The 55455-nt window shown below is 72.6% G+C and carries 52 protein-coding genes and 1 pseudogene; 25 read left to right on the top strand and 28 right to left on the bottom strand.

Features of this window, described 5'->3' with window-relative positions; all coding sequences use genetic code 11:
- Nucleotides 1-146: 146 nt before the first annotated feature.
- The 3 genes from ACFV1W_RS11735 to coxB are packed head-to-tail and all read right to left on the bottom strand — an operon-like array spanning nucleotide 147 to nucleotide 3189.
- On the bottom strand, nucleotides 147-563 hold the full coding sequence (locus ACFV1W_RS11735; protein ID WP_380415426.1) for a cytochrome c oxidase subunit 4: 417 nt from the start codon (nucleotides 561-563) through the stop codon (nucleotides 147-149).
- A complete protein-coding gene (gene ctaD, locus ACFV1W_RS11730; RefSeq protein ID WP_380415424.1) occupies nucleotides 563-2338 on the bottom strand; it encodes a cytochrome c oxidase subunit I in 1776 nt (591 codons plus the stop codon). The genes ACFV1W_RS11735 and ctaD overlap by 1 nt, the downstream gene beginning before the upstream one ends.
- Nucleotides 2335-3189: a cytochrome c oxidase subunit II gene (gene coxB, locus ACFV1W_RS11725; protein WP_380415422.1), complete on the bottom strand. Its 855-nt coding sequence runs from the start codon at nucleotides 3187-3189 to the stop codon at nucleotides 2335-2337. The genes ctaD and coxB overlap by 4 nt, the downstream gene beginning before the upstream one ends.
- Before the next feature lie 383 nt (nucleotides 3190-3572).
- Here coxB and ACFV1W_RS11720 point away from each other — a divergent pair, with 383 nt between their 5' ends.
- Entirely contained in the window at nucleotides 3573-4964 is a 1392-nt protein-coding gene (locus ACFV1W_RS11720; protein ID WP_380415421.1) for a cysteine desulfurase/sulfurtransferase TusA family protein, read from the top strand.
- Nucleotides 4965-4986: 22 nt separating this feature from the next.
- Here ACFV1W_RS11720 and ACFV1W_RS11715 read toward each other — a convergent pair whose 3' ends face one another.
- Nucleotides 4987-5964 carry a carbohydrate kinase family protein gene (locus ACFV1W_RS11715; protein ID WP_380415420.1) on the bottom strand — a complete coding sequence of 326 codons (978 nt, stop codon included), beginning with the start codon at nucleotides 5962-5964 and terminating at the stop codon, nucleotides 4987-4989.
- Between the two features lie 280 nt (nucleotides 5965-6244).
- Between ACFV1W_RS11715 and ACFV1W_RS11710 the strand changes: the two genes are divergently transcribed.
- Together ACFV1W_RS11710 and ACFV1W_RS11705 are read left to right on the top strand one after the other, a co-directional pair.
- Nucleotides 6245-6463 carry a hypothetical protein gene (locus tag ACFV1W_RS11710; RefSeq protein WP_380415419.1) on the top strand — a complete coding sequence of 73 codons (219 nt, stop codon included), beginning with the start codon at nucleotides 6245-6247 and terminating at the stop codon, nucleotides 6461-6463.
- An 89-nt stretch (nucleotides 6464-6552) separates the two neighbouring features.
- Nucleotides 6553-7248: a hypothetical protein gene (locus ACFV1W_RS11705; RefSeq protein WP_380415417.1), complete on the top strand. Its 696-nt coding sequence runs from the start codon at nucleotides 6553-6555 to the stop codon at nucleotides 7246-7248.
- Between the two features lie 90 nt (nucleotides 7249-7338).
- On the opposite strand, the gene erpA is transcribed toward ACFV1W_RS11705, so the two are convergent.
- Nucleotides 7339-7692: an iron-sulfur cluster insertion protein ErpA gene (erpA, locus tag ACFV1W_RS11700; RefSeq protein WP_030282750.1), complete on the bottom strand. Its 354-nt coding sequence runs from the start codon at nucleotides 7690-7692 to the stop codon at nucleotides 7339-7341.
- A 247-nt stretch (nucleotides 7693-7939) separates the two neighbouring features.
- On the opposite strand from erpA, the gene ACFV1W_RS11695 reads away from it, so the two are divergent.
- A complete protein-coding gene (locus tag ACFV1W_RS11695; protein WP_380415416.1) occupies nucleotides 7940-8803 on the top strand; it encodes a GNAT family N-acetyltransferase in 864 nt (287 codons plus the stop codon).
- A 97-nt stretch (nucleotides 8804-8900) separates the two neighbouring features.
- Here ACFV1W_RS11695 and ACFV1W_RS11690 read toward each other — a convergent pair whose 3' ends face one another.
- The 3 genes from ACFV1W_RS11690 to ACFV1W_RS11680 form a co-directional block, all read right to left on the bottom strand.
- The gene (locus ACFV1W_RS11690; RefSeq protein WP_380415415.1) at nucleotides 8901-10268 is read right to left on the bottom strand and encodes a pyridoxal phosphate-dependent decarboxylase family protein; all 1368 of its coding nucleotides are present in this window, start codon (nucleotides 10266-10268) and stop codon (nucleotides 8901-8903) included.
- A 185-nt stretch (nucleotides 10269-10453) separates the two neighbouring features.
- Complete coding sequence (locus ACFV1W_RS11685) at nucleotides 10454-10918, bottom strand: Lrp/AsnC family transcriptional regulator (RefSeq protein ID WP_270147404.1); 465 nt, start codon at nucleotides 10916-10918, stop codon at nucleotides 10454-10456.
- A 150-nt stretch (nucleotides 10919-11068) separates the two neighbouring features.
- Nucleotides 11069-11992, bottom strand: coding sequence for an NADP-dependent oxidoreductase (locus tag ACFV1W_RS11680; RefSeq protein WP_380415413.1), 924 nt, complete (start codon nucleotides 11990-11992; stop codon nucleotides 11069-11071).
- A 220-nt stretch (nucleotides 11993-12212) separates the two neighbouring features.
- On the opposite strand from ACFV1W_RS11680, the gene nadA reads away from it, so the two are divergent.
- Nucleotides 12213-13397, top strand: coding sequence for a quinolinate synthase NadA (gene nadA, locus ACFV1W_RS11675; RefSeq protein WP_380415412.1), 1185 nt, complete (start codon nucleotides 12213-12215; stop codon nucleotides 13395-13397).
- Between the two features lie 98 nt (nucleotides 13398-13495).
- On the opposite strand, the gene ACFV1W_RS11670 is transcribed toward nadA, so the two are convergent.
- The gene (locus ACFV1W_RS11670) at nucleotides 13496-13795 is read right to left on the bottom strand and encodes a hypothetical protein (protein WP_380415410.1); all 300 of its coding nucleotides are present in this window, start codon (nucleotides 13793-13795) and stop codon (nucleotides 13496-13498) included.
- Nucleotides 13796-13835: 40 nt separating this feature from the next.
- The gene (locus tag ACFV1W_RS11665) at nucleotides 13836-14645 is read right to left on the bottom strand and encodes a PspA/IM30 family protein (protein WP_380415408.1); all 810 of its coding nucleotides are present in this window, start codon (nucleotides 14643-14645) and stop codon (nucleotides 13836-13838) included.
- 299 nt (nucleotides 14646-14944) lie between these two features.
- On the opposite strand from ACFV1W_RS11665, the gene ACFV1W_RS11660 reads away from it, so the two are divergent.
- Entirely contained in the window at nucleotides 14945-15544 is a 600-nt protein-coding gene (locus ACFV1W_RS11660) for a DUF3043 domain-containing protein (protein ID WP_380415407.1), read from the top strand.
- 179 nt (nucleotides 15545-15723) lie between these two features.
- Nucleotides 15724-16464, top strand: a complete 741-nt coding sequence (locus ACFV1W_RS11655) for a class I SAM-dependent methyltransferase (protein WP_380415540.1) — start codon at nucleotides 15724-15726, stop codon at nucleotides 16462-16464.
- Nucleotides 16465-16482: 18 nt separating this feature from the next.
- Here ACFV1W_RS11655 and ACFV1W_RS11650 read toward each other — a convergent pair whose 3' ends face one another.
- Entirely contained in the window at nucleotides 16483-16683 is a 201-nt protein-coding gene (locus ACFV1W_RS11650) for a hypothetical protein (protein ID WP_380415405.1), read from the bottom strand.
- A gap of 120 nt (nucleotides 16684-16803) precedes the next feature.
- Between ACFV1W_RS11650 and cobU the strand changes: the two are divergent.
- The 7 genes and pseudogenes from cobU to ACFV1W_RS11615 all read left to right on the top strand — a co-directional run.
- A pseudogene (gene cobU, locus ACFV1W_RS11645) lies at nucleotides 16804-17352 on the top strand (bifunctional adenosylcobinamide kinase/adenosylcobinamide-phosphate guanylyltransferase); the annotation flags it as partial.
- 152 nt (nucleotides 17353-17504) lie between these two features.
- Nucleotides 17505-18620: a nicotinate-nucleotide--dimethylbenzimidazole phosphoribosyltransferase gene (locus tag ACFV1W_RS11640; RefSeq protein ID WP_380415403.1), complete on the top strand. Its 1116-nt coding sequence runs from the start codon at nucleotides 17505-17507 to the stop codon at nucleotides 18618-18620.
- Nucleotides 18621-18818: 198 nt separating this feature from the next.
- Nucleotides 18819-19610 (top strand): adenosylcobinamide-GDP ribazoletransferase, encoded by a 792-nt coding sequence (locus tag ACFV1W_RS11635; protein WP_380415401.1) that lies wholly within the window; start codon nucleotides 18819-18821, stop codon nucleotides 19608-19610.
- Between the two features lie 258 nt (nucleotides 19611-19868).
- Nucleotides 19869-21374, top strand: a complete 1506-nt coding sequence (locus tag ACFV1W_RS11630) for a leucyl aminopeptidase (protein ID WP_380415399.1) — start codon at nucleotides 19869-19871, stop codon at nucleotides 21372-21374.
- A gap of 444 nt (nucleotides 21375-21818) precedes the next feature.
- On the top strand, nucleotides 21819-23207 hold the full coding sequence (gene lpdA / locus ACFV1W_RS11625; RefSeq protein WP_380415397.1) for a dihydrolipoyl dehydrogenase: 1389 nt from the start codon (nucleotides 21819-21821) through the stop codon (nucleotides 23205-23207).
- 66 nt (nucleotides 23208-23273) lie between these two features.
- Nucleotides 23274-25025, top strand: coding sequence for a 2-oxoglutarate dehydrogenase, E2 component, dihydrolipoamide succinyltransferase (sucB, locus tag ACFV1W_RS11620; protein WP_380415395.1), 1752 nt, complete (start codon nucleotides 23274-23276; stop codon nucleotides 25023-25025).
- 123 nt (nucleotides 25026-25148) lie between these two features.
- Nucleotides 25149-25667, top strand: a complete 519-nt coding sequence (locus ACFV1W_RS11615) for a DUF4240 domain-containing protein (RefSeq protein WP_380415539.1) — start codon at nucleotides 25149-25151, stop codon at nucleotides 25665-25667.
- A 4-nt stretch (nucleotides 25668-25671) separates the two neighbouring features.
- On the opposite strand, the gene ACFV1W_RS11610 is transcribed toward ACFV1W_RS11615, so the two are convergent.
- Both ACFV1W_RS11610 and ACFV1W_RS11605 read right to left on the bottom strand, forming a co-directional pair.
- Nucleotides 25672-26742 (bottom strand): DUF2510 domain-containing protein, encoded by a 1071-nt coding sequence (locus tag ACFV1W_RS11610; protein ID WP_380415393.1) that lies wholly within the window; start codon nucleotides 26740-26742, stop codon nucleotides 25672-25674.
- A gap of 121 nt (nucleotides 26743-26863) precedes the next feature.
- Nucleotides 26864-27364, bottom strand: a complete 501-nt coding sequence (locus tag ACFV1W_RS11605) for a GNAT family N-acetyltransferase (protein WP_380415392.1) — start codon at nucleotides 27362-27364, stop codon at nucleotides 26864-26866.
- Between the two features lie 65 nt (nucleotides 27365-27429).
- On the opposite strand from ACFV1W_RS11605, the gene ACFV1W_RS11600 reads away from it, so the two are divergent.
- Together ACFV1W_RS11600 and ACFV1W_RS11595 are read left to right on the top strand one after the other, a co-directional pair.
- Nucleotides 27430-28335, top strand: a complete 906-nt coding sequence (locus ACFV1W_RS11600; RefSeq protein WP_380415390.1) for a TIGR01777 family oxidoreductase — start codon at nucleotides 27430-27432, stop codon at nucleotides 28333-28335.
- A 367-nt stretch (nucleotides 28336-28702) separates the two neighbouring features.
- Nucleotides 28703-30034, top strand: coding sequence for an NAD(P)/FAD-dependent oxidoreductase (locus tag ACFV1W_RS11595; protein WP_380415388.1), 1332 nt, complete (start codon nucleotides 28703-28705; stop codon nucleotides 30032-30034).
- A 187-nt stretch (nucleotides 30035-30221) separates the two neighbouring features.
- Here the strand turns inward: ACFV1W_RS11595 and ACFV1W_RS11590 are convergent, their stop codons facing one another.
- Nucleotides 30222-32162, bottom strand: a complete 1941-nt coding sequence (locus tag ACFV1W_RS11590; protein ID WP_380415386.1) for a regulator — start codon at nucleotides 32160-32162, stop codon at nucleotides 30222-30224.
- Nucleotides 32163-32471: 309 nt separating this feature from the next.
- On the opposite strand from ACFV1W_RS11590, the gene ACFV1W_RS11585 reads away from it, so the two are divergent.
- Complete coding sequence (locus tag ACFV1W_RS11585) at nucleotides 32472-33233, top strand: 3-hydroxybutyrate dehydrogenase (protein ID WP_380415384.1); 762 nt, start codon at nucleotides 32472-32474, stop codon at nucleotides 33231-33233.
- 160 nt (nucleotides 33234-33393) lie between these two features.
- On the opposite strand, the gene ACFV1W_RS11580 is transcribed toward ACFV1W_RS11585, so the two are convergent.
- The 13 genes from ACFV1W_RS11580 to ACFV1W_RS11520 form a co-directional block, all read right to left on the bottom strand.
- Nucleotides 33394-33792 (bottom strand): PPOX class F420-dependent oxidoreductase, encoded by a 399-nt coding sequence (locus ACFV1W_RS11580; protein WP_380415382.1) that lies wholly within the window; start codon nucleotides 33790-33792, stop codon nucleotides 33394-33396.
- Complete coding sequence (locus ACFV1W_RS11575; RefSeq protein WP_380415380.1) at nucleotides 33792-34739, bottom strand: ACP S-malonyltransferase; 948 nt, start codon at nucleotides 34737-34739, stop codon at nucleotides 33792-33794. Before ACFV1W_RS11575 ends, ACFV1W_RS11580 begins: the two co-directional genes overlap by 1 nt.
- 27 nt (nucleotides 34740-34766) lie before the next feature.
- Nucleotides 34767-35234 (bottom strand): 3-hydroxyacyl-ACP dehydratase FabZ family protein, encoded by a 468-nt coding sequence (locus tag ACFV1W_RS11570; RefSeq protein WP_380415378.1) that lies wholly within the window; start codon nucleotides 35232-35234, stop codon nucleotides 34767-34769.
- Nucleotides 35231-35611, bottom strand: coding sequence for a 3-hydroxyacyl-ACP dehydratase FabZ family protein (locus tag ACFV1W_RS11565; protein WP_380415376.1), 381 nt, complete (start codon nucleotides 35609-35611; stop codon nucleotides 35231-35233). Before ACFV1W_RS11565 ends, ACFV1W_RS11570 begins: the two co-directional genes overlap by 4 nt.
- A complete protein-coding gene (locus ACFV1W_RS11560) occupies nucleotides 35608-37140 on the bottom strand; it encodes an MFS transporter (protein WP_380415374.1) in 1533 nt (510 codons plus the stop codon). Before ACFV1W_RS11560 ends, ACFV1W_RS11565 begins: the two co-directional genes overlap by 4 nt.
- A 30-nt stretch (nucleotides 37141-37170) precedes the next feature.
- Nucleotides 37171-38448, bottom strand: a complete 1278-nt coding sequence (locus ACFV1W_RS11555) for a hypothetical protein (RefSeq protein ID WP_380415372.1) — start codon at nucleotides 38446-38448, stop codon at nucleotides 37171-37173.
- A gap of 65 nt (nucleotides 38449-38513) precedes the next feature.
- Nucleotides 38514-39224 carry a 3-oxoacyl-ACP reductase FabG gene (gene fabG, locus ACFV1W_RS11550; RefSeq protein ID WP_380415370.1) on the bottom strand — a complete coding sequence of 237 codons (711 nt, stop codon included), beginning with the start codon at nucleotides 39222-39224 and terminating at the stop codon, nucleotides 38514-38516.
- Nucleotides 39221-39892, bottom strand: coding sequence for an HAD-IA family hydrolase (locus ACFV1W_RS11545; protein WP_380415368.1), 672 nt, complete (start codon nucleotides 39890-39892; stop codon nucleotides 39221-39223). Before ACFV1W_RS11545 ends, fabG begins: the two co-directional genes overlap by 4 nt.
- Nucleotides 39889-40824: an AfsA-related hotdog domain-containing protein gene (locus tag ACFV1W_RS11540; RefSeq protein ID WP_380415366.1), complete on the bottom strand. Its 936-nt coding sequence runs from the start codon at nucleotides 40822-40824 to the stop codon at nucleotides 39889-39891. The genes ACFV1W_RS11545 and ACFV1W_RS11540 overlap by 4 nt, the downstream gene beginning before the upstream one ends.
- On the bottom strand, nucleotides 40821-42347 hold the full coding sequence (locus tag ACFV1W_RS11535) for an FAD-dependent oxidoreductase (RefSeq protein WP_380415365.1): 1527 nt from the start codon (nucleotides 42345-42347) through the stop codon (nucleotides 40821-40823). Before ACFV1W_RS11535 ends, ACFV1W_RS11540 begins: the two co-directional genes overlap by 4 nt.
- Entirely contained in the window at nucleotides 42344-43441 is a 1098-nt protein-coding gene (locus tag ACFV1W_RS11530) for a beta-ketoacyl synthase N-terminal-like domain-containing protein (RefSeq protein ID WP_380415363.1), read from the bottom strand. Before ACFV1W_RS11530 ends, ACFV1W_RS11535 begins: the two co-directional genes overlap by 4 nt.
- Nucleotides 43441-44697, bottom strand: coding sequence for a beta-ketoacyl-[acyl-carrier-protein] synthase family protein (locus tag ACFV1W_RS11525; RefSeq protein WP_380415361.1), 1257 nt, complete (start codon nucleotides 44695-44697; stop codon nucleotides 43441-43443). Before ACFV1W_RS11525 ends, ACFV1W_RS11530 begins: the two co-directional genes overlap by 1 nt.
- Nucleotides 44687-44971: an acyl carrier protein gene (locus ACFV1W_RS11520; protein WP_380415359.1), complete on the bottom strand. Its 285-nt coding sequence runs from the start codon at nucleotides 44969-44971 to the stop codon at nucleotides 44687-44689. Before ACFV1W_RS11520 ends, ACFV1W_RS11525 begins: the two co-directional genes overlap by 11 nt.
- Nucleotides 44972-45436: 465 nt before the next feature.
- On the opposite strand from ACFV1W_RS11520, the gene ACFV1W_RS11515 reads away from it, so the two are divergent.
- From ACFV1W_RS11515 to ACFV1W_RS11485, 7 genes are all read left to right on the top strand, one after another.
- On the top strand, nucleotides 45437-46057 hold the full coding sequence (locus tag ACFV1W_RS11515; protein ID WP_380415357.1) for a TetR/AcrR family transcriptional regulator: 621 nt from the start codon (nucleotides 45437-45439) through the stop codon (nucleotides 46055-46057).
- Nucleotides 46058-46234: 177 nt separating this feature from the next.
- Entirely contained in the window at nucleotides 46235-47608 is a 1374-nt protein-coding gene (locus tag ACFV1W_RS11510) for an MFS transporter (RefSeq protein WP_380415355.1), read from the top strand.
- 130 nt (nucleotides 47609-47738) lie between these two features.
- Nucleotides 47739-49670: a helix-turn-helix domain-containing protein gene (locus tag ACFV1W_RS11505; protein WP_380415353.1), complete on the top strand. Its 1932-nt coding sequence runs from the start codon at nucleotides 47739-47741 to the stop codon at nucleotides 49668-49670.
- Between the two features lie 191 nt (nucleotides 49671-49861).
- Nucleotides 49862-50659: a lipoyl(octanoyl) transferase LipB gene (gene lipB / locus ACFV1W_RS11500; RefSeq protein ID WP_380415351.1), complete on the top strand. Its 798-nt coding sequence runs from the start codon at nucleotides 49862-49864 to the stop codon at nucleotides 50657-50659.
- Nucleotides 50660-50813: 154 nt separating this feature from the next.
- Nucleotides 50814-51767: a lipoyl synthase gene (lipA, locus tag ACFV1W_RS11495; protein WP_033348089.1), complete on the top strand. Its 954-nt coding sequence runs from the start codon at nucleotides 50814-50816 to the stop codon at nucleotides 51765-51767.
- A 244-nt stretch (nucleotides 51768-52011) separates the two neighbouring features.
- The gene (locus ACFV1W_RS11490) at nucleotides 52012-52221 is read left to right on the top strand and encodes a hypothetical protein (RefSeq protein WP_380415349.1); all 210 of its coding nucleotides are present in this window, start codon (nucleotides 52012-52014) and stop codon (nucleotides 52219-52221) included.
- 100 nt (nucleotides 52222-52321) lie between these two features.
- Nucleotides 52322-53020 (top strand): DUF4191 domain-containing protein, encoded by a 699-nt coding sequence (locus ACFV1W_RS11485; RefSeq protein WP_380415347.1) that lies wholly within the window; start codon nucleotides 52322-52324, stop codon nucleotides 53018-53020.
- A gap of 100 nt (nucleotides 53021-53120) precedes the next feature.
- On the opposite strand, the gene ACFV1W_RS11480 is transcribed toward ACFV1W_RS11485, so the two are convergent.
- A complete protein-coding gene (locus ACFV1W_RS11480) occupies nucleotides 53121-53588 on the bottom strand; it encodes an RDD family protein (RefSeq protein ID WP_380415345.1) in 468 nt (155 codons plus the stop codon).
- A 327-nt stretch (nucleotides 53589-53915) separates the two neighbouring features.
- Between ACFV1W_RS11480 and glnA the strand changes: the two genes are divergently transcribed.
- Nucleotides 53916-55328, top strand: a complete 1413-nt coding sequence (gene glnA / locus ACFV1W_RS11475) for a type I glutamate--ammonia ligase (RefSeq protein ID WP_030282683.1) — start codon at nucleotides 53916-53918, stop codon at nucleotides 55326-55328.
- Nucleotides 55329-55455: the final 127 nt, after the last annotated feature.

The following is a 55455-nucleotide window of genomic DNA, read 5'->3' as shown; positions in this document are numbered from 1 at the left end:
GTTTGCTCAGATCGTAGGAACGTCCCTGGGGCGGCGACATCCGGGCGACCCTCCGTGCACCCAGGTGAGTGAGGCGGTCACCCTGGGGAAGCAGCAGGGCCGGTCCCCCCGTGCGGGAGGACCGGCCCTGTGGTCGGAGCGGGAACCTACTGGTTCTGGTTCTCGCCCCGGTAGAACTCGAAGACCCATCCGAAGATGCCGATCATGATGATCGGGGCGGCCCAGAACATCAGCCACCAGCCGAAGATCACGCCCAGGAAGGCGAGCGCCCCACCGAGCGCCAGCGACAGCGGCTGCCAGCTGTGCGGGGCGAAGAAGCCCAGCTCGCCGGAGTCGTCCGCGACCTCGGCCTCGGGGTTGTCACCCGCGCCGCTGTCCACCCGGCGGGCGGTGAAGGCGAGGTAGTACCCGATGAAGGCGCACAGGCCGAAGGCGAGGAACAGCGCGGTGGTACCGGCGGCCTCAAGGCCCGGGCCCGAGTTGTTGGTCCACAGGCCGTAGGTGATGGCCATCGCCAGCACGAAGACCGACAGGCCCAGGAAGATCTTTCCCTGTTCCTTCATCAGGCGTCACCCTCCTGCTTGCCCTTGCCCAGCTTCGGGGCGTCGTACTTCGCCGGGGTCACACCGGCGAGGTGCTTGGCCGGCTCCCCGTGGTTCTCCAGGTAGTCCAGCGCGGCGATCTCCGGGTGGTGGAGGTCGAAGGCCGGGGATTCGGAGCGGATCCGGGGCAGGGTGAGGAAGTTGTGCCGCGGCGGCGGGCAGGAGGTCGCCCACTCCAGGGAGCGGCCGAAGCCCCACGGGTCGTCCACGGTGACCTTCTCGCCGTACTTGGCGGTCTTCCAGACGTTGTAGAGGAACGGCAGGATCGACAGGCCGAGCACGAAGGAGCCGATGGTCGAGACGGTGTTCAGGGTGGTGAAGCCGTCCGAGGCCAGGTAGTCGGCGTAACGGCGGGGCATGCCCTCCGCGCCGAGCCAGTGCTGCACCAGGAAGGTGGTGTGGAAGCCGAAGAACAGCGTCCAGAAGGTGATCTTGCCGAGGCGCTCGTCCAGCATCTTGCCGGTCATCTTCGGCCACCAGAAGTGGAAGCCGGCGAACATCGCGAACACGACGGTGCCGAAGACCACGTAGTGGAAGTGCGCGACGACGAAGTACGAGTCCGAGACGTGGAAGTCGATCGGCGGCGAGGCCAGCAGGACACCGGTCAGACCGCCGAAGAGGAAGGTGACCAGGAAGCCGACCGTCCAGAGCATCGGCGTCTCGAAGCTCAGCGAGCCCTTCCACATGGTGCCGACCCAGTTGAAGAACTTCACACCGGTCGGGACCGCGATCAGGAAGGTCATGAAGGAGAAGAACGGCAGCAGCACCTGTCCGGTGACGTACATGTGGTGCGCCCACACCGTCACGGACAGACCGGCGATCGCGATGGTGGCCGCGATCAGGCCGGAGTAGCCGAACATCGGCTTGCGGCTGAAGACCGGGACGATCTCCGACACGATGCCGAAGAACGGCAGCGCGATGATGTACACCTCGGGGTGGCCGAAGAACCAGAACAGGTGCTGCCACAGCATCGCCCCGCCGTTGGCGGGATCGAAGACGTGTGCCCCGAACTTGCGGTCCGCCTCCAGGGCGAACAGCGCGGCAGCCAGCACCGGGAAGGCCAGCAGGACCAGCACCGAGGTCAGCAGGACGTTCCAGACGAAGATCGACATCCGGAACATCGTCATGCCCGGAGCGCGCATGCAGATGATCGTGGTGATGAAGTTGACCGCACCGAGGATCGTGCCGAAGCCGGAGAAGGCCAGACCCATGATCCACATGTCGCCGCCGACGCCGGGCGAGTGCACCGCGTCCGACAGCGGGGAGTAGGCGAACCAGCCGAAGTCGGCGGCACCGTTCGGGGTCAGGAAGCCACAGACCGCGATGGTCGAACCGAAGAGGTACAGCCAGTACGCGAACATGTTCAGACGCGGGAAGGCCACGTCCGGGGAGCCGATCTGCAGCGGCATGATCCAGTTCGCGAAGCCAGCGAACAGCGGCGTCGCGAACATCAGCAGCATGATCGTGCCGTGCATCGTGAACGCCTGGTTGAACTGCTCGTTCGACAGGATCTGGGTCCCGGGACGAGCCAGCTCGGCACGCATGACCAGGGCGAGGATGCCACCGATCAGGAAGAAGGCGAACGACGTGCCCAGGTACAGGGTGCCGATCGTCTTGTGGTCAGTGGTGGTCAGCCACTTGATGATGGTCGAACCCGGCTTCCGGGTCCGCTGCGCCCCGACCGTGACGGCCTCGGCGCCCCCGCCGGCCGCGGCGGGCTCGTTGAGGATGGTCACTTCGCTTCACTTCCCATGGTGATGACGCCGGAGGGCACCGCGCCGGACTGGCCCTTGGCGCGAAGCTCGGCCAGGTGCTTGTCGTAGTCGGCGCGATCGACGACCTTGACGTTGAACAGCATGCGCGAGTGGTCGACGCCGCAGAGCTCGGCGCACTTGCCCATGTAGTCGCCCTTGACGGTCGGGGTGACCTCGAACTTGTTCACCACGCCCGGCACGACGTCCATCTTCATCATGAAGTTGACGGGCCAGAAGTCGTGGATGACGTCACGAGAGGTGAGCCGGAACTGCACCGTCTCGTTGACCGGCAGCCAGAGCGTCGGAGCGTCCTTGGGCGTACCGACGTCGTACGCGGCGTCCTTGTTGGCCGGGTCGGGGGTCTCGGTGTTCTCGTAGTTGAATGCCCAGCTCCACTGGAAGCCGACCACGTTGACGTAGTGCTGCGGCTTCGCGGAGACCTGCGTCAGCTTCGCCTCGTCGCGGGCGACGAAGTAGAAGAGGACCGAGACGATGATGATGGGGACCGCGGTGTAGAGCGCCTCGATGGGCACGTTGTACCGGGTCTGCGGGGGGATCTCCACGCCGGTGCGCTTGCGCCGGTGGAAGATCACGCTCCAGATGATCAGACCCCACATCAGTACGCCGACCACCAGCGCCGCGATCCAGGAGCCCTGCCACATCTGGAGGACCATGGGTCCTTCCTTGGTGACGGGGCTCGGGAGGCCAAGCCTGGGGAGGTCGTTGGCCGAGCAGCCGGTGGCGGTCGCGATGACGAGGCCCAGTGCCAGCGCCTGAGGCAGCTTCCGCCGCATCGTGCGCCGCGGCGAGCGGTCGGAGCCGTTGGGACTCACGTAGCGCCTTCCCGAAGTCTCGCCCGCCTTCGCGTCGCACCGGGAGGGGAGTGTGAGCCCCTCCGGCGACCCGTCCACGGGCACGGTTTGAATGCTTATGCGGGCCAAACCCTACTCCAGCCTTATGCGCTCCTGACGGGCAGCCCCCGGTAACGCGCCGCCCGGTCGCCCGATCAGGCCCGGCAAGGGCTGCGCCGCAGGTCATCGTAGGCATTCGAGGTCCATACGCCCGATCGGGGGATGACCTCGAACAACGTGGGTGACGGCCCGTCGGTACCGGACGAAGCGGACATTCGGGGTGATCGACTGACGGCCGGTGAGCAATCCGGGCGGAGTAGCGCGCTCCCCGGTGTGTCGTCGAATGCGTGCCGTTAAATGTGACCGTGTACTTCGACGTGGCTTCGACGGCCCCCCTGCACCCCGTCGCGCGGCAGGCACTGACCGCCGCCCTGGACGAGGGCTGGGCCGATCCGGCCCGGCTGTACCGCTCCGGCCGGCAGGCCCGGATGCTGCTGGACGCCGCCCGGGAGACGGTCGCCGCCGTCCTGGGCGCGCGGGCCGACGAGATCTTCTTCACCGCCAGCGGGACGCAGGCCGTCCAACTCGGCCTGCTGGGCGCCCTCGGCGGCAACCGGCGGCGCGGCGGGCACCTGGTGCACTCCGCGGTGGAGCACTCCAGTGTGCTGCACGTCGCCGAACGGCACGAGGCGAACGGCGGCGAGGTCTCGGTGGCCCCGGTGGACCGCGCCGGACGGGTGGACCCGGCGGCCTTCGGCGCCCTGCTGCGCGCCGACACCGCGGTGGCCGCGCTGCAGAGCGCCAACCACGAGGTGGGGACCGTCCAACCGGTCGGCGAGGTCGCCGCGCTCTGTGCCGGGGCCGGGGTGCCGCTGCTGGTGGACGCCGCCCAGAGCGCCGGACGGGTGGACGTCCCGGCGGGCTGGTCGCTGCTGACCGCGAGCGCGCACAAGTGGGGCGGGCCGCCCGGCGTCGGCGTCCTCGCCGTGCGCAAGGGCGTCCGGTACTCCTCCCCGCTGCCGGCCGACGAGCGCGAGGGCGGGCGGGTGCCCGGCTACGTCAACGTCCCGGCGATCGTGGCCGCGGCCGCCTCGCTGCGCGCCGTACGGGCCGAGGCGGAACGGGAGAACGCCCGGCTGCACGCGCTGGTGGAGCGGATCCGCGGCCGGGTGCCGCAGTTGGTGCCCGAGGTGGAAGTGGTCGGGGACCCGGTGCGGCGGCTGCCGCACGTCGTCACCTTCTCCTGCCTCTACGTGGACGGCGAGGTGCTGCTGACCGAGCTGGACCGGGCGGGCTTCGCGGTCTCCTCCGGCTCCTCCTGCACCTCCTCCACCCTGACGCCGAGCCACGTGCTGGCCGCGATGGGCGTGCTCACCGAGGGCAACGTCCGGGTCTCGCTGCCGTACGGGACGGCCGAGGCGGACGTGGAACGCTTCCTCGCCGTGCTCCCGGACGTGGTGGCCGGCGTCCGGGCGCCGCTCGGGCTGGACCTGCCGGCGCCCGTGAGCGCCACGGAGTCGCTGCTGGTGATCGACGCCCTGGGCAAGCGGTGTCCGCTGCCGGTGATCGAGCTGGCGAAGCGGATCGGCGAGGTGCCGGTGGGCGGGACGGTCGCCGTGCTGTCGGACGACGAGGCGGCCCGGCTGGACGTTCCGGCCTGGTGCGGGATGCGCGGGCAGGAGTACGCGGGCGAGGCCCCGGCCGCCGAGTACGGCGGCGACCGGGGCTCGGCCTACCTCGTGCTGCGCCGCTCCTGACCGGAGCCGGTCGCACGGGGGGCTACTTCACCAGGTGCGAGCGGATCTCCGCGGCGGCCTCGGCGCCGTAGGCGGCCTCGAAGCGCTTCAGGAACGCGGTCGGGCGCAGCTCGTACTCCTGGGTGCCGACGGTCTCGATCACCAGGGTGGCGAGCATGCAGCCGAGCTGGGCGGCGCGCTCCAGGTCGAGCTCCCAGGACAGACCGGCCAGGAAGCCGGCCCGGAAGGCGTCGCCGACGCCGGTCGGGTCGACCTTGGCGTCCTCGGCGGGGCAGCCGACCAGGACCGGGGCCTCGCCCTTGCGCTCGATCCGGACGCCCTTGCTGCCCAGGGTGGTGACCCGGGTGCCGACGCGGGTGAGCAGCTCCTCGGCGTCCCAGCCGGTCTTGCTCTCGATCAGCGCGGCCTCGTACTCGTTGGTGAACAGGTACGCGGCGCCGTCGACCAGCTCGCGGATGTCCTCGCCGTCCAGGCGGGCCAGCTGCTGCGAGGGGTCGGCGGCGAAGGCGTAGCCGCGGGTGCGGCACTCCTGGGTGTGGCGGACCATGCCCTGGGGGTCGTCGGCGCCGACCAGGACGAGGTCGAGGCCGCCGACGCGGTCGGCGACCGGCTTGAGCTCGATGTTGCGGGCCTCGGCCATGGCACCGGTGTAGAACGAGGCGATCTGGTTGTGGTCCTCGTCCGTGGTGCACATGAAGCGGGCGGTGTGCCGGGTCTCGGAGATGTGGACGGACTCGCAGTCCACGTTGTTGCGCTCCAGCCAGCTGCGGTACTCGGCGAAGTCCGCGCCGGCGGCACCGACCAGGATCGGCCGGAGCCCGAGCACGCCCATGCCGAAGGAGATGTTCGGCGCGACCCCGCCGCGGCGGATGTCCAGGGCGTCGACCAGGAACGACAGCGACACGGTGTGCAGCTGCTCGGCGACGAGCTGGTCGGCGAACCGACCGGGGAACGTCATCAGGTGGTCGGTGGCGATCGAGCCGGCGACGGCGATACGCACGGAGGTCTCCTCAAGATGGCAACAGGGCCAGCGGGCACGGATGAACCCACCCACGGTACCCGTCCGGCACGGCCCGCCAGCAAGAGTCCGGCAAGCTGCCGCCACCGGTCCCTCGGCCGGAGTGGCACCCCGGCCCCTCGACCGTGTACTACCTCCGGGTAGGACTGGTGGGCCTCCGGAGCCGGGCCTAGGGTCGGCCGCAGGAGTCCCGCCGGACCGGGCGGGGCCCGTCGGCGACCGTGGCGGTTGCGGCCACGGCACTGGATCGGAGCGATGCCCGATGATGTCCGAACACCCCCCGCTGACCACCCGCCGGACCGACGCGGACGGCGAGACCCTCGACGCGCTCGTCGACTCCTCCCGACGGCTGCGCCGGTTCTGGCCCCAGGCCCAGCTGGCGGCCGGGCCGGAGCCCGTCGCCGCTCCCGCTTCCGTCGGCGTCCGGGTGCCGTCCGGGGCGCAGCGGCTGGTCGCCGGGATGGCCGAGTACGGCATGTGAGAGGCGGGGGAACCTGATCCGACCGGGGCACGTCACATCCGCGCGGAACGGCCGGGACGGCGCCGCTGAGCCCTCGGGAGGATGTGCAGATGGATCTGGAGACGATGCCCCGCCGTGGTCGGCGGGCGGTTGCCCTGGCAGTGGCCGCACTGGCGGCGGTGGTGACCCTGGCCGGCTGCAACGGGGACGGCAAGGGCTCCGGGGACGCGGCGGCGAGCAGCGCGGCGGCCTCCGCGAACTCCTCGGCCCCGGCGAGCGCCTCCCCGCAGGCCCCGTCCGCCTCCGGTTCGCCGTCCGCGGGGGCCGCGACGGCGAGCCCGTCGGGTCAGGCGCCGACCGGCTGGTCCCCGACCCCGGCGGAGCCCGCCCCCGGGCGGCCCTCCGCGGCGGCCACTCCCCCGGTCAACGGGATCGCGCCCGGTGAGCCGGACCCGGCCGGTACCGGAGCGGCCAACCCCAACGTGCGGCCGCCGGTCGGCTACCGGCTGGACGGCAGCAACAAGCTGACCGTCTACTTCTTCGGCGGGGTCTGCACCACGTACGCGGTGAAGGCGGACGAGTCGCAGCAGGGCCAGGTGGGCGTCACGGTCGTGCCGGGTCCGCCGACCGTCCAGCCGGGGCACGTCTGCACCGCGATGGCCAAGCGGCAGGCCGTCTCCGTCGACCTGCGCTCGCCGCTGGCCGGGCGGACGGTGGTGGACCGGACGAGCGGCCAGGAGGTGCCGCTGGAGGGCGACCCGCACGCGGGCCTGGACCCGGTGACCCCGGACGGCGCGGCGCGTTAGCAGTACCGGTGGAACCGCTGGAACGCGAGAGGCGGCCCCGGGAAGTCCCCGGGGCCGCCTCACCGCTTCTCGCTCAGTGAGCCTCCGGGCTCAGCTGAAGGAGTCGCCGCAGGCGCAGGAGCCGGTGGCGTTCGGGTTGTCGATCGTGAAGCCCTGCTTCTCGATGGTGTCGACGAAGTCGACGGTGGCGCCGCCCAGGTACGGGGCGCTCATGCGGTCGGTGACGACCTTGACGCCGCCGAAGTCCTTCACCACGTCGCCGTCGAGCGAACGCTCGTCGAAGAACAGCTGGTAACGCAGGCCGGAGCAGCCACCGGGCTGGACGGCGACGCGCAGCGCGAGGTCCTCGCGGCCTTCCTGCTCCAGCAGGGCCTTGACCTTTGCCGCGGCGGCATCGGTGAGGAGGATGCCACTCTCGACGGTGGTCTCGTCCTGGACGGTCATCTGCTTTCTCCCGGTCTTTGACGACGGTCTGCCGCCAGTGCCAACCAACGGCCGCCCGGTTTCAATTCCCGGACGGCGATGGAATTCTCGGCCTGTTCGACGGCGGATCTTCCGTGGGCCGGGTGTGCCACCCGTGTCCCCATACGCTTCCCATGCTCGCACAACCGGGGAGGACGGGTCACCGCGCACGTCATGGATCCGGGTGAACGGGCCCCGCGGCCGCGCCCCGGACGCCAGGATGGTCGGCATGATCCTTCGCCAGGTCAGGGACACCGCAGCGGACGCGGAGCTCGTCTCGGAGCTGTCCCTCGCCGCGTTCGCCGCACCGTCCGACGACCCCGCGCGGCCGCCGGCGCCGACGCCGCTGCAGGTGGCCAGGACCAGGCACCTGGCACGCACCGATCCCGGCGGCTGCTGGCTGGCGGAGAGCGGCGGGCAGGCGGTCGGGGTGGTGCTGTCGATGCGCCGCGAGGGCCTGTGGACGCCCTCGCTGTTCGCGGTCCGCCCGTCCGCGCGGGGCCAGGGGATCGGGCGACTGCTGTTCGAGCGGGCGCTGGCCCACGCCCGGGGCTGCCTGCGCGGGATGGTCTGCGCCGGCGACTCCCCGGCGGCGGCCCGCCGCTACCGGCTGGCCGGGTTCACCCTGCACCCGGCGATGCGGCTGACCGGGTGGGTCGACCGGGAGGGGCTGACCGACCCGGGCGACATCCCGGTGCACCCGGGCAACGCCCGCCACCTGCACCTGCTGGACTCGGTGGACCGCCGGTTGCGCGGGTCCGCGCACGGGCCCGACCACGAGCTGATGCTCGGGCACTTCGAGGAGCTCCTGGTCGCCGACGCGCTGGCCGGCAGCGGCTACTGCTACCGGGACGGCGGCACGGTGCGGCTGCTGGCGGCGACCAGCAAGCGGATCGGGGCCCGGCTGCTGCGGGAGGCGCTGGCCCGGGTGCCGGACGGGGCCGAGGCGCGGGTGGAGTACCTGACCGCGGAGCAGGAGTGGGCCCTGGACGTCGGGCTGGAGGTCGGGCTGACCCCGGAGACCAGCGGCTTCGTCGGGGTGCGCGGGATGCGGCCGCCGAGCCCGTACCTGCCGAGCGGGGCGTTCCTGTAGCGCGAGCGCCGGCACCGCCCACGGCTGGGGACGCCGGCCACGCGCACGGCCCCCGACCGGAGGACCGGTGGGGGGCCGTACGGACGACGGAGCCCGATCAGGCCATGGTGTCCAGGATCTCCTCGACCATCGCCATGGTGGTGCCCGGGTGCAGGAAGGCGAAGCGGGCGACCGTCTCGCCGTCCCAGCCGGTCGGGGTGACGAAGCCGATCTGGTCCGCGAGCAGCTGCTGCGACCAGCGGTAGTAGTCGTCGTTGGTCCAGCCGGTGCGCTTGAAGCAGACGGCGGAGAGCTGCGGGTCGAACAGCAGCTCCAGGTGCTCGGTGTCGCGGATCAGCTGGGCGGTGTCCCGGGCCAGCTGGAGGCCGGTCTCGATGGCGTCGGTGTAGGCCTGGACGCCGTGGACGGCCAGCGAGAACCAGAGCGGCAGGCCGCGGGCGCGCCGGGTCAGGTGGTAGGCGTAGTCGGTGGGGTTCCACTCGTCGCCCTCGGTGTGCAGGACGTCCAGGTAGGAGGCGTCCTGGGTGTGCACGGCGCGGGCGAGCTGCGGGTTGCGGTAGATCAGCGCGGCGCAGTCGAAGGGGGCGAACAGCCACTTGTGCGGGTCGACCACGAAGGAGTCGGCGTGCTCGATGCCGTTGTAGCGCTCGCGCACCGACGGGGCGAACAGACCCGCGCCGCCGTAGGCGCCGTCCACGTGGAACCACAGGTCGCGCTCCCGGGCGACCTCGGCGAGGCCGGCCAGGTCGTCGACGATGCCCTCGTTGGTGGTGCCGGCGGTGCCGACGACGGCGATCACCGTCTCCGGGTGGGGGTCGGCGGCCAGGGCGGCGCGCAGCGCCTCGCCGGTGAACCGGCGGTTCACGGTCGGGACCTTGAAGGCCTCGACGCCGATGATGTTGAAGGTGTTCTTGACCGAGGAGTGCACCTGGTCGGCGACGGCTATCCGCAGCCGGGCCTCCGGGCCGACGCCGAGGCGGCGGCGGGCGGTGTCGCGGGCGACCACCAGGGCGGAGAGGTTGCCCGCCGAGCCGCCGGAGACGAAGCAGCCGCCGGCCGAGGCGGGCAGCCCGGCCCGGTCGGCGATCAGGCGCAGCACCTGGTTCTCGGCGGCGATGGCGCCGGCCGCCTCCAGCCAGGAGATGCCCTGGAGCGAGGCGCAGGAGACGACCATGTCGAACAGCAGCGCGGCCTTGGTCGGGGCGCACGGGATGAAGGACAGGTAGCGGGGGCTGTCGGCGGAGATGACCGCGCGGGACAGCTCGTGGTCGTACAGCTTGAGGACGTCGGCCGGGTCGTTGCCGTCCTGGTTCAGCAGGCCGGCCAGCTGGGAGCGCAGGTGCTCGCCGTCACCGGGGTGGTCGAGCGGAACGGGGTCGTACTGCAGCCGCTCCCGCATGTAGTCGAAAACCAGGTCGACCAGTTCGTTGTCGGGCCGGTGCATGCGGTCGGGTGCTGCGGACACGGCTGTCCCTCTCGGCTGTGTGGGTGTCGGGGGATCCGGTCCGCGGGACGCCTCACCGCACTGACCGGACGTGATCAGCGTAGGCAGCGCCGGTGCTCCGCCGCGCGTCGGATCGCGGCTGGTCAGGCAGGTTTCGAGCGTCTTCGGACGGGTCCGCGCAGGATTCCTGCGTACCCCTGCGCGGGTCAGCCGATCAGCTGGGAGAGGACCACCGAGGAGCGGCTGCGCTGGACGCCGGGCTCGCGCCGGATCCGCTCGATGACGGCCTCCAGGTGGCGCATGTCGGCGGCCCGCAGGTGGACCAGGGCGTCCGGGTCGCCGGTGACCGTCCAGGCGGCGACCACCTCGGGGAACTGGCGCAGGCTGGCCAGGATCTCCTCGGGGGCGGTGCGCTCGCGGCAGTAGACCTCGACGAAGGCCTCGGTCTGCCACCCGAGCACGGCCGGGTCGAGCACCACGGTGAAGCCCCGCACCACGCCGCGCGCCCGGAGCCGGTCGATCCGGCGGCGCACGGCGGTGGCGGAGAGGTTCACCTGGAGACCGATCTCGGCGTAGGAGGCGCGGCCGTCGCTGCCGAGGCGGGCGAGGAGCTGCCGGTCGGTCTCGTCCAGGTCGGCCCCGATCACCTCGTGCGCTCGGCTGCTGGTCATCGGTGCGGGGCTCCACGGGTCGTGCGGGGGTCGAGGGGGCGTCCCGGCGGCGGCCGGTGCTTGCCGACGTCGCTGCCGAAACGGTTCGCCACCCATTCTGGCGGATGACCTGGACGAGTTCATCGCCGACGGATGACGGCGAGGGAACGGTCATCCGACCAGGAGGACGATCTTCCCCCTCGTGCGGCCCTCGGCACTGAGGGCCTGGGCGGAGGCGGCCTGGGCCAGCGGGAAAGTGGAGGCGACGGTGACGGTGAGCCGGCCGTCGTCGGCGAGGGCGGCGAGTTCCGCCAGGCCCGCCGCATCCGGCCGGACCCAGACGTAGTGGCCGCCGAGGGCCTTGACCCCGAAGTCGGTGGTCGAGGCGATCCGGCCCGGGTCGGCCACCAGGTCCGCGGAGACCTGGACGGCGCCGCGGCCCACCAGGTCGAGCGCCGCGTCCACACCGTCCGGGGCGAGCGCCCGGACCCGCTCGGCCAGGCCCTCACCGTACGTCACCGGCTCGGCTCCGAGGCCGCGCAGGTAGTCGTGGTTGCGCTCGCCCGCCGTGCCGATCACCCGGGCGCCGCGGGCCCGGGCGATCTGGACGGCCAGGTGGCCGACCCCGCCGGCCGCCGCGTGCACCAGGACCGTCTCCCCCGCCTCGATCCGCAGGGCGTTCAGGCTCTGCAGCGCGGTGAGCCCGGCCAGCGGCAGGCCGCCGGACTGCGCCCAGTCCAGCGCGGCGGGGCGGCGGGCCAGGGTGCGGACCGGCGCGGAGACCAGTTCGGCGTAGGTGCCGTGCTCGACGGCGTCCTTGCGGACGTAGCCGTACACCTCCTCGCCGGGGGCGAACTCCGTCACCCCGCCGCCGACGGCGCGGACCACGCCCGCCACGTCCCAGCCCATGACCAGGGGGAAGTGCACGTCCAGCAGGCCGTCCAGGGCGCCGTCGCGGACCTTCCAGTCCACCGGGTTCACTCCGGCCGCCCGGACCTGCACCAGTACGGAGTCGGGCCCGACCCTGGGGTCCGGCAGGTCGGTGTACTCGACGACCTCGGGGCCGCCGTAGCGGTTGATCGCGATTGCTTTCATGGGCTCAGCCATACCCGTAGGCTTCGAAATATCGATTCGGCCGCGGGCGGGCCCCCAAGATGGCCTATGCGGCTCCGCTGGGGAACCGTTTCGCCAAGCGGTTCTCGTCACATCGACAGGATGGCCATCGTCACTCTGACGCTAACCGGTTAGAATAGATAGCGTCAGATAGACGAAAAGGCCCCACCGCTAGCTCGGCCGCACAGAAGGGCACCCGCCCGTGACCACCACCATCACCGAGACCTACGGCGTCGACCCCGCTCCGACGCCGCTCGCTCTGCTGCTGCTCGGCCGGGAGGCCGACCCGAACAGCGAGCGCGGAGTCGAGTGCCCGGGTGACCTCCCCCCGGCCTCCGACCCCGACCTGGTCGAGCGCGCCCGCGCGGCCAAGGCCGCGCTCGGCGACCGCGTCTTCATCCTCGGCCACCACTACCAGCGCGACGAGGTCATCGAGTTCGCCGACGTCACCGGCGACTCCTTCAAGCTCGCCCGCGACGCCGCGGCCCGCCCCGAGGCCGAGTACATCGTCTTCTGCGGCGTGCACTTCATGGCCGAGTCCGCGGACATCCTCACCAGCGAGCGGCAGCAGGTCGTGCTGCCCGACCTCGCGGCCGGCTGTTCGATGGCCGACATGGCCACCGCCGAGCAGGTCGCCGAGTGCTGGGACGTGCTGACCGACGCCGGCATAGCCGACGTGACCGTCCCGGTCTCGTACATGAACTCCTCCGCCGACATCAAGGCCTTCACCGGCAAGCACGGCGGCACCATCTGCACCTCCTCCAACGCCCAGCGCGCCCTGGAGTGGGCCTTCGAGCAGGGCCAGAAGGTGCTCTTCCTGCCCGACCAGCACCTCGGCCGCAACACGGCCGTGCGGGACATGGGCCTCTCGCTGGAAGACTGCGTCCTCTACAACCCGCACAAGCCGAACGGCGGCCTGACCGCCGAGCAGCTGCGGGACGCCAAGATGATCCTCTGGCGCGGCCACTGCTCGGTGCACGGCCGGTTCAGCCTGGACTCGGTGAACGACGTCCGCGAGCGGATCCCCGGCGTGACCGTCCTGGTGCACCCCGAGTGCAAGCACGAGGTCGTCACGGCCGCCGACATGGTGGGCTCGACCGAGTACATCATCAAGGCCCTGGACTCCGCCGAGCCCGGCTCCAAGTGGGCCATCGGCACCGAGCTGAACCTGGTCCGCCGGCTGGCCAAGGCGCACCCGGACAAGGAGATCGTCTTCCTGGACCGCACGGTCTGCTTCTGCTCGACCATGAACCGGATCGACCTGCCGCACCTGGTCTGGGCGCTGGAGTCGCTGGTCGAGGGCCGGGTGCCGAACGTGATCACCGTCGACCCGGAGACCGAGAAGTACGCCAAGGCCGCGCTGGACCGGATGCTGGCCCTGCCGTAGTCCGGCCGCGCCGCGGGACGCGCGCACCGCGCGAACGAAGGGCGGGTCCCCTCCCACCGGAGGGGACCCGCCCTTTCGTCTGGCAGCGGCCGCGCGGCCTATTCGTACTCGGGGAACCCCGGGATCACGCCCTCGCCCTCGGAGAGCAGCAGGGCGCGGACCTCGTCGAGGGTGGCCTCGGCACTCGGCAGGATCAGCTCGGACGGCTCCAGCGAGTCGTCCGGCAGCAGGGTGCCGTACTGCTTCACGGCATCCAGCAGCTTCCCGTAGGCCTGGCGGAAGTTCTCCTCGTCGCCCGACTCCACCGCGGTGAGCAGCTCGTCGTCGAGCTGGTTGAGCAGGTTCAGGTGGTCCTCGCCCACCTCGTACTGCCCCTCACCCATGACCCTCATGATCATGCCGTGCGTCTCCCTGGTCCTCGTGGGGGTCGAGCTGAGGTCACTTGTTGTAGTTGATGCGCGGGGTGTCCTGCGACTGCGCGCCCTGCGGCTGCTGGGCCGGCTTGCCCTGCTCGATCGCGGCCGGGCCGGCGGCGGGGCCACCGGACAGCTCGGCCTTCATCCGGGCCAGCTCCAGCTCGACGTCGGAACCGCCGGCCACCCGCTCCAGCTCGGCCTCGATGTCGTCCTTGCGGCCGAGACCGCTGGCGTCGTCGAGCGCGCCGGAGGCCAGCAGCTCGTCGATCGCGCCGGCCCGGGCCTGCATCTGCGCGGTCTTGTCCTCGGCACGCTGGATGGCCAGGCCGACGTCGCCCATCTCCTCCGAGATGCCGGAGAAGGACTCGGCGATGCGGGTCTGGGCCTGCGCCGCGGTGTAGGTGGCCTTGATGGTCTCCTTCTTGGTGCGGAAGGCGTCCACCTTGGCCTGCAGGCGCTGGGAGGCGAGGGTGAGCTTCTCCTCCTCGGCCTGCAGCTGCTGGTACTGCGTCTCCAGGTCGTTGATCTGGGACTGCATGTTGGCCTTGCGGGTCAGCGCCTCGCGCGCGAGGTCCTCGCGGCCCAGGGACAGCGCCTTGCGGCCCTGGTCCTCGTACTTCGCGGACTGCTGCTGGAGCTGGGTCAGCTGGAGTTCCAGGCGCTTGCGCGAGGTCGCGACGTCCGCGACACCACGCCGTACCTTCTGCAGCAGTTCGAGCTGCTTCTGGTAGGAGTAGTCGAGCGTCTCACGGGGATCCTCCGCCCGATCCAAGGCCTTGTTCGCCTTGGAGCGGAAGATCAGCCCCATACGCTTCATGATTCCGTCGCTCATGGGCCTCGGGTGCCCCCTTCTCCGGCCTGCGGTCTTGATCTCGTTACCAGACACGACGAGTGTATGTGCAGCGAGCCCGTCGCCGCAGTGCACCTGCCTGCAACAAGACTGCTACAGCGACCAGCGGCAGTTCCTCATCCCCGGGGTGGATCCGCCTCTCGTCCTCCCCATACTCCATCCGACTGATCCCCTACGGGAAGGGGCCGGGAACCCGGTTCGGGACGCGGCCGGACGGATCGATATGCGTTTGGGTCCGAGGGGACCCGCGGTCGCGGCGCCGCACCCCGTACGCTGGGGGTGTGTTCCGACGCCGTTCAGATGATGCCGCTGCCTCCGCCACCGTGCTGGAGAAGCAGGACGAGACGCCCCAGGCCCGCCACCCGCAGGCCAAGAAGGGCCGCCCCACCCCCAAGCGCAGCGAGGCCGAGGCCAGCCGGCGTACCCGGGTCACGGTGCCCAAGGACCGCAAGGAGGCCTCCCGCCAGGCCCGCGACCGGATGCGGGTCGAGCGCGAGAAGCAGCGCCAGGCGCTGATCGACGGCGACGAGCGCCACCTTCCGGCCCGCGACAAGGGCCCGGTGCGCAAGTTCGCCCGCGACTACGTGGACTCCCGCTGGTCGCTCGCCGAGTTCTTCCTGCCGGCCGCCGTGGTCATCCTGGTGCTGAGCATCATCAAGGTGCCCACCCTGCAGCTGCTGTCCACGCTGCTGTTCCTGCTGTTCTTCGTCATGGTGATCCTGGACTTCGTGCGCCTCGGCTTCGGCCTGCGCAAGCAGCTGGGCGAGCGCTTCGCCGGGCAGAACACCCGCGGTGTGGTCGCGTACGGCATCATGCGCACCCTGCAGATGCGCCGCCTGCGCCTGCCCAAGCCGCAGGTGCGGCGCGGGGAGAAGCCCTGACCGCCGAACCGGTGGACTCCGGCTGGGCCCCCCCGTCCTGGGAGGGGCCCGGCCTCTACGCCCTGCCCGGGCAGGGCGGCACGCTCCCCGGCCAGGGCGACGGCGGCCACGACCGGCTCGGCCAGGAACGCCGGCTGCCCTCCCGCAGCGGCTCCTTCGCCGGCGGCACCGGCGCCTGGCTGGACCGGCTCGGCGGACTGCGCAACTTCGTCCGGCAGGAACTCGTCTCCCGGCAGCTCGCCGAACAGCTGGCCGGCCGCACCGCCCAGCGCGTCCTCGACATCGGCTGCGGGCAGGGCACCCAGGCCCTGCGGCTCGCCCGGGCCGGCCACTACGTCACCGGGATCGACTCCGACCCGGTCGCGCTCGGCGTCGCCCAGGGGGCGCTCGCCGAGGAGCCGCCCGAGGTGCGCGGCCGGATGCAGCTGCTCAGCGGCGACGGCCACCAGTGCGGGCGCTGGTTCGGCCCGCGCAGCTTCGACGTGGTGCTCTGCCACGGCGTCCTGATGTACCTGCCCGACCCGGACCCGATGATCGCCTCGCTGGCCCGGCTGCTGGCGCCCGGCGGGCTGCTCTCGCTGCTGGTCCGCAACCGCGACGCGCTCGCGCTGCGGCCCGCCGCCGCCGGGGACTGGCGGGCCGCCCTGCACGCCTTCGAGAGCGACCGGTACTACAACCGGCTCGGGCTGGCCGCCCGCGCCGACCGGCTCGCCGACCTGTCCGTCACCCTCTCCGAGGTGTCGGTGCCGCTGCGGCACTGGTACGGCGTCCGGGTCTTCACCGACAACGCGCCCGACGACGCCGCCCCGCCGGTGGACGGGCGGCAGCTGGCCCAGCTGCTGGAGGCCGAGGACCGGGCCGGCCGCACCGACCCGTACCGGCGGATCGCGGCGCTGCTGCACGTGATCGGGGCGAAGTAGGGCCGGGGCCCCGGGGGCTCAGCCCTCGTGCAGGCTCATCGCGTAGACCTTGCCGCCGTCCTCCAGCAGGACCGCGGTGTCCACGCCCTCCTCGGCGAGCTGCTTCCAGGTCTCCCCGATCCAGGTCTCGGCGTCGCCCTGGCCGGCGAACTCCTCCTGGCCGAGGCTCGACGTCACCGCGCTGCCGTCCGCCTTCTCGTACCGCCACGTCCAGACCATGCCCGGCTCCTCCCACCACTGACGCTGCCTTGTGTGCTGCGCACCATAGCTTGCCCGGCCCGATCTTCCGTATGCCTGTCCGGCAGGATGGTCGCCATGGTGACCCACCCCCCGCTCTCCCGCACGCTGCTGCTCGGCGGCGCGCGCTCCGGCAAATCCACCCGCGCCGAGCAGCTGCTCGCCGACCGGCCGGACGTCCTGTACGTGGCCACCGGCGGCACCCGGGACGGCGACGCCGAGTGGGCCCAGCGGATCGCGCTGCACCGGGACCGCCGGCCGGACAGCTGGCGCACCGCCGAGACCTGCGAGTTGGAGGCCGTGCTCGCCGACACCGCCGACCCGGCGCCGGTGCTGATCGACTGCCTGGCGCTGTGGTTGACCTCCGTGATGGACGACTGCGACGCCTGGGACGACGGGGCGTGGGCCGACGGGGCCGAGGAGGCGGTGCAGCGCCGCTGCCGGGCGCTGGCCGCGGCCTGGGCGGCCACCTCGCGCACCGTCGTCGCGGTGAGCAACGAGGTCGGCATGGGCGTCGTCCCGGCGACCGCCGCCGGCCGCCGGTTCCGAGACGCTCTCGGACGGCTGAACATGGCGGTGGCGGACACCGCGGACCGGGTACTGCTGGTCGTGGCCGGACAAGTCCTGACCATCAAATCGGTTGGCGTGTAGCCTTCCCGACGGTGACTCCTCCGCCTCAGCGAGCGAGGCGGCTTCTCACTCGACCGCTTGCGCAGTCCCGTGACGGCCAAGCCTGACCGCTGCCTGGGGCAGACCCCCGAATGTACCTCGCGCATCCTGCGCTGTGAGCGAGAAACGGATATATGGACAAGACCGTGGATCTCGACGCGTTCTCCTCGCTCGTCGAGCGCCCCGACGACAGCGCCCGGCGCGCCGCCGAGGAACGCTGGCAGGAGGCCGGGCGGCCGCGCGGCGGCCTCGGCAAGCTGGAGGAGCTGGGCAGCTGGCTCTCGTCCGTGCAGGGGCGCTCCCCCGTGCGGCCGGTCTCGGCGCCCAAGGTGCTGCTGTTCGCCGCCGACCACGGCGTGGCCACGCTCGGGGTCTCCCGGCTGCCCGCCCAGGGCGGCACCGCGGCCCGGGTACGGGCGGTGCTCGACGGCAGCGCGCCGGTCGCCCGGCTGGCCGCGCGCTACGGCGCGGGCCTGCGGGTGGTCGACGTCGCGGTGGACGCCGACCCCGCGGACTTCCCGGACGAGGTGGTCGCCCACCGGATCCGCCGCGGCTCCGGCCGGATCGACGTCGAGGACGCGCTCACCCCGGAGGAGACCGTACGGGCCTTCCGGGCCGGCATGGCCGTGGCCGACGAGGAGGCCGACTCCGGCACCGACCTGGTTCTGCTCGGCGACCTCGGGGTCGGCTCCACCACGGTGGCCGCGGTCCTGGTCGGCGCGCTGTGCGGGACGGACGCGGCCGCGGTCTGCGGACGCGGCTCGGGCATCGACGACCGGGTGTGGATGGTCAAGTGCGCCACCATCCGGGACTCGCTGCGGCGGGCCCGGCCGGTGCTCGGCGACCAGCTGGCGCTGCTCGGCGCCACCGGCGGGGCGGACTTCGCCGCCATCACCGGCTTCCTGCTGCAGGCGGCCGTCCGACGGCTGCCGGTGGTGCTCGACGGCGTGGTCTCCTCGGCCTGCGCGCTGGTCGCGCAGCGGATCGCCTTCCGGGCACCGGAGTGGTGGCGGGCCGGACAGTCCAGCGGCGAGCCGGCCCAGGCGAAGGCGTACGACCGGCTGACCCTGACGCCGTTGCAGGACCAGGAGGTCACCATGGGCGAGGGCGTCGGCGCGGTGCTCGCGCTGCCGCTGCTCCAGGCGGCGGGCGACGCGCTCGCCGAGGAGGCGCCGCGGCCGTTCGTGCCGTCGGCGCCGAAGGAGCAGCCGAAGCTGCCCTCGGCGGCCGACCTGCTGCGACGGCTGTAGCGGCCGGGAGGTCGAACGGTCCGGCGGCCGGGCGTCGGCGTTCGGGCCTCGGGCCCGTGGCCTTCCGCCCCGCGCGGTTCCCCGCGCCCCTTCCCGGGGCGCGGGGATTCTGCTTGTCCGGGGAGGGCACGGCCTTCGGGTGGTGCGGGGCCCGGGGTCTTCTGTTGTGGGGTGCGGTGTGGTGAAGGAGTGGGAGTGATGGCCGACGGCGGCGAGCGGGTGGCGTGGGGCCAGGGGCTGCGGTTCGCGTTCGGGACGCTGTCGGTGCTGCGGGTGCGGGTGGAGCGGTGGGACCGGGCGGCGGGGGGCCGGGCGATGACGGCGGCCCCGGTGGTCGGCGTCGTGCTGGGCGGGATCGCGGCAGGGGCGGGGGCGCTGGTGACCTGGCGGGCGGGCGGGCTGCTCGGGGCGGTGACGGCGGTGGGAACGCTGGCCGCGTTGACCAGGGGCCTGCACCTGGACGGTCTGGCGGACGTCGCCGACGGGCTGGGCAGCGGCAAGCCCGCCGAGGACGCACTGCGGATCATGAAGCAGTCCGACATCGGGCCGTTCGGCGTCCTGACCCTGCTCCTGGTGCTGCTGGCACAGGTCGCCGCCCTGGACGGCCAGTTCGGGCACTCGGTGCTTCGCGGCGCGCTCGCGGTGCTCGCCTCGGCGGTGGCCGCCCGGTGCGCGCTCGCCTGGGGCTGCCTGCGGTCGGTGCCGGCCGCCCGCCCGGGCGGGCTCGGGGCGATGGTGGCGGGCACCGTCCCGCCCGTCGGGGCCGCCGCCGGGACGGCCCTCGCGGCGCTCGCCCTGGCCGCGGGCGGATCGTTCGACGGGTGGTCAGCCCTGCGGCTGCCGCTGGCCGTTGTGGCCGGCACCGGCTGCGCCGGACTGCTGCTCGGACGGTGCGTCCGCCGGTTCCGCGGGATCACCGGGGACGTGCTCGGCGCCATGGCGGAGACCGCCGCGACCGGGACGCTGTTCGCCCTGGCGTTGCTCGGCTGACACCGGGCGGCGCGTGATCCCACCATGCGGACTACCATGCGTGAAGCACCGCAGCCCTGCACCGTGGCAGGTCCTGCCCGCCCGGCGAGCACCGAGGAGCCGGGGCCTCTGGTGTGCGCGGCCGCTGTCGGCGGACGCGCGCGCCAGGGGGCCCGGAACCGCAGGGCCCGTCGGCGGACGGCCTGCGACGGCGGGCTGCGCCGGTGCGGCAGTCACGCCGCCACCGGCCGTGGACCGCGAAAGAACAGGACGCATTACGTGACTGCATTGTCTGTGAGCACCTCCTCCGCCGCCTCGTTGCGTGCGGACGCCCTGGTGGTCGGTGTCGCTAAGGGCCCCAAGGGCGTTGTGCTGGCCCCCGGCGCCGAGGCCGTGAACGAGGCGTTCGAGGGCAAGCTGGCCGAGGTCCTCGGCACCCTGGGCGCGACCGGCGCCGAGGGCGAGACCGTCAAGGTGGCCTCCCCCGCGGGCCTGAAGGCCGCGCTCGTGCTCGCGGTCGGCCTCGGCGAGGCGGCCGAGGACGGTTACGGGCTGGAGGCGCTGCGCCGCGCCGCCGGTGCCGCCGCCCGCACCCTGGCCGGCGTCAAGAAGGCCGCGCTGGCCCTGCCGGCCGAGTCCGCGGAGGAGGTCGAGGCGGTCGCGCTGGGCGGCCTGCTCGGCTCGTACGCCTTCGGCACCTACAAGGGCAACGGCAACGGCAAGGAGCCCGTCGGCGAGCTGGTCGTGCTGACCGTCCGCAAGGGCAGCAAGGACGCCAAGGCCGCCGTGGAGCGGGCCACCGCGATCGGCGAGGAGATGAACCGCGCCCGCGACCTGGTCAACACCGCCCCGAACGACCTGACCCCGAAGAGCTTCGCCGCGATCGCCCAGGCGGCCGGCAAGGAGCACGGCCTCAAGGTCGAGGTGCTGGACGAGAAGGCGCTGACCAAGGGCGGCTTCGGCGGCCTGCTGGGCGTCGGCAACGGCTCGGCCAACCCGCCGCGGCTGGTGAAGGTGGCCTACACCCACCCGAAGGCGAAGGCCTCGCTGGCCTTCGTCGGCAAGGGCATCACCTACGACTCGGGCGGCATCTCGCTGAAGCCGGCCGGCCACAACGAGACCATGAAGTGCGACATGGCCGGCGCCGCCGCCGTGTTCGCCGCCGTGGTGGCCGCCAAGCGCCTGGGCCTGACCGTCAACGTGACCGCCTGGCTGGCGCTGGCCGAGAACATGCCGTCCGGCTCGGCCACCCGCCCGGGTGACGTGCTGCGCATGTACGGCGGCAAGACCGTCGAGGTCCTGAACACGGACGCCGAGGGCCGCCTGGTGCTGGCCGACGCGATCGTGAAGGCCGGCGAGGACAACCCGGACGTCATCGTCGACGTGGCGACCCTGACCGGCGCCATGGTGCTGGCCCTGGGCACCCGCACCTTCGGCGTGATGGCCAACAGCGACGAGCTGCGCGAGAACCTGCACGCCCTGGCGGGCGAGGTCGGCGAGCAGTCCTGGCCGATGCCGCTGCCGGCCGAGCTCAAGAAGGGCATGACCGACTCGACCATCGCCGACCTGGCCAACATGGGCGAGCGGATGGGCGGCGGCCTGGTGGCCGGCCTGTTCCTCCAGGAGTTCGTGGCCGAGGGCATCGACTGGGCGCACCTGGACATCGCCGGCCCGGCGTTCCACGAGAGCGCCCCGTTCGGCTACACCCCGAAGGGCGGCACCGCGAGCGCGGTGCGCACCCTGGTCCGATTCGCGGAGCAGACCGCGGCCAACGGCAAGGCCTGATCCGCGGGCCCGATCGGTCGGCCTGATCGTGGCCCCGGTCCTTGCGGACCTGAGCCCCGACGGGGGCCCGGCGCACACGCGCCGGGCCCCCGTCGGCGTTCCCGCGCTGGTTACCTGCGAGTAGACGAGGACGGCCCACCGCACCTCTGTTCGCCACGGGCGAAACTTTGTTCCGCAGTGCGGAAGAGGTGGCCGCACAGCGGGCGGAAGACGCCCGTCCGGCGGCTGTCAATACAGCTCTGAGCTGCGATGATGCCCTTCCGTCGGGGGTGTTCCCGCCCCGGTGACCGCTCCTCGGGACACCCCTGGGGCGGACCCGGACATCAGCCACCGCGAACAAGTGCGAAGATGTATTTCCGGCACGACTGGGCGCCCCACAAGGGCTTCCGACCCACCGGACCGCGACCGGCCCGGCGACCCACCCCATTGCATGGAGGACGTGACGTGGCGAACGACGCCAGCACCGTTTTCGACGTAGTCATTCTCGGAGGCGGAAGCGGCGGTTACGCCGCGGCGCTCCGCGCCGCTCAGCTGGGTCTGAGCGTTGCCCTGGTCGAGAAGGGTGAGCTGGGCGGCACCTGCCTGCACCGCGGCTGCATCCCGACCAAGGCTCTGCTGCACGCCGCCGAGATCGCGGACGAGACGAAGGAGGCCGCCGAGTTCGGCGTTCTGGCCACCTTCCAGGGCATCGACATCAACGGCGTCCACAAGTACAAGGACGACGTCATCGCCGGCCTGTACAAGGGCCTGCAGGGCCTGGTGGCCTCCCGCAAGGTGACCTTCGTCCAGGGCGAGGGCAAGCTCTCCTCGCAGACCTCGGTGGACGTGAACGGCCAGCGCATCGAAGGCCGCCACATCGTCCTGGCCACCGGTTCGGTGCCGCGCTCGATTCCGGGCCTGGAGATCGACGGCAACCGCGTGATCTCCTCGGACCACGCCCTCAAGCTCGACCGGATCCCGAAGTCGGCCGTCATCCTGGGCGGCGGCGTCATCGGCGTCGAGTTCGCCTCGGTCTGGAAGTCCTTCGGCGTCGACGTCACCATTGTCGAGGCGCTGCCGCACCTCGTCCCGCTGGAGGACGAGAACTCCTCCAAGCTGCTGGAGCGCGCCTTCCGCAAGCGCGGCATCAAGTTCGAGCTGAAGGCCCGCTTCTCGGGCGTGGAGTACACCGAGACCGGTGTCCGCGTCTCCACCGAGAACGGCAAGCAGATCGACGCCGACCTGCTGCTCGTCGCCATCGGCCGCGGCCCGGTCTCGGCTGGCCTCGGCTACGAGGAGAACGGCGTCGCGATGGACCGCGGCTACGTCCTGGTCGACGAGTACATGCGCACCAACGTGCCCACCATCTCGGCCGTCGGCGACCTCGCCCCGACCCTGCAGCTCGCCCACGTCGGCTTCGCCGAGGGCATCCTGGTCGCCGAGCGCCTGGCAGGCCTCAAGCCGATGCCGATCGACTACGACGGCGTCCCGCGCGTGACCTACTCCAACCCGGAGGTCGCCTCCGTCGGCATCTCCGAGGCCAAGGCCGTCGAGCTGTACGGCAAGGAGAAGGTCGTCACCCTGAAGTACAACCTGGCCGGCAACGGCAAGAGCAAGATCCTGAAGACCGCCGGCGAGATCAAGCTCGTCCAGGTCAAGGACGGCGCCGTGGTCGGCGTCCACATGGTCGGCGCCCGCATGGGCGAGCAGGTCGGCGAAGCCCAGCTGATCTACAACTGGGAGGCCCTGCCGGCCGAGGTCGCGCAGCTCATCCACGCCCACCCGACCCAGTCCGAGGCCCTGGGCGAGGCGCACCTGGCGCTGGCCGGCAAGCCGCTGCACGCGCACGACTGATCGCGCCCACCACCCCCCGTTTCCAGTACTTCCCGTACGCAAGACTTGATAGGAGTCGCTGAAACCATGGCGGTCTCAGTAACACTGCCCGCGCTGGGCGAGAGCGTTTCCGAGGGCACCGTCACCCGTTGGCTGAAGGCCGAGGGTGAGCGTGTCGAGGTCGACGAGCCGCTGCTCGAAGTGTCGACCGACAAGGTCGACACCGAGATCCCGGCCCCGGCTTCCGGCATCCTCTCCTCGATCAAGGTCGGCGAGGACGAGACCGTCGAGGTCGGCGCCGAGCTGGCGGTCATCGACGACGGCTCGGGCGCCCCGGCCGCTGCCGCCGCTCCGGCCGCCGAGGCCGCTCCGGCCGCCCCGGTTGCCGCTCCGGCTCCGGCCGCCGAGGCCCCGGCTGCTCCGGCTGCCGCGCCGGCGGCTCCGGCCGGCGACGCCACCCCGGTGCTGCTGCCCGCCCTCGGCGAGTCGGTCACCGAGGGCACCGTCACCCGCTGGCTGAAGGCCGAGGGTGAGACGGTCGAGGTCGACGAGCCGCTGCTGGAGGTCTCGACCGACAAGGTCGACACCGAGATCCCGTCGCCGGTCGCCGGTGTCGTCGTCAAGATCCTGGTCGGCGAGGACGAGACCGCCGAGGTCGGTGCCCAGCTCGCGCTGATCGGTGCCCCGGGTGCCGCCGCTGCCGCCCCGGCCCCGGCTGCCGCTCCGGCTCCGGCCGCTGCCCCGGCCCCGGCTGCCGCTCCGGCTCCGGCCGCTGCTCCGGCCGCTCCGGCCCCGGCTGCCGCTCCGGCTCCGGCCGCTCCGGCCCCGGCCCCGGTCGCCGCCCCGGCTGCCCCGGTCGCCGCCCCGGCCCCCGTCGCCACCCCGGCTGCCCCGGCTGCCCCGGTGGCCGACAACGGTGACGCCTACGTCACCCCGCTGGTGCGCAAGCTCGCCGCCGAGCACGGTGTCGAGCTGTCCTCCGTCGCCGGCACCGGCGTCGGCGGCCGCATCCGCAAGCAGGACGTCATCGCCGCCGCGGAGGCCGCCAAGGCCGCTCCGGCCCCGGCCGCCGCTGCCGCCCCGGCCGCCGCGCCGAAGGCCGCCGCCGCGCCGTCCGCCCTGCGCGGCCAGACGGTCAAGATGACCCGCATGCGCAAGGTCATCGGCGACAACATGATGAAGGCCCTGCACGAGCAGGCGCAGCTGACCAGCGTGGTCGAGGTGGACGTCACCAAGATCATGTCGCTGCGCGCCAAGGCCAAGGACGGCTTCCTCGCCCGCGAGGGCGTCAAGCTCTCCCCGATGCCGTTCTTCGTCAAGGCCGCCGCCCAGGCGCTGAAGGTCCACGCGGTCGTCAACGCGCGGATCAACGAGGCCGAGGGCACCATCACCTACTTCGACTCGGAGAACATCGGCATCGCCGTGGACTCCGAGAAGGGTCTGATGACCCCGGTCATCAAGGGGGCGGGCGACCTCAACATCGCCGGCATCTCGAAGAAGACCGCCGAGCTGGCCGCCAAGGTCCGCGACAGCAAGATCACCCCGGACGAGCTGTCCGGCGCCACCTTCACCATCAGCAACACCGGCTCGCGCGGTGCGCTGTTCGACACGGTGATCGTGCCGCCGAACCAGGCCGCCATCCTGGGCATCGGCGCCACCGTCAAGCGCCCGGTGGTCATCGAGGCCGACGGCGGCACCGCCATCGGCATCCGTGACATGACCTACCTGTCGCTCTCCTACGACCACCGCCTGGTGGACGGCGCCGACGCCGCCCGCTACCTGGTCGCGGTCAAGGAGATCCTGGAGGCCGGCGAGTTCGAGGTCGAGCTCGGCCTGTAAGGCGTCCCGGCCCGGGAGCCCCGCGTCGTCCCCGGACGGCGCGGGGCTCCCGGCTTTCCGGATGCGCTTTCCGCCGGGTCATGGCATGCGCGGAGGCGGCGGAACAGGGATGCTTGAGCCGTGATGGACGAGACCGACTTCTGGCAGATCATCGACGACACCTGGGAGGCCGCCGCGGGCGATCCCGACGAACAGGCCGAGCGGCTGGTGGAGCGCCTGGTCCAGCTGACCCCGGACGACGTGATCGACTTCGCCCGGCTGTTCGAGGCCCGGTTCCAGCGCGCCTACCGCCACGACCTGTGGGGCGCCGCCCACCTGCTGCTGGACGGTGCCTCCGAGGAGACCTTCGACTACTTCCGCTGCTGGCTGATCGGCCAGGGCCGGGAGGTCTTCGAGGGCGGGCTCGCCGAACCGGACGACCTGGCGGACCTGCTGCCGGAGTTCGACGAGGAGGAGGACGGCGAGGCCGAGGACCTCGGCTACGCCGCCGACGAGGCGTACGAGCAGCTGACCGGCCTGCCGCTGCCGGACGTCGGCGGGCGGGAGGCGGGGCGGCCGTCCGGGACCCCGCTGGACTTCGAGGACCCGGACGTCATGGCGAAACGCTTCCCCAAGCTCTGGGAACGCTACGGGGACCAGTAGCGGCTCAGGTGCTGCTGCCGGAGGAGCTGTCCTGCTTGATGCCCTTGAGGATCTGGTCCAGCACCGAGGCGTCCGGCGCGGCCGGGTCGTCGTCCACGCCGCCCTCGAACACCACGTAGCCGCCGCCCTTGGCCGGGACGGCGGCCAGCAGCACGTAGCCCTGGGTGCCGTCCGAGGTGCGGACGTGCCAGCGGGTGGCGTAGCCGAGCACGCCGGCGACGCTGACGTAGCCGGAGCCGGAGTCGGTGTGGGAGGAGATCCCGCTGAAGATCGTCCCGGCGTAGGCCGGCATCGCGGCGTCGGCGGCGGCCTTGGGGGTGTCGCCCTGGGCGGTGTCCTTCTCGATCGAGAACTGGCCGCGGATGCAGGAGTTGCCGTCGGCGCACGTGTAGCGGCCGCTGCCGAGGTAGACCGTGGAGTGCGCGGAGTTGGCCGCCGCGTCCCAGCCGTCGAACACCGGGACGCTGATCGCGTGCTGCGGGTCCGGCACGGTGCTCTTGAGGGACGGGACGGGCTTGGGGGCCGGGGTCTTCCGGGTCGGGGTGGGGCTCGGCGAGGGGCTGTCGCTCCGGGTGACGGTGACCGTGGGGTCCGGGGTCGGGCCCGCCTTCGGGTCCCCGCCGTTGCCGAGCACCAGCCCGGCGATGATCCCGCCCACCACCAGCACGGCGACGCCGACGCCGACGATCACGCCGGTCCTGCTGCGCCCGGGGCCGGCCGGCGGCGGGTAGCCGTAGACGGCGCCCGGGTAGCCCTCCTGGCCGGGGTACGGCGACTGGCCCGGGTACGGTGCCTGGCCGGGGTAGCCGTAGCCGGGGGCCTGGGCCGCGTCCTGGACCGGGTAGCCGTAGCCGGGGGCGGGTGAGCCGCTCGGCGCCGGGTAGCCGTAGCCGGGCTGCTGCTGCGGGGCGGAGGGCTGCCAGGTCTGGGTCGGCGCGTCGGCGACCTGCCCGGCGCCGCCCTGGAGCGGCCGGACCTCGCTGGTCCAGGCGTTGCCGTCCCACCAGCGCTCGTGACCGGGCGCGCCGTCCGCACCGGGGACCGGGTACCACCCGGGAGGCGTCGAGTTGCTCACGGGCGTACGGTACCCGGCGGCGTGCCGCTCCAGACAGGGCAGGTACGTCACGACTCTGCGACGCCCGTTCCGACGGGGCGTCAGGTCGTTCGGGGCGGGTTCCGGCGGGTCCGGCGGGGGTTCAGTCGGTGAGTCGGCGGGCCATCCAGACGTCGTCCACGTAGCGGCCGTCGATCAGGAACTCCTCGGCCAACGAGCCCTCGACCACGAAGCCGCAGCTCTCGTACAGCCGACGGGCCGGGGCGTTCCAGCCGAGCACCCGGAGGGTCAGTTTGCGGGCGCCGCCGGCCCGGGCCGCCGCGCAGGCCGCTTCGACCAGCCGCCGGCCGATGCCCCGGCCGCGCACCGTGTCGTCGACCGCCAGCCCCTGGATCTGCCGGACGTGCCGGTTCGCGGCCAGCGGGGTCGGCGGAACCTGGCGGACGTAGCCGACGATCCGGCCGTCCAGGACGGCGAGCAGGTACTGGTCGGGGGTGTGCCGCTCGTCGAAGACCCCTTCCTCGGCGGACGGCTCCGGGGAGACGTCGGACAGGGTGGACCAGGCGGCGCGGTTGAGCTCGGCGAGTCCGCGCTCGTCCTCGGGCCGGGCCGGGCGGATGGTCAGATCGTCATTGCGGGTCATGCTGCGTGATGCTAACGGGGCGCGTGCGAAGGGTGACAGGCGATAAGAACTGCGAGGATGGGCCCATGCGCATCGCTGTCACAGGCTCCACGGGATTGATCGGTTCGGCGCTCGTCCGCTCCCTGCTGGCGGACGGCCACGAGGTGGTCCGGCTGGTCCGGCACCGCTCCAGGACGGGCCCGCAGCCCGACGGCAGCACCGCGATCGGCTGGAACCCGCTGCTCGGCGAGGTCGACCGGGACGGGCTCGCCGGGGTCGAGGCGGTGGCGCACCTGGCCGGGGCCGGGGTCGGCGACCGGCGCTGGTCGGACTCCTACAAGCGGGAGATCCGGGAGAGCCGGGTGTACGGCACCGAGACCCTCGCGGTCGCACTGGCGGCACTCAAGGAGCCGCCGCGGGTGCTGGTCAGCGCCTCCGCGGTCGGCTGGTACGGGCAGACCGGCGACCGGGTGGTCGACGAGGACTCCCCCGCCGGGGACGACTTCCTGGCCGAGGTCTGCCTGGAGTGGGAGGCGTCCGCGCGGCCGGCCGAACGGGCCGGGATCCGGGTCGTCCACCCGCGCACCGGGATGGTGCTCTCCGCCGCGGGCGGGGCGGGCGGGCGGCTGTTCCCGCTGTTCAAGCTGGGCCTGGGCGGGCGGCTCGGCAGCGGTCAGCAGTACTGGAGCTACATCTCACTGGCCGACGAGGTCGCCGCGCTGCGGTTCCTGATCGACCGGGAGGACCTCTCCGGCGCCTTCAACCTCACCGCGCCCGAGCCGGCCACCAACGCGGAGCTGACCGCGGCGATCGGCCGGGCGCTGCGGCGGCCGACGCCGTTCCCGGTGCCGGAGGCCGTGCTCAAGCTGGTGCTCGGGGAGCTGGCGGTCGAGGTGGTCGGCAGCCACCGGGTGGTGCCGCGGCGGCTGTTGGACGCGGGCTTCCGCTTCGCCCACCCCGACCTGGAGTCGGCGGTGCGGGCGGCGCTGTGACGGACGCGCGCGCGGGGCGGTGACGCACCGCCCTGCGTAGGTCCGCTACGGCATTCGCCCTGGCCAGAGGCATATGCCGGGCGGGGTCGGAGGGGGCTCCGGGAGGGGGCGCACGGGAGCACACAACGGGCGCGTCGCACGCCCCCGGTGACCGTGCGCGCCCGTCTGCCGGGCAACCCGGCCCGTACGGCGCACTGTCCGTGACCGCGCCCCCTCCCGGTGTCGCACAACCCCTCCCGACCCCCGCATCGAGCTCATCGCATTTGTCTGATGCTCACACTGACTGGGCATCACCTTCCTCGGACCGTTCCCGGCACCCCGCTGCCTGCGTCGGCCGGAGCCCCGGGACCAGGGAGGGAGCACGCCAGTGCCCACGTACGACTTCACCCGCCGCGCCCGCCGACCGTCCGACCCGGACGTCGTCGTGGTCGGCGCCGGACTCGCGGGCCTGGCCGCCGCCCGCGCACTCACCGGCCACGGCCTGACCGTTCAGGTCCTGGAGACCACCGACCGGATCGGCGGCCGAATGGCCACCCGCTCAGTGGACGGCTTCCGTCTCGACGACGGCGGCCACCTGCTGAACACCGCCTTCCCGGAGCTGCGCCGGGCCCTCGACCTCGACCGCCTGGACCTGCGCCCGCTCGCGCCCGGCGTACTCGTGCACAGCGCCGGCCGCCGCTACCGCGCCGGGGACCCGCAGCTCACCGCCGCCCGGCAGGCCGCGCTCCGGGCCCCGCTCGGCAGCCCGCTGGACAAGGCACGCCTCGGCAGCTGGCTCGGCCGGATCGCCGGCACCCCGGCCGGCCGCCTGAAGGCCCGCCCCGAGACCACCGCCGCCCGCGCGCTGACCGGCCACGGGCTCGCCCCGCGCAGCATCGACGGCTTCCTGCGGCCGCTGCTCAGCGCCCTGCTCGGCGATCCGGCCCTCGGCACCAGCAGCCGGATCGCCGATCTGGCGCTGCGCTCGTACGCGCGCGGGCGGCTCTGTCTGCCCGCCGACGGGATCGCGGCCGTGCCGGCCCAGCTGGCCGCCGCACTGCCCGCCGGCACCGTGCGGACCGGGGTGCAGGTCACCTCGATCGGTGCCGACGGCGTGGAGACCCTCGCCCACGGGCGGATCGGCGCCCAGGCCGTGGTGGTCGCCACCGACGCCCGCTCCGCCGCCGGACTGCTGCCCGGGCTGCGGCTGCCGGACTTCCACCCCGTCACCACCTTCTTCCACGCCGCCGACCGGGCCCCGCTGAACGAGGCCGTGCTGCTGCTCGACGCCGACCGGCCGAACGGGCACCCGTCGCTGGTCTCGCACTCGCTGGTGCTCAGCGAGCTGCACCCGTCCTACGCCCCGGCGGGTCAGGCGCTGGTCGCCACCACCGTGCTCGGCAGGCGCTCCTTCGACGCGGGCGGCCCGGCCGGGCTGGAACCGGCCGTCCGGGCCCGGCTCGCCGAGCTGTACGGCACCTCGACGGCGGACTGGCAGTTCCTCAGCGTGCGGCACGTCCCGGACGCGCTGCCCGCGATGCCGCCGCCGCACAACCTCCGCCGCCCGGTGCGGCTGCTGGCCGGGCTGTACGTCGCCGGGGACCACCGGGACAGCAGCACCGTGCAGGGCGCGCTGGTCTCCGGACGGCGGGCGGCGCAGGCGGTGCTGGGCGACCTGGGGCTGCCGGCCGGTTCGCGGGAGGCGGAGGCGGCGGCCTGAGCGCCGTGTCCACCGGGCGGTCCGCCGGGAGGTGCTCCGGCCCGTGCCGACGCGCGAGCGGTCCGCCGGGGTGACGGACCGACGGCGTGCCGTGCCGTGCCGGGGCCCCGGGCTCCACGGCTCCGGACAGAGAGCCGGTGAGCTCCCGGCCCGGTCGTCTTCGGGTGGTTCCGGCGGGGTGCGCGGTTCAGATCACCCCCGCTTGGCGGGCCGTCTCCTCGAAGGCGCGGGCCACCTGGCTGCCCCGGTACGGGGTGAGGCGGCGGTGGAAGTCCCGGACGTACTCCAGCGAGCGGGCCGAACGCATCTCCCCCGCCGCCCGCAGCGCGTCGGTGGCCATGGTGCAGGCCTCGTCGAGGTCCCCCATGCCGAGCCGGGCGGTGGCCAGCACCAGCCGGCAGAAGATCCGGCTGCGCGCGTAGGCGGGCGAGCGCAGCCGCAGCGACTTCTCGGCGTGCTGCGCGGAGGTGCGCCACTGCTGGAGGTCGCGGTAGCAGTGGGCGAACTCGTCGGAGAGCTGGGCCTCGTCGAAGTACCGCGCCCAGGAAGGCAGTTCGTCGCCCGTACGGGAGGCCGCGAGCGAGCGCTCGGCCCGTACCAGCGCCGTGGTGCAGGAGCGGACGTCACCCAGCAGGCCGTGCCCGCGCGCCTCGGCGGCGTGCATCAGCGACTGGACCACCGGCGGGACGGCGGTGCCGACCCCCTGCTGGGCGACCCGGGCGAGCTGGACGGCCTCCCGGCCGTGGCCCAGGTGGACGGCCTGCTGGCTCATCGTCACCAGGACGTAGCCGCCGAGCGCGCGGTCCCCGGCCGCCTGGGAGAGACGAAGCGCCTGGACGAAGTAGCGCTGGGCGAGGCCGTGAGCGGCGATGTCGAAGGACGTCCAGCCGGCCAGCCTGGTCAGGTCGGCGACGGCGCCGAACAGGGCCCGGCCGATCTGCTCGCCGTAGCGGCCGCGCAGCATCGGCTCGGCCTCGCTCTCCAGGTAGCGGACGAGCGCCTGGCGGGCGTGGCCGCCGCCGTAGGCGTGGTCGAGCGCGCGGAAGAGGTCGCCGACGGCGCGGATGGCGGCGATGTCCCCGCGGCCGACCCGCAGGGCGGGGCGGGCCTCGCGGGTCGGGTCGGGGTACGGCGGTTCGACGGCGGTGGGCGGGCGGCGGCTCTGGGTGGGCACCCGGCCGATGGTGGCGGCGGTGCCGGTGGTTCCGGCGGTGCTGCGGGCGCCGGGGGTGCCCGGGGCGCTGCCGGGCTGGGGGCGCGCCGGGCCCAGGACCGGTGCGCCGGGCGCACCCGGGGCGGTGGGTGCGCCCGGGGCGGTGGGTGCCGGGGCCCCGGGAGTGGTGCCGGGCGGACCGGCGGCGTCCGGGCGGCCCAGGGTGGAGCCGTCCCGGGCGACCCGCTCGTCGGTGCGGCCGATCAGCCAGTCCCGGCTGGGGACGACCAGGCCGGCCGGGGTGAAGGCGATCCGGCGCAGCTCCGACTGCGGACCGTTGTCCTTGCGCCACATGCTCGCCACGATGTCCACCGCCTCCTGCGGGGTCTCGGCGAACTCCAGGCCCGCGTAGACCGGGGCGCAGGCGTCCAGGCCGAGGTCCTGGGCGGTGAGGCGGCGGCCGAGGCGGCGGGTGAAGACCTCGGCGATCAGCGCCGGGGTGGCGCCGCGGGGCTGCTGTCCGCGCAGCCAGCGGGTGACCGAGGTCTTGTCGTAGCGCAGGTCGAGGCCGTGCTCCAGGCCGAGCTGGTCGACCCGGCGGGCCAGGCCGGCGTGCGAGAAGCCGGCCTCCTCGATCAGGGCGGCGAGCTGGCCGTTCTGCGGCGTCGGGCCGGAGTGGCCGGTGTGGCTGCCGTGGCCGCTGGTGGTCGCGGGGGCGGCGGTGGCTTCGTGCCGGGCGGGTGTGGCCTGCGCGGGCAGCCGCAGCTCGTCGGCGGTCGGGGCGTCGGCGGCCAGCGTGTCGGCGGCCAGCGTGTCGCCGGTCAGCGTGTCGCCGGTCAGCGTGTCGCCGGTCAGCGTGTCGGCGGTCAGGGCGTCGGGGGCGTCCGGAAGGCCCCGGCCGACCGGGCCTCGGCGCTGGCCGAGCGGGTCGAGCGGTCCGTACGCCGGGCTGTCGGTTGCAGGCCGTTGGGGCATGTCAGTCAACACCTCTCGGACGTCGCACCGGGCTCCACCAGCAGTTCGGCTCGCCCGGGCGGCGCCCCCTGTCGGGAATCGGCGTGAATGTAGCGAGCATTCGGGCGCTATGGGTGGATCTGACCGAGCAATCCTCCGAACGGGTGAAGCAACCGCGCCCATTGTGGGGAAGCGAGGTCAGGATGGGTTTGGCCGTCCGGGGTCGAACCGTCGATCGACGCTCATAGTGGTTGACGCCATGGCCAGCGCGCTTGCTGTGTCGGTCCGCCACATGGGAGCCGCGCCGTCGGATTCCTACCGTTCTCGGCCATGGACACCTCTACTGCCCGCCCGCTCGACGGCCGCACGGCCCTGGTCACCGGGGCCGCCTCGGGCATCGGCCGGGCCTGCGCCGAAGCCTTCGCCGGGGCAGGCGCCCGGGTCTACGTCGTCGACCTCGCGGCCGGCCCGGCCCGGGAGCTCGCGGACCGGATCGGCGGGCACGCGGTCGTCGCGGACCTCGCCGATCCCGAGGCCGTGGACGCCCTGCCGGCCGACGCCGACATCGTGGTCAACAACGCCGGCCTCCAACACGTCGCGCCCGTGCACGAGTTCCCCGCCGACCGCTTCACCCTCATCCAACGCGTCATGGTCGAGGCCCCGTTCCGCATCCTGCGCCGCACGCTCCCGCACATGTACGAGCGGGAGTGGGGCCGGATCGTCAACGTCTCCTCCGTTCACGGCCTGCGCGCCAGCGCCTTCAAGTCCGCGTACGTCACCGCCAAGCACGCCCTGGAGGGCCTCAGCAAGACCGTGGCCCTGGAGGGCGCCCCCTACGGCGTCACCAGCAACTGCCTCAACCCGGGCTACGTCCGAACCCCCCTGGTGGAGAAGCAGATCACCGCCCAGGCCCTGGCGCACGGCATCCCCAAGGACGAGGTCGTGGAACGGGTCATGCTCGACCGCACCGCGGTCAAGCGCCTCATCGAACCCGAGGAGGTCGCCCAACTCGCCCTCTGGCTCTGTACCCCGCCCGCCGCCTACATCACCGGCGCCAGCCTCCCCATCGACGGTGGCTGGACGGCGCACTGAGACGGCGCGCCGGGACCGCGCGCCGGGAGACCGCGGACGAACTCGGCACGACCGGACGCAAGCGGCGGTGACCTCCCGGACACCTCGTCCGCGGAGATCACCGCCGGTGCACCGCCAGATGCGGTCGATCAGTCGCCCTACGGCCTCCGGGTCCCCGGAGTCACTGGTAGCGGGCCGCCTCCGGCCGGACGACCAGGCGGACCCGGGTGAGGACGTCCGGAGGAAGCTGCCCGTCGAGCTCACGGCCGTACCGGGCGGCCAGGCGCCGGAAGAACTCGCCCCCGGTGTCCGGCACGATCCGGTGCACCCGGCCCCGGACCTCCAGGTAGCGGTACGGCTGCTCCGGGTCGTTGACCGACACGGAGACCCGGTCGTCCCGCCGGACGTTGGCGTACTTGACCCGGGTGGTGGACGTGCTGAACGACAACTCGCCGTCCTCCCACAGGAACCACATCGGGTTGACCTGCGGGGCGCCGTCCGCCCGGAGGGTGCCCAGATGGCAGAAGAGCGGCCGGGTCAGCAGGTCCTCGTGGCCGGCCGGCACCACCTGCCGGGCCATCAGGCGCCGCTGCCGGCGAGAGCGGGTACGGCCTCCAGATCCTCCGCCGAACGCAGGGCCACCGTCCGCATCCAGGGGCGGGCCCGCTCGGCCAGCTTCGTCAACGGCCCCGCGGGCGCCAGCTCGACGTGCAGCGTCCGTGCCGAGGAGTGCCGGGCGATGGACTCCGCGCAGAGGTCCCACCGGACGGCCGAGGTGAGCTGTGCGACCAGCCGCTGCCGGAGGTCGCCCGGTCCGGCGACGAGTGCGCCGTCACCGTTGCCCAGCATCGCCGAGTCCGGCGCCCGCCACGGCGCCCGGGCGACGGCGCGGGCGAACGGCTCCAGGGCCGGAGCCATCGCCTCGGTGTGGAAGGCCCCAGCCACCTCCAGCCGGACCACCCGCACGCCGGACGGCGGGTTCGCACCGAAGGCCTCGACCGCGGCCGAGGGACCGGCCGCCACGAACTGGTGGCTGCCGTTCCAGTTGGCCACGGACAGTCCCCCGGCCCGGATCGCGTCGACGATCGCCTCGTCCGCCGCGCCGTCCCGCTTGGACGGCATGCACGCCGCCATGCCGGTCGGGGCCGTCCCACACGCCGCCGACATGGCCTTCCCGCGTTCCCGGGCGAGGGCGACCGCCGCCCCCGGGGAGAGGTAGCCCGCACCGGCGGCCGCGGCCAGCTCGCCGACGGAGTGCCCGGCGTAGAGCACCCGGGCGGGGTCCACGTCCAGCCGGGCCCGCAGCCGCTCCAGCGACAGCAGCGCCGCCGCCGTGATCAGCGGCTGCGCGACGGCGGTGTCGGCCATCGCGGCGGCGTCACGGCCGGCCTCCAGCAGGTCGAGCCCGGCGGACTCGGACCACTCGGCGAGCAGCTCCCGGGCGTACGGTGCCGACGCCGACCAGGAGTCGAGCATCCCCGGCCGGTGCGCCCCCTGACCCGGCACGGTGATCACGTGGTCGTACATGGTGCCTCACTTTCGTTGGACGGCAGGTCAGTCGGCGCTGCTTGCCGCGGCGAGGGAGTCCGGGGGCCGGCTCAGGGTGATCGCGCGCTCCACGGTGAGCACGGGCTGCCCGTCACCGGTGCGGGAGACCCCGGAGAACACCGCGGTGTCCTCGTGCGCGTCGAGCAGCCGGACCGAGTGCACGAGGAGTTCGCCCGCCCGGACCGATCCCTCGAAGCGGAGGTTGCGGGCCGACCCGAACACCAGCAGCCGGTCTCGCGAACCCTCCTCGGCGTCGAGCACGGCCAGCAGCCCGCACGCCTGGAGGAAGGACTCCAGCACCAGGGTCGAGGGGAGCCGGGCCGGTCGGGCCGATCCGGCGTGACCGCCGAGTTCGTGCTGGGACACGGCCTTGACGGCGGTCAGCTCGCCCGGCGCGTGGGCGAGGATCCGGTCGACGTGGAGCGCCGGGTGCCCGTACGGCAGCAGGTCGGCCGGGTCCGGGTACTCGGTCATGACGTGCACCTCCAGGTCGCGGCGATCCGGGCACACCGTCGGCCGTCGACGGTGCAGGTCGTCGCGGTCGACAGCAGCGGGCGCTCTCCGGTGACCCGCGTGTCGAACAGCACCTCCTCCCCCGCCAGGACCGGCAGGCTGAACCGGGCCGACTCGACGGAGAGCAGTTCGATTCCCCCGGGTGCGCCGTCCAGGTGGAGTTCGAGCATCTGCTGCACGCCCTCGATCAGGAACACTCCGGGGTAGACCGTCAGCGACGGGAAGTGCCCGGCCAGGTAGGGGTCGTCGGCGCGCACTCGCTTGCGCCCGAGGAACCCGCCCTCCCGCACCTCGACCGCGTCCACCGCGGACAGCGGCAACTGCCGTGCGGCGGTCACCTCTTGCCGTCCTGGCGGCGCAGTAGCACCAGCACGGCCACCACCGACAGCGCGGCGAGCACCACCGAGATCCACATCACCTGGTGGAACGCCGAGGCGTGCGCCGAGGCGAGGGTGGGGACCTGGTCCGGGTGCTGCGCGAAGAGCTGCTTGACGTCGCCCGCGGCCAACTCGTCCGCCGCCTTGGCGGCGTTCAGGTCCGAGGGCAGGGACGCGTCCGCGAGCCGGGTGTTGACGAACGACGCGACCAGGGCGACGACGACCACGGAGGCGAGGGACTCCGCGGCGAGCCGGATGGTGTTGAACATCCCCGCCGCCATGCCCGCCGAGGTGTTCGGCACGGAGCCGACCGCCGCGCCGTCCATGACGCCGTTGAGCACCCCGACCCCGGCGCCGGTGACGGCCAGCGGGACCGCCAGCGCCCACAGCGCGCTGTCGCCCTCGACGAAGGTCAGCCCGAACGCGCCGAGGCCGATCAAGGTGAGGCCGCCGACCAGGATCAGCCGCAGCGGCACGCCCGCGGCGCTCAGCCGGCCGGACACCATCGGCACCAGGAAGATGGGCACGGTCAGCAGCAGGATCCGCAGGCCGGCCGCCCCGTTGCCCAGCCCGCTCACGCTGAACAGGAAGGCGGGGAGCAGCAGGAGCAGGCCGATGAAGCCGAACGCGAACTCGATGTTGACCAGGTTCACCGTGAGGAACTGGCGGTCGGCGAAGAGGCCCAGCTCGAACATCGGGTTGCTCGTGCGCCGCTCGTGGAGGACGAACAGGACGAAGGTCAGCACCGCGCCCGCGAACAGGGCGATGGTGCGCACGTCCGCCCACCCCGACTGCGGGCCCTCGATCGTGCCGATCGTGAGCAGCAGCAGCGCGGCGGTGAACAGGCCCGCCCCGAGGAAGTCGAAGCGGTTGCCGCCCTTGCTGCGGGACTCGGTCAGCACCAGGGAACCGAGCAGTCCCGCCGCCACGATCAGCGCGTGGAACCCGAACACCGCGCGCCAGTTCAGGAGTTGTGCGATGAAGCCGCTGATGGTCGGCCCGAGCGCGAGCCCGGCGCCGATCACCACACCGACCAGCCCGAAGGCCTTGGCCCGGGCCGGGCCGTCGAACGCGTTGGCCACGATGGCGGTCATCGACGTCACGATGGCGCCGGCCCCGATCCCGGCGGCGGCCCTGGCCACGTCGATCACCAGGGTGCTCTGGGCCAGGACGGTGACCAGCAGGGAGACCAGGTACATCCCGGCGCCGAGGCGGAAGACCCGGCGCCTGCCGTACTGGTCGGCGAGCACGCCGGTGGCGAGCATGGTGCTCGCCGCGGCCACGTTGTAGGCGTTGACCACCCATTGGAGCGGGGCCAGGCCACCGCCCAGGTCGGTGCCGATCCCCGGTAGCAGGAGCGGCGTGCCGCTGACTCCGAGGGGCACGATCACGACTGCCACCGCGGCCACCGCGAGCACCGACCAGGACGGTGTGCGGCGTTCGCGGGTGTCGGCGGTGCCCGTGTGGATGACGGACTCCGTGCTGGTCACTGTTGGACTTCCTGTCTGTGAGGTCTTGGCCTACGCGGCGAGCGAGCCCGCGAACGAGGCGATGGCACGCACGAGGGAGTTGGCGGGCAGGTCGGCGAAGAGGACGTCGTGGTGGCTCAGGGCCTTGTCCTCGACGAGGTCGAGACGGCTGATGGCCGACATCTGGGCGAGTTCCTTCGCGGCCTCCAGCGAGGAGCCGTTGGTGAACGCGGAGGCGTAGGCCAGTACCGGGACGTCGATCTCCTCGGCGTGCAGGCCGCGCAGGCCGAGCAGCTCGGTGATCTCGTTCGGCCGCAGCGGGTCCGCGGCGATCAGGTCGAGCAGGGTGCGGTTCAGCGTGTGCCACTGGAACCCGCCCGCGCCGAGCGCGTGGGCGTGGGCGACGACACCGAGCCGGGTCGGGCCGTCCTGCACCCAGGCGCCGCCCTCGAAGCGCCCGGCCGTCACGCCGTAGCCCGGCTTGGCGTTGCCCAGGTTGACCAGGGCGGCGAAGACCTCGTGGTTGGTGGCCGAGGCCGGCACGGGGTACCGCTCCGGCAGGCGGGCGGCCAGCGGCGAGACGGCGGTGGGCTGCTCCAGCACCGCCCGGGCCGCCAGCTTGTAGAACAGCGCGGCGGTCTCCGGCGGGCCGTCGAAGCCGAGGGTGGCCGACGTCGAGGTGTCGGTCTCGAACACGCCGCCCGAGCGGATGCCGGCCAGCCAGCCCTGTGCGGTGGCGAGGTCGATGCCGAACTCCATGCCGGCGCCGCGGAAGGCGTTGAGCGCACCGCCGTCGACCAGGATCAGGCCGTCGATGCTCCGGTGGCCGCCGACTCCGTCGAAGTCCCAGGTCGCGTAGTGCACGGCCTCGGCGGAACCCACGGAGTGCCCCGCGAGCAGGACCTTGCGCCCGCCCTCGGCGGCCGCGGCGACCGCCACCCGGATGTCGTCGACCAGGACCTGCAGCCCCCACTCGGCGTACTCGCCGAACCGGGCCGCGTCCGGGCGCCGGTAGCCGCCGTCGAGGTAGTAGGCCACGGCCTGGTCCAGGGGCGCCTCGGCCCGGGAGGTATCGGCGAGGAACACCTCGCGCCGGTCCATGGCCCAGAACTGCAGGTCGGGCGCGACCGCGGCGACACTGCGGCCCAGGGCGGTGAAGCCGGCGGCCGTGCCCTCCTTGCCGCCGAGGAACAGCACGACCGTGGAGGCGTGCGGGTTGCCGATCTTCAGGAGGCCGATCGAGGCGTCCGTGCCGGCCCCCTTCGACACGGGGAGGGTCACGTACTCCTCGCGCCAGGGGCGGAACGAGGTGGTCAGGGCTGCGTCCATGACTGGGGATTCCTTTCGGTGGTTCTTCGCGTCTTCGGTTGCCGCGGGCGGGGCGGGCGGGCGGGTCACACGCCCATCCCGATGCCGCCCCCGATGGGGATCGAGGCCCCGGTGATGAACCCGGCCTCGTCGGAGACCAGGAAGCCGACCAGAGCGGCCACTTCCTCGGGTGTTCCGGTGCGGCGCAGCGGGGTCTGGGAGACCACCTGGTCGCGCCGGCGGTCCGTCAGACCGGCGATCATCTCGGTCTCGATGAGGCCGGGCAGGACGGCGTTGGCCGTGATGCGCGCCCGCCCCAGTTCCCAGGCGAGGGAGCGGGTCAGGCCGATCAGCCCACTCTTGGAGGCGGAGTAGCTGGTCTGCCCCGGCGAGCCCCACAGGCCCATGACCGAGGAGACGAACACGATCCGGCCCCACTTGTTCGACATCATGTCGGACACGGCCTCGCGGACGACGTTGAAGGCGCCCGTGAGGTTGGTGTCCAGCACGCCGGCCACGTCGTCGGCGTTCTGGGTGATCAGCAGCCCGTCCTGGGTGATGCCCGCGCTGCTGACGACGATGTCGATCTCGCCGAGCACCTCCCGGGCCTCGCGGACCGCCGAGGCCACCGACTCGGGGTCGCGGACGTCGCAGTGGACGAACGAGACGCCGTCCACCTCGGGGCGGCTGCTGCGGTAGGTGCCGACCACGCGGTACCCGCGCTCGGCCAGGTCCCTGGCGATGGCCTCACCGATGCCCCGGTTGGCCCCGGTGACAAATGCCGATCGCGAGCTCATCGCGACACTCCTTCACAGATCGCCGCGGAACCGCTGATCATCGAGTCGATGAGCGCGATCGCGGATGTGGTCGCGTCCCCGCCGGAGAGCACGCCGCCCCAGCCCGCCCGCTGGGCGCCTGCGACGTTGCCCGGCAGGTCGTCGACCAGGACGTTGAACCGGGGGGCCAGGCCCGAACGGGCCTCGGCGAGACGGAATATCCGGGTTTCGGGTTTGCGCGTGCCGACGTCGCAGGACAGCACGACGTCGTCGAAGCCGTCCGCGACGGCGGGGAAGGCGGCCAGGTGCCCCCGCCACTCGACCGGCAGGTTGGACATCAGCCCGACGAAGGCGCCGGCCGCCCGCCACTTCCGCAGGGCCGCCACCCAGTCCTCGTCGAGCCGCCGGTCGCTCCACCACCGGGTGGCGAAGTCGGACAGGTCGGCGGAGACGTCGAAGCGGCTGAGCAGCTCGCGCTCGATCTCCCCGGTCCAGCGGCGCTCGTCGAGGACGCCGGAGTCGAGCACCGCCATTCCGTCCGGGCAGCCGTGGCGCTCGCCGATCGCGCGCAGGCACTGGGTGATCTGCGCGGGGGTGAAGTCCGTGCCCTCGCAGAACCGTCGCACCCCCTCGGCCAGTGGGGGGGTGAGGACGCCGCGGAAGTCGCTCCAGATCGCGATCCGGGTCATGACCGCCTCGCCATCGACGTCAGCTCGAACCACATCCCGGTGACGACGCGGTCGTCCTGCCGGCAGCTGACCTCGACGTGGTTGCCGGACCTGCGGGCGCCGACAGTGGTCCGGGTGTCGAGTTCGGCGAACCCGGGGAACTCCGCACGGCAGCCGCTGATGATCCAGTCCACCGGACGGTCGGTGCACGCCAGGGCGAGCTGGCGGCCCGCCTCGATGAGCACCATCGCGGGGTAGTGGTCGTAGTCGTGGTCGAACAGGCTGGTGTTGGCCAGGTCCGCGTCGAGCAGCGCGGTGGCCCCGTCGGCGGTCCGCTCCAGCGCGGCCAGCACGACGTTGGCCGTCTGCGTCCGGCCGACCCGGGCGGGCTCGGCGATGTCCCGGTGGCGCCGGAAGGCGGCCCGCATCGTCGCGGTGGTCGGTGCCGCGGAACCGTTGCGCTGGTAGGCGCGCAGGTCCGCGTACCGCCCCTTGGGCACCCCCTGGACGGCCATCCGCGAGTTCAGCACGGGCTCGTTCGAGCCGCTGACGACGGCCTCCTGCGAGTAGACGATCTGCTTCGGCGAGCCGTCGGCGCGCAGCCTCATCTGCTCCATGGAGGTGGTGATCACCAGCTCCTTGGTGGAGTTCACCAGGGTGTCGACGTTGCCCAGCCGGATGTCGATGGAGTTGAAGAACGCCGCGACCCCGAGCGGAACGCCCTCGAAGCGGTGCGCCGCGCTGATCGCCGCTTGTCTGCACGCCTCGGTCATCAGCAGCAGGTCGAGCCTGTGCCGACCGTGGTGGTCCAGGTAGTAGGAGCTGATGTCGGTGGTGACCGTCGTGGTGCGGTACCGGTGTTCGGCGCCCCAGCTCGGCGGGGAGACCAGGATCTCCCGCGGGTTCGCGCGGTGCACCAGCTCCTGGGTGATGCGGTTGACGGCCGTGGTCATCGGGTGCTGTCCCCCCTGTCGCGAGCGGTCTCCGGTGCGATTTCGGCCACGATCCCGTCCGGGCGCACGACGCAGGTGACGCGCCGGCTGATGCCCAGGGCGGACCGCAGGGCCGGGCCGGTCAGTGACACGACGTCGAGCCCGGCCCGCTGGGCGACCGACTGCCGGACCTTGCTGTGGCGGCCCGCCGTACCCGCGGGGTCGAACTCGATGGCGATCGGCTCGGTCAACGACAGGAGGTCGTGCAGGCGCGTCCCGCCGGCGGTGTCCGTGGGAATCGCGACGTTCGGCAGCCTGGCGTGGCTGCGGAGCACGCCGACGGCCTTCGGACGGCCCTGCCCGGGGCCCGGGTTGAACCGCTGGGCGATCTGGGTCTGGCGGGGGATGACCACGCGGTCGAGCAGTCCGGTGCGCTCGGCGCCGTACAGCACCGCGTCCCGCAGGCGGCGGCGCAGCCCGCGCACGCCCCACAGCCGGGTCTGGAGGTCGGTGTCGCGCAGGACGTTCTCGACGACCTGGTGGCGTTCGTCCGCCCACTGGGTGAAGACCCGGCCGGACTCCGCCGCGGACCGCGGGTTCCGGCAGATCGCGCCGAGGCGCCACGCGAGGCCGGTCGCGTCCTCCACGCCGGTGTTGATCCCCTGCCCGCCCGCCGGGCTGTGCGCGTGGGCGGCGTCCCCGACCAGGAACACCCTGTCCCGCCAGACGTGTTCGGCGGCCTTGCGGTGGATCCGGAACCGGCCGGCCACGTGACCGTCGAGGAACCGGACCGGGACTGGCGACCGCTGGTCCACCACGCGCGCCACCGTGTCGACCAGCGCCTCGCCCTCCGGGATCTCGCGGGGGGCGCTGATGAAGGCGCGCCACTGCTCGTTCGGGAGCGGCACCATGACGAGCACACCGGTGTCGGTCATGAAGTAGTGCGCGGAGTCGGTGGAGAGCTCGGTGTCGCAGGGACCGTCCGAGAGGAGGAAGGTCTGTTCGTAGGTCTGGCCCACGAACTCGACGCCGATCGCCGAGCGGACGGAGCTGTGGACCCCGTCCGCCCCGATCACCCAGTCGTACGTCTCCTCCTGCGCGGCACCGGTGTCGAGGTCGGTCAGCGTCGTGGTCACCGTGTCCGCGTCCTGCCGCAGCGCGGTCAGTTCGGTGTGGGTGCGGATCGAGCCGCCGAGCTCGGACAGGCGATCCCGCAGGACTCGCTCGGTGGTGTGCTGCGGGATGGCCAGTGCGTACGGGTACTTGGTGTGCCGCAGCCTGCGGAAGGTCATGCTGGCGACGCGGGTGCCGTTGGAGTGGTAGTGCTGGCCGGTGAGTCGGTGGCCCTCGGCCACCAACCGCTCGGCGACGCCCAGGCGTTCGAAGCTCTCCAGCGCGCGGGGCCACAGCACCACGGCCTTCGGGTGGGTGTGCGGGGCGGCGGCCTTGTCGACCACGGTCACCGGCAGCCCCTGGAGGCGCAGGGAGACCGCCGCGGACAGACCGACCGGGCCGGCGCCCACGATCAGGATCCGCGGGCTCATGTCCCGGCCCCGATCCGCAGGACGGCCGCACCGACGGCGCCGGAGATGTCGATCCCCGTGATCAGCGCCGTGTCGCCGGGCCGTCCGACCGCCAGGGCGGCCGCGACCTGGAGGGCCCCGGTGGCGCTGCCGCACTCACCGAGCGCCTCGCGCACGTCCACCCGCCCGGCGGTGAACCCGGCCAGTGCGGCCTGCTCGGCCGCGGCCAGCACCGTCCCCTCCGAACCGGGCAGGACGAGGTCGACGGCGGTGCCCTCCACCCCGGCCTGCCGGAGCACTCCGGTGACCACCCGGCGCAGGGCGTCGCTGTACCCGGCGGCCGAGCGATCGGGGGCGAAGCCCACCGCGCACGCCGGTACGGTCGCCAGCGCGGGAGCCTCGCTGAGCCCCTCGGGCTCCAGTGCGAACACCGCGGCGGCCTCGCTGACCGGCACGGTCTCGTGCACGATCTTCTTCGACCGGATGCCCCAGGCCGTGTGCGGGGACAGCTCCTCCACCCCGCCCACCAGCATCCGCTGCCCGTGGCCGCGGCTGATCAGCCGCGCCGCGTACTGCAGTGCCGAGACGGCGCTGAGGTTGCCGTTGGCCAGGGTGGAGTTGGGGCCGCTGAACCGGTGCCAGATCGCGATCTGGCTCGCGCAGCAGTTCATCGTGGTGTTGGGGAACTGGGCCGGGTTGACCAGGTCGATGCCGGCCCCCTCGATCACCCGGGAGTCCAGTTCGATGCTGCTGCGGAGGCTGCCCACCATGCTGCCCATCGCGACCCCGGTGGAGAGCCAGGAGTCGTCGGTGATTCCGGCCCGCTCGGTCAGCGAGCCCTTGAGCCTGGCGCTGACCGCCAGTCCGAGAGCGGTGGTGCGGTCGATGTTCTTCGTGCCCTTCTTGGGCACGAAGTCGGTGATCTCGAAGGAGGGAACGGCCGAGACGCGGCCGGGAATCCCGACGTAGTCACCGGCGTCCGCCTCCGGCGGCGGGTTCTGCGGCAGTCCCTCGGCCGCGGGCGCGTTCAGGCGCTCCCGCAGCGCGTCCATGCCGAGGCCGGCGACGGACAGGACGGAGATGTCGGTGATCCGAGGTGCACTGGTCCGGCTCATCACACCGACTCCCCCGTCGCGGCGGCCACGGGGCGATCCGTGACGGCGCCGAATATCGTGATCGCGTTGTTCCCGCCGAAGGCGAAACCGTGGTTCTGGGCGACCTTCACGTCCGCGCTCCGCGCCTTCCCGGCGACGAAGTCGATGCCGGGTCCGAGCTCGGGATCGACCTCGGTGAGGTTGATCGTCGGCGGCAGGAAGGAATCCTCGATCGCCTTGCAGCAGGCGATGGCACCGAATCCGCTCGCCGCGCCCATGGTGTGCCCCAGCATCGACTTGATGGAGCTCATCGGCGGGTGCGCGTCACCGAAGACGCTGCGCGTCGCGGTGACTTCGGTGACGTCGTTGGTCGGCGTGCCCGTGCCGTGGGCGGAGATGTAGTCGACGCTGCCCGCATCGATCCCGGAGTGCGCGTGGGCCTTCCGGATGCAGTCCGCGATGCTGTCCGCGTCCGGGTGCACGATGTGGTGCGCGTCGCAGGACAGCCCGTACCCGAGGAGTTCGGCGTAGATGTGGGCGCCGCGGTTGGTGGCGTGCTCCAGTTCCTCCAGCATGAGCACCGCACCGCCCTCGGCCGTGACGATGCCGGTCCGGTTGCGGTCGAACGGCCTTCCCACCCCGTCGGCGATGGCGCCGAGGCTGAGGAACCCCGCATGGGTGAAGCGGTTGACGCTGTCGGCGCCGCCCGCGAACATGACGTCCGCCTCGCCCGAAGCGATCTTGTCGCCGGCGCTGCCGATGGCGTAGTTGGCCGCCGAACAGGCCGTGGGAATCGTCATCGTCTCGCCGTGGAGGCCGAGTTCGACCGAGACGGCGGCGGCTATGTTGCCGGCGGGTAACTGGCTGACCAGGCCGGCGTCCATGAGGCCGGGGCCGTGGTCCAGCCAGTGGCCGGTCAGGGTGTCGACCGTGGGGGCCTCCCCGTTAGTCGTCCCGATGATCGCCCCGGTCGCCAGCCGCAGCTCCTCGGTCAACTCGATGCCCGAGTCCTGCGCGGCCAGCCGCGCCGCGGCCGCCGCGATCTGCGCGGTCCGGCCCCACTCGTCCGGGTCGATCGTGCGGACGATCGATTCCGGTACGAAGTCGTGCACTTCGCCGCCCAGGTGGCTGCTGAAGTCACTGCTGTCGAAGGAGCGGATCTCCGAGATCCCGCTCCGGCCGTTCTTGATTCCTTCGGTGAAACTCTCGACGCCGGTGCCGATGCTGCTGACGCAGCCGATTCCGGTGACGACCACCCGACGAGTCCTAGCCTTCATTGACGGCCTCCTCGGCGGCACGCAGCTGGATGATCCGCCGGATGATCTCGTCCACGGTGCGCAGCTCCCCGACCTCTTCCCGGGGCAGGCGGATCGCCAGTTCCTTGTTCACCCTCGCGAGGACCTGGATCAGGCCGAGCGAGTCCGCCTCGTAGTCGTCGATCAGGTTCGCGGTCAGGTCGACCTCGTCGGGCTCGACATCGAGTTCGAGTTCGTCGACGACGATCTCCAGAGTGACCTGCTTGATCGTCTCGTCGCTGAGCTTGGTTTCCACTTGCGCCTCCATGACTGGATATGGGCAGCCGAAACAACCGGCAATGCCGCTCAAGGTTTGGTGGGGCGTCGTTCCGGCCTCGACGGACGGCCTCTTCACGGTCCGTCAGGCCCGGCTTCCGGTATCACCGTCGACCCGGAAGGGGATTGCCCCTGGACACCGATTTCCGGCGGGGTCCCCGTGCTGGACGGAGGACCTCCTCGCGCCTATGCGCGGTGCGGCCGACCGGGCCGGCTGTCAGGGGCTCGATCCGCCCCGGTCCGGCGGCGATCGGTTCCCGCGGGCACGACTCCGCCCGCGCCATCAGCCGCTGACGCCCACCTGCGGTTGCTACCCACGTCTTCGCTCACCCCCGTAGCGACGGTCAGCCCCATGTGGGGGTGACTCCCACAAGGGTTATACACCCAGAAGGTAATCGCTGCCTAGTGGGGGTCAAACCCATGCGGGTGCTGCTACCTTCCGCTTATGACGAGCAAATCCCCTCAGAAGCACCAGCCGGAGTCGCTACGCGACATCAAGAAGGCCGAGGTCAAGGAGCAGATCCTCCGCTCGGCGCGCGAACTCGGCGCCACCTTCGGCTACGACGCGACCACCGTCGCGCAGATCTGCCGCCACGCCCGCGTGGGCACCAGCACCTTCTTCCGGTACTTCCCGGAGAAGCAGGGGGTGTTCCTGGCCCCCGAAGTCGAGCTGTGGGACCGGTACCTGGAGGAGCTGTCCCCCGAGGCCTCGACCATGGCGGACCTCAACGACCCGCTCGAACACGTGCTGTCGACCGCGGGCGAACAGTGGGCCGACGACTTCGCCGCGTCCCTCGACCTCGCCGCCGGGAGCATGACGCTGGCCAAGCACAGCTTCGACCACTGCGTCGAGATGGAGCTCACCATCCTCGGCAGGGTCGTCGCGAACGGCGCCCAGGACAGCCTGGTGACCCACATGCGGGTCGGGGTCTTCCTGGCCTCGTGGCGCATCGCCCAGAGTCGCTGGCGCGAGGCCGGCGACCGCACCATCGACTCACTGGCGGCGATCAGGCGGGAGGCGTTCGACCTGGTGAAGCACCTCGGGGCCGACCCGCAGTCGGCCTGATCCCCCTCACGGACCGATCCGGACCGGGCAGGGCCGACCAGTAGCTGGGGTGGTCATGGGGTGGACGGCTACATCCACCCCATGGGCTACGTGGGTCAACCACATAGTCCCGGGGGGCGCGGGGTTCCTACCTTGTGGCGACGTCGTCCCCGTCCGGTTCTGGGAGGAGCGGTGGCCATGGAGGGCTCTGCACGTGGTTCGGCGGTGAGCGGCTCACTCCCACGAGTGGTGGCTGCGAGCCTGATCGGTACGACCATTGAGTGGTACGACTACTTCTTGTACGGAACGGCTGCGGCCCTCGTCTTCGGGAAGCTGTTCTTCCCCAACTCCGATCCGCTGACCGGGACGCTGCTGTCGTTCCTGACCTATGCGATCGGCTTCGCCGCGCGGCCGATCGGGGCCCTGGTGTTCGGGCACTTCGGGGACCGGGTCGGACGGAAGAAGCTGCTGGTGGTGAGCCTGCTGCTGATGGGCGGGTCGACCACCGCGATCGGGCTGCTGCCCACGTACGACTCGGTCGGGGTGGCGGCGCCGGTGCTGCTGACGGCGCTGCGCCTGGTGCAGGGCTTCGCGCTCGGCGGCGAGTGGGGCGGCGCGGTGCTGCTGGTGTCGGAGCACGGGGACCAGCGGCGGCGGGGGTTCTGGGCCTCCTGGCCGCAGGGCGGGGCGCCGGCCGGGAACCTGCTGGCGGCGGGCGTGCTGTCGCTGATGACGTCGGTGCAGTCCGAGAGCGCGTTCCTGGCGTGGGGGTGGCGGGTGCCGTTCCTGCTGTCGGCGGTGCTGGTCGGGGTCGGGATGTGGATCCGGCTGGCGGTGGACGAATCCCCGCTGTTCCAGCGGGCGTTGGCGGCGCGGCAGGGCAGAGCGGAGCAGAAGCCGCCGCTGGTGGGGGTGTTGCGGCACCACTGGCGGGAGGTGCTGGTGGCCATGGGCGCGCGGATGGCGGAGAACATCTCGTACTACGTGATGACGACCTTCGTGCTGACCTATGCCGTCACCCACGCGCACTTCGACAAGCAGAGCGCCCTGAACGCCGTACTCATCGCCTCCGCCGTCCAGTTCGCGCTGATCCCGCTGTTCGGGGCGCTCTCGGACCGGGTCGGGCGCAAGCCGGTGTACCTGGTCGGCGCGGCCGGGGTCGGGGTGTGGGCGTTCGTGTTCTTCGGGATGGTCGACACCGGGTCCTTCGGGACGCTGGTGCTGGCGGTGACCGTCGGGCTGGTGTTCCACAGCGCGATGTACGCGCCGCAGGCGGCCTTCTTCTCCGAGCTGTTCGCGACCCGGATGCGCTACTCGGGGGCCTCGATCGGCGCCCAGTTCGCCTCGGTGGCGGCCGGCGCACCCGCGCCGCTGATCGCGACCGCCCTACTCAAGGACTACGGCAGCGCCACGCCGATCTCGGTGTACGTGGCCGCCGCGGCGGCCCTCACGGTGCTGGCGGTGCTGTGCGGGCGGGAGACCAGGGGGCAGGACCTCGCGGAGGTCGAGGAACGGTCGGCGGAGGGCCTGCCGGCGGACGGCGGCACGGTCGGAAAGCCTGCTGTCACCTGACGGTCGAGCCGATAGCATCGCGATTTCCCGGAAGCGACGCCTCCGATCCGAGGAGCGGCCTCCCGGGAGCGACTTCTCGGCACCGACGGAACCGACGCCGATTGGCGGCCCGCACCATGAACCACGCGCCATGAACCAGCCCGACGAGAGCGCCGCGCCCGCACTGCGACGGCTGCTCGACCTGCTCGCCTCCGGCGCCGCCACCGAGGACTTCGCCGAGGTGCTGGCCGACGCCCGCCGTCGCGGGGCGTCGGCCGGCGTCCTCGCCGAGATCGACGACGCCACCTGGCAGGCCCTGCGGGTGCACCGGACCCTGCGCCAACACCGGCGCCGCGAGGCCGAGTTGACGGCCCTGTTCGACACCGCCGGGGACCTCGCCGCCTCCCGGGACCTGGACACCGTGCTGCAGGCGATCGTCCGCCGGGCCCGGATGCTGCTCGGCACCGACACCGCGTACCTGACCCTGCCGGACGAGGCCGCTGGCGACACCTACATGCGCGTCACCGACGGCTCGGTCTCCGTCCTGTTCCAGACCCTGCGGCTCAGCCTCGGCGACGGCCTGGGCGGGCTGGTCGCCCAGACCGCCCGCCCGTACGCGACCCCCGACTACCGCACCGACGAGCGCTTCCACCACACCGGCACGATCGACGCCGGGGTGCTGGACGAGGGCCTGGTGGCGATCATCGGGGTGCCGCTGCTGCTCGGCGGGCAGGTCATCGGCGTCCTGTTCGCCGCCGACCGCTCCCCGCGCGCCTTCTCCCCCGACGAGGTCGCGCTGCTCTGCACCCTGGCCGCGCACGCCGCGATCGCCCTGGACACCGCCAAGTCACTGGCCGACACCCGGGCCGCGCTCGCCGAGCTCAACACCGCCAACGAGCTGGTCCGGGCCCACTCCGCCGCCGTCCAGCGCGCCGAGCAGGCACACGACCGGCTCACCGACCTGGTGCTGCGCGGCGCCGAGGTGCCGGACGTGGCCGCCGCCGTCGCCCACCTGCTGGACGGGGAGATAGCCGTCCTGGACGCCGAGGGCGAACCGCTGGCCGGGCGGCCCGCCCCCGCCGCCGAACTGGCCAGGGCGGTGGCCGCCTCCCGGGCCGAGGGCCGCTCCGTACGGCACGGCGAGCTGTGGGTGTGCGCGGTGCTGGCCGGGCACGACACCCTGGGCACCCTGGTGCTGCGCGGCCGACCCGGCCTCGACGACGCCGACCGGCGGCTGTTCGAGCGGGCCGGCGTGGTGACCGCGCTGCTCCTGCTGCTGCGCCGATCGGTCGCGGAGACCGAGAACCGGGTCCGCGGCGAACTGCTCACCGACCTGCTCACCGCCCCCGAACGCGACCCGGCCGGGCTCACCGCGCGCGGCCGTCGGCTCGGCGTCGACCTCGCCCGGCCGCACCTGGTGCTGGTCGCGGAACCCGCCGACCGCGACGGAGACGACCGGGGGCGGCTGGCGGGCGCGGCCCGGCGGTACCTGTTCGGCTCCCGCGGCGTCAGCGCCGAGCACGGCGAGGCGGTGGTGCTGCTGGTGCCCGTCGGACCGGGCGACGCCGACGAACCGGAGCAGGACGCCGGGTCGACCGCCCGGCGCGCCGCCGAACGGCTGGCCCGGCTGGCGGGCTTCCCGGTCACCGTCGGGGCCGGCCACCCCGTCGCCGGCCCCGTCGCGCTGGCCGCCTCGTACGGCGAGGGCCTGCGCTGCGTGCGCGCCCTGCGGGTGCTCGGCCGCGCCGGGGAGGGCGCCTCGGCCCGGGCGCTCGGCTTCCTCGGGGTGCTGCTCGGCGACGGCCACGACGTGGACGGCTTCGTCGGCTCCGCGCTCGGCCCGCTGCTGGCCTACGACGCCCGGCGCGGCACCGAGCTAGTGCGCACCCTGCGCGCCTACTTCGACTGCGGCGGCAGCCTCACCCGGGCCAAGGACGAGCTGCACGTCCACGTGAACACCGTGGTGCAGCGGCTGGACCGGGTCGAGGCACTGCTCGGGCGGGACTGGAACCAGCCGGAGCGGTCGCTGGAGCTCCAGCTGGCCCTGCGCCTGCAGCTGCTCGCCGGGGAGCGGCCGGGCTGAGCGGGGCGGCTGAACGGGGCGGCTGAACGGGCTCGGGTGCGGCTGAATGGGGGACACGGCCGTGGGCGTACAGTGGCCAGGTTGGTCTCGAACGCCTGGCAAGGAGCGGCAGCGGTGAACGAGCGGAGCGAGCGAACAATCGGCCGGGGCGCGTTTCGCGGAGCGACCGCCGAGCGAAGCGAGGTGGGCGCATGAGCGAGAAGGTGCGTTTCGTTCGCTTGGGCACGGGCGAGCGCCTCGTCCCGTACGAGGAGGCGTGGGAGGAGCAGCAGCGCCTGCACGCGCTGCGGGTCGCGGACGAGATCCCGGACACCGTGCTGCTGCTGGAGCACCCGCCCGTCTACACCATGGGCAAGCGCACCAACCCGGCCGACCTTCCGCTGGACGGCACCCCGGTGGTCGAGGTCAACCGGGGCGGCGAGATCACCTGGCACGGCCCCGGCCAGCTGGTCGGCTACCCGATCATCAAGCTGCCCGACCCGATCGACGTGATCGCCTACGTCCGCCGGCTGGAGGAGGCGCTGATCCGCGCCGCCGCCGACTTCGGCATCGAGACCACCCGGGTCGAGGGCCGCAGCGGGGTCTGGGTGCTCGGCGAGAACATCCCGGACGCCGTGGTGGACCCGGCCGAGGTGGTGGACATCGGCAAGCTGACTCTGCGGCTGGGCCTGCCACTGGGCATCGACCCGCGGCTGGCCGGGCCCGAGTACGCTCCCTCCAACGCCGGGCAGCGCGGCGGCGACCGCAAGCTCGCGGCGATCGGCGTACGGGTCGCCCGCGGGGTGACCATGCACGGCTTCGCGATCAACTGCGACCCGGACATGACGTACTTCGACAAGATCGTGCCCTGCGGCATCCGGGACGCGGGCGTCGCCTCGCTGGCCGGTGAGCTGGGGCGCGACGTCCCGGTGAGCGAGGCACTGCCCTCGGTCGAGCGCCACCTCAGGGACGTCCTGGCCGAGCTGCCGGAGCCGGCGCTCAGCCGCTGAAACCCGCCGCAATCCTTCCCGCTCGACGGGAATCACTGGGAATCTACCGGCCGGTAGCCGCGTTGCCCTGCGATTGCCGGGCGACAGGCCCGGCGAAGGCCGTACAACCACAGGCGTACCCTGGGGGTACCCCGTCTAGTTCTAGGAGTCGCACGTGTCCGCTGTCGCGCCCGACGGCAGGAAGCTGCTCCGCCTGGAGGTCCGCAACAGCGAGACCCCCATCGAGCGGAAGCCCGAGTGGATCAAGACCCGCGCGAAGATGGGCCCGGAGTACAACGCCCTCCAGTCGCTGGTGAAGAAGGAGGGACTGCACACGGTCTGCCAGGAGGCCGGCTGTCCCAACATCTTCGAGTGCTGGGAGGACCGCGAGGCGACCTTCCTCATCGGCGGCGACCAGTGCACCCGCCGCTGCGACTTCTGCCAGATCGACACCGGCAAGCCCGCCGAGTTCGACCGCGACGAACCGCGCCGGGTCGCCGAGTCCATCGTCACCATGGACCTCAACTACGCCACCATCACCGGCGTCGCACGCGACGACCTGGAGGACGGCGGCGCCTGGCTGTACGCCGAGACCGTGCGCCAGGTGCACGCGATGACCGCCGAGCGCGCCGGCGGCCGCACCGGCGTCGAGCTGCTCATCCCCGACTTCAACGCGGTGCCCGAGCAGCTTGCCGAGGTCTTCTCCTCCCGTCCCGAGGTGCTCGCGCACAACGTCGAGACCGTCCCGCGCATCTTCAAGCGGATCCGCCCGGCCTTCCGCTACGAGCGCTCGCTGGACGTCATCACCCAGGCCCGCGCGGCCGGGCTGGTCACCAAGTCCAACCTGATCCTGGGCATGGGCGAGACCCGCGAGGAGATCAGCCAGGCGCTGGCCGACCTGGTCGGGGCCGGCTGCGAGCTGATCACCATCACCCAGTACCTGCGGCCCTCGCTGCGCCACCACCCGGTCGAGCGCTGGGTGAAGCCGCAGGAGTTCGTCGAGCTCCAGGAGGAGGCCGAGGAGCTGGGCTTCGCGGGTGTCATGTCGGGGCCGCTGGTGCGCTCGTCGTACCGGGCCGGCCGGCTGTACCGGCAGGCACTGGAGCGGCGCGAGCAGGCCGCGGTCTGACGGCGGGAGTTCGAAGGCCGACCCGTCGGTCGGTTTCGCGCCGTGTCGGCCATTGGAAGGGCGGAGCTGCGGCTCCGCCCTTCTGGCTTTCACCACGCTTTGACTGGCTGGTCACGGGCTGGTAACACGGGGTGGGGACGATGGACGCGCAGTAGGCGTTCGATTCTTCTCAGCCACGGCTCGGCCACGCCTCGGCCGCGCCTCAGCCAGGCGGCCACCACGGTCGCAAGAGGAGCTGTTCGGGATGCAGATGATGCAGGTGCGGATCCGCTCGGTGGGGGCGGCGCTGCGGTTCGCCGAGAGTGTCCTGCTGGCGCCCGGCCAGCGGCACGCGCGCCGCAACGCCTGGGCTGCGGTGTGCGAGAACCGCGCGTACGCGGCCGACCGCCGGCACGGCGCGCTCGGGGCCTCGAACCCGGCGGGGAGCACGGGCGCACGGTCAGTGCGGCAGTGAGGCCCTGACGTCGCTCTGCGCGACGGCGGACGGGCGCACGGGTCACGGTTCGGGCGAACGGGTACCCGGGCTTGGATATCCCGCACCCGCGCCACGTACCATGAGCGTTATGGCGAGGGAAACATCCGAGAACCCCGGGCGACTGAAGCAGATCCGCCTGGCGTACACCATGACCAAGAAGGTCGACACCAAGATCGGCCTGATCATCGCCGGCGTCGGCCTGCTGACCTTCGGCGTGTTCCTCGCCATCGGCTTCGCGATCGACCACCCCATCTACCTGGGCATCCTGGGCTTCATCGTGGCCGTCCTGGCCATGGCGATCGTCTTCGGGCGCCGGGCCGAGCGCGCCGCGTTCGGGCAGATGGAGGGGCAGCCGGGTGCCGTGGCCGCGGTGCTGAACAACATCCGGCGCGGCTGGAGCTCCAGCTCCACCCCGGTCGCGGTCACCCGCAACCAGGACGCGGTCTACCGTGCCGTGGGCCGGGCCGGCATCGCGCTGATCGGCGAGGGCAACCCGAACCGGGTGCGTCAGCTGCTGGCCTCCGAGAAGAAGAAGATGGCCCGTGTGGTCGGCGACGTGCCGGTGCACGACATCGTGGTGGGCAACGGCGAGGGCGAGATCCCGCTGAAGAAGCTCCAGATCCACCTGATGCGCCTGCCCCGCTCGATCACCGCCGCCCAGGTCACCGAGACCAACGACCGTCTGCGCGCGCTGGGCGACCTGCTCTCCAAGGCGCCGATCCCCAAGGGCCCGATGCCCAAGGGCGCCCGGATGCCCAAGGGCGGCCAGGCCCGCTGACCCTCCCCTCCCCTGACGACGACGGCCCCGCTCCGGAAGCTTCCGGAGCGGGGCCGTTCCACGTCGTGCGGCGGGTGACGCCCGCCGGATCCGTTCGGCGCTAGATCCGGACCTCGACGGTGCCGACCGCCTTGTCGTGCAGGCCGCGGGTGTCGCGGTCCCACACCAGCGGCGGCACCACCAGGCAGAGCAGCAGGGTGCGCAGCAGGACCTGCGGGATGGTCGCGCGGCGCCCGTCCAGGCGGACCACCCGGAGGCCGAACAGCCGCTTGCCGAGGGTCGTGCCGGTGGTGGAGAGCAGGAGCACCGCGACCAGGAAGAACAGCGGGAGGGTCCACAGGTTGGCCTCGGCCGGGTCGCCCTTGGCGAGCAGGCCGAACGAGACCAGCGAGACCAGCCAGCCGTCCACGAACAGGGCGCCGATCCGTCGGCCGGGGCCGGCGATCGAGCCGGGGCCCTCCTTGGGCAGCCCGAGGCGTTCGCCGCGGTGGCCGAAGTCGGCGCCCATCTTCTCGGCGGCGGCCTTGGGGCCGTCGATCCACGATCCCAACGCTTCTCTGGTGTCCACGAATCCACACTAACCGGGCTCACGCCGCGCCCCGGCACCGGCTCCCTCCCGGCGGGGCGCGACCGGAGGACCGGCCGGGGGCCGTGCGGGGCCGCCCGGCGGCTGCCGGGGGCGCGTCCACGACCGGGTGAATCCCGCGCGCCGGACTCACCAAGTGGTCCAGACCACTTCCGCGACGGCCCCCAGGCGGGCGGGGCGATTTGCCCCGTCCCGTACGTCTTTGCCGCCCGTTCGGCGGTCGTGGTTAACATCTAGGAAACGAGCGGGTCACCGGCTGGAAACGACCCATTCCTAGGGTGAGCCCAATTCGCACGCCGAGGAGGATGGATGTTCAACAACGCCGCCGAAGTGAAGCAGTACATTCAGGACAACGACGTGAAGTTCGTCGACGTCCGCTTCTGCGACCTGCCGGGCGTCATGCAGCACTTCTCCGTACCTGCGGCGACCTTCGATCCGTCCGAGACCCTGATGTTCGACGGTTCGTCGATCCGCGGCTTCCAGGCCATCCACGAGTCCGACATGGCCCTGGTGCCGGACCTCGCCACCGCCCGCCTCGACCCCTTCCGGGCCGAGAAGCACCTCAACATCAACTTCTTCATCCAGGACCCGGTCACCGGCGAGGCCTACAGCCGCGACCCGCGCAACGTCGCCAAGAAGGCCGAGGCCTACCTCGCCTCCTCCGGCATCGCCGACACCGCCTTCTTCGGGCCCGAGGCCGAGTTCTACGTCTTCGACTCGGCGCGGTTCGAGACCAGCGCCAACGCGTCCTTCTACCACATCGACTCGGAGGCGGGCGCCTGGAACTCCGGCGCCGCCGAGGGCGACGTGCGCGGCTACAAGGTCAAGTACAAGGGCGGCTACTTCCCCACCCCGCCGGTCGACCACTTCGCCGACCTGCGCGCCGAGATGTCCCTGGAGCTGGCCAAGTCCGGCCTGGAGGTCGAGCGCCAGCACCACGAGGTCGGCACGGCCGGCCAGGCCGAGATCAACTACAAGTTCAACACCCTGCTGCACGCCGCCGACGACCTGATGCTGTTCAAGTACATCATCAAGAACGTCGCCTGGCGCAACGGCAAGACGGCCACCTTCATGCCCAAGCCGATCTTCGGCGACAACGGCTCCGGGATGCACGTCCACCAGTCGCTGTGGAGCGAGGGCTCGCCCCTCTTCTACGACGAGCAGGGCTACGCCGGCCTCTCCGACACCGCCCGCTACTACATCGGCGGCCTGCTCCGGCACGCCCCCTCGCTGCTGGCCTTCACCAACCCCTCGGTGAACTCCTACCACCGCCTCGTCCCGGGCTTCGAGGCGCCCGTCAACCTGGTCTACTCCCAGCGCAACCGCTCGGCCGCCATCCGCATCCCGATCACCGGTTCCAACGCCAAGGCCAAGCGCATCGAGTTCCGCGCCCCGGACCCGTCCTCCAACCCGTACCTGGCCTTCTCCGCCATGCTGATGGCCGGCCTCGACGGCATCCGCAACAAGATCGAGCCGCTGGAGCCCGTCGACAAGGACCTCTACGAGCTCGCTCCCGAGGAGCACGCCAACGTCCCCCAGGTGCCCTCCTCCCTCCCCGCCGTCCTGGAGGCCCTCGAAGCCGACCACGAGTACCTCCTCGCCGGCAACGTCTTCACCCCGGACCTGATCGAGACCTGGATCGACTTCAAGCGCACCAACGAGATCGCCCCGATCGCCCTCCGCCCCCACCCCCACGAGTTCGAGCTCTACTACGACCTGTAGAGGCCGCAGCCCGTCGCAGTCGTGGGGCCCCCCCAAAGCCCGCCCCCCGGGGGGGGCCCCGGGGGCGGGGCCGGAAAACGGGTTGTTGGGGGGGGGGGGTTGGGGGGTGGGGTCGGCCTGCTTGGGG

Source organism: Kitasatospora sp. NPDC059648 (assembly GCF_042734825.1).
GTDB lineage: Bacteria > Actinomycetota > Actinomycetes > Streptomycetales > Streptomycetaceae > Kitasatospora.
The sequence above is the reverse complement of the archived record's forward strand: the minus strand, read 5'-3'. Positions and strand labels throughout refer to the sequence as shown.

Coding starts and splice junctions, on each gene's coding strand:
- ACFV1W_RS11735 (WP_380415426.1), bottom strand. CDS start 563: ATGAAGGAACAGGGAAAGATCTTCCTGGGCCTGTCGGTCTTCGTGCTG.
- ACFV1W_RS11710 (WP_380415419.1), top strand. CDS start 6,245: ATGATGTCCGAACACCCCCCGCTGACCACCCGCCGGACCGACGCGGAC.
- ACFV1W_RS11705 (WP_380415417.1), top strand. CDS start 6,553: ATGGATCTGGAGACGATGCCCCGCCGTGGTCGGCGGGCGGTTGCCCTG.
- erpA (WP_030282750.1), bottom strand. CDS start 7,692: ATGACCGTCCAGGACGAGACCACCGTCGAGAGTGGCATCCTCCTCACC.
- ACFV1W_RS11695 (WP_380415416.1), top strand. CDS start 7,940: ATGATCCTTCGCCAGGTCAGGGACACCGCAGCGGACGCGGAGCTCGTC.
- ACFV1W_RS11685 (WP_270147404.1), bottom strand. CDS start 10,918: ATGACCAGCAGCCGAGCGCACGAGGTGATCGGGGCCGACCTGGACGAG.
- ACFV1W_RS11680 (WP_380415413.1), bottom strand. CDS start 11,992: ATGAAAGCAATCGCGATCAACCGCTACGGCGGCCCCGAGGTCGTCGAG.
- ACFV1W_RS11670 (WP_380415410.1), bottom strand. CDS start 13,795: ATGATCATGAGGGTCATGGGTGAGGGGCAGTACGAGGTGGGCGAGGAC.
- ACFV1W_RS11665 (WP_380415408.1), bottom strand. CDS start 14,645: ATGAGCGACGGAATCATGAAGCGTATGGGGCTGATCTTCCGCTCCAAG.
- ACFV1W_RS11650 (WP_380415405.1), bottom strand. CDS start 16,683: ATGGTCTGGACGTGGCGGTACGAGAAGGCGGACGGCAGCGCGGTGACG.
- ACFV1W_RS11640 (WP_380415403.1), top strand. CDS start 17,505: ATGGACAAGACCGTGGATCTCGACGCGTTCTCCTCGCTCGTCGAGCGC.
- ACFV1W_RS11635 (WP_380415401.1), top strand. CDS start 18,819: ATGGCCGACGGCGGCGAGCGGGTGGCGTGGGGCCAGGGGCTGCGGTTC.
- sucB (WP_380415395.1), top strand. CDS start 23,274: ATGGCGGTCTCAGTAACACTGCCCGCGCTGGGCGAGAGCGTTTCCGAG.
- ACFV1W_RS11615 (WP_380415539.1), top strand. CDS start 25,149: ATGGACGAGACCGACTTCTGGCAGATCATCGACGACACCTGGGAGGCC.
- ACFV1W_RS11605 (WP_380415392.1), bottom strand. CDS start 27,364: ATGACCCGCAATGACGATCTGACCATCCGCCCGGCCCGGCCCGAGGAC.
- ACFV1W_RS11600 (WP_380415390.1), top strand. CDS start 27,430: ATGCGCATCGCTGTCACAGGCTCCACGGGATTGATCGGTTCGGCGCTC.
- ACFV1W_RS11590 (WP_380415386.1), bottom strand. CDS start 32,162: ATGCCCCAACGGCCTGCAACCGACAGCCCGGCGTACGGACCGCTCGAC.
- ACFV1W_RS11585 (WP_380415384.1), top strand. CDS start 32,472: ATGGACACCTCTACTGCCCGCCCGCTCGACGGCCGCACGGCCCTGGTC.
- ACFV1W_RS11580 (WP_380415382.1), bottom strand. CDS start 33,792: ATGGCCCGGCAGGTGGTGCCGGCCGGCCACGAGGACCTGCTGACCCGG.
- ACFV1W_RS11575 (WP_380415380.1), bottom strand. CDS start 34,739: ATGTACGACCACGTGATCACCGTGCCGGGTCAGGGGGCGCACCGGCCG.
- ACFV1W_RS11570 (WP_380415378.1), bottom strand. CDS start 35,234: ATGACCGAGTACCCGGACCCGGCCGACCTGCTGCCGTACGGGCACCCG.
- ACFV1W_RS11555 (WP_380415372.1), bottom strand. CDS start 38,448: ATGGACGCAGCCCTGACCACCTCGTTCCGCCCCTGGCGCGAGGAGTAC.
- fabG (WP_380415370.1), bottom strand. CDS start 39,224: ATGAGCTCGCGATCGGCATTTGTCACCGGGGCCAACCGGGGCATCGGT.
- ACFV1W_RS11545 (WP_380415368.1), bottom strand. CDS start 39,892: ATGACCCGGATCGCGATCTGGAGCGACTTCCGCGGCGTCCTCACCCCC.
- ACFV1W_RS11540 (WP_380415366.1), bottom strand. CDS start 40,824: ATGACCACGGCCGTCAACCGCATCACCCAGGAGCTGGTGCACCGCGCG.
- ACFV1W_RS11535 (WP_380415365.1), bottom strand. CDS start 42,347: ATGAGCCCGCGGATCCTGATCGTGGGCGCCGGCCCGGTCGGTCTGTCC.
- ACFV1W_RS11530 (WP_380415363.1), bottom strand. CDS start 43,441: ATGAGCCGGACCAGTGCACCTCGGATCACCGACATCTCCGTCCTGTCC.
- ACFV1W_RS11525 (WP_380415361.1), bottom strand. CDS start 44,697: ATGAAGGCTAGGACTCGTCGGGTGGTCGTCACCGGAATCGGCTGCGTC.
- ACFV1W_RS11515 (WP_380415357.1), top strand. CDS start 45,437: ATGACGAGCAAATCCCCTCAGAAGCACCAGCCGGAGTCGCTACGCGAC.
- ACFV1W_RS11510 (WP_380415355.1), top strand. CDS start 46,235: ATGGAGGGCTCTGCACGTGGTTCGGCGGTGAGCGGCTCACTCCCACGA.
- ACFV1W_RS11505 (WP_380415353.1), top strand. CDS start 47,739: ATGAACCAGCCCGACGAGAGCGCCGCGCCCGCACTGCGACGGCTGCTC.
- lipB (WP_380415351.1), top strand. CDS start 49,862: ATGAGCGAGAAGGTGCGTTTCGTTCGCTTGGGCACGGGCGAGCGCCTC.
- ACFV1W_RS11490 (WP_380415349.1), top strand. CDS start 52,012: ATGCAGATGATGCAGGTGCGGATCCGCTCGGTGGGGGCGGCGCTGCGG.
- ACFV1W_RS11485 (WP_380415347.1), top strand. CDS start 52,322: ATGAGCGTTATGGCGAGGGAAACATCCGAGAACCCCGGGCGACTGAAG.
- glnA (WP_030282683.1), top strand. CDS start 53,916: ATGTTCAACAACGCCGCCGAAGTGAAGCAGTACATTCAGGACAACGAC.